Origin of the sequence: Bacillus sp. FJAT-26390 (genome assembly GCF_001682865.1) — a bacterium.
Lineage (GTDB): Bacteria > Bacillota > Bacilli > Paenibacillales > Paenibacillaceae > Pristimantibacillus.
Genome location: NZ_MAQX01000001.1, coordinates 402,633 through 459,217 on the forward strand (window position 1 = coordinate 402,633; position 56,585 = coordinate 459,217).

A 56,585-nucleotide genomic window follows, 5' to 3' on the forward strand; every position below is an offset into this window, starting at 1 on the left:
GCATTGTCGTTGAGGCAACACTCGAGCTGGCAGAGAAGGATAAGAAGGAAGTCCTCGCTGTAATGGCCTCTTACAAAGAGAGAAGATTGAGAACGCAGCCGCTGCAGCTTGCAACAGCAGGCAGCGTGTTCCGCAATCCGCCTAATGATCACGCCGCTAGACTTATTCAAGAGGCGGGACTCAAGGGTGAAAGTCTCGGCGGGGCGCAAGTATCGGAGCAGCACGCCAATTTTATCGTAAATACCGGGCAAGCGACAGCTGAAGACGTTCTCGCCCTCATGACTCATATACAAAGCACCGTTCAGGACCGCTTCGGCATCCTGCTGGTGCCGGAAGTATTGGTGGTGGGTGAGCGGTAATTCGGAGGTGATACATTGGACAAATTGGTGATTGAAGGTGGGAAACCTCTCTCAGGAACCATAGTTATCCAAGGAGCGAAAAATGCCGCTTTGCCGATTCTGGCTGCCAGTCTGCTGGCCGATGGCACAACAACGATAGATCATGTGCCTGATTTGCTAGACATCGATGTCATGCTGAACATTTTACGCGAATTAGGATGCCGCGCCGAGCATTCGGGAGGAACAGTCGTGCTGGACACAGATACTGCACATACATCCCACGTGCCGGAATCGTTAATGAGACAGATGCGCTCTTCTATTTTTCTAATGGGACCTTTGCTGGCTAGGTTTGGAGAAACGCAGGTTTACCAGCCTGGCGGGTGTGCAATTGGCGAAAGAAAGATTGATCTGCATTTAGAGGGTTTAAAGGCGCTTGGCGCAGAGATAGAAGAGCTCGGCAACCGTATTATTTGCCGGGCGGATAAATTGCGGGGCGCCGACATTCATTTAACTTTCCCGAGTGTTGGCGCTACGGAAAACATTATGATGGCCGCTGCTCTGGCAGAAGGCCGAACAACGATCACTAACGCCGCGCGTGAGCCGGAAATTCAAGATTTGCAGCGTTTTCTAAATGCAATGGGCGCGAAGATTATGGGTGCCGGAACCGACACGATAACGATAGATGGGGTACAGTCGCTAACACCATGTCGTTACAAGGTCATTCCCGACCGCATAGTAGCTGGGACGATTATGGTAGCTGCCGCCGCAACACGCGGCCATGTGACGCTCCAAAATACGCAACCCGCTCACTTATCGTCCTTGATTCATGTTCTGCGCCGGGCAGGTGTTCAAATCGTTGTCGACGGTGATATAATTAAAGTTGGCAGTGCTACCAGACCCAAAGCGGTTGAGAGAATTGTAACCTCTCCGTACCCGGCTTTTCCTACCGATTTGCAGTCTCAGGTTATGGTGCTGCTTACGCTTGCTGATGGAGTAAGCGTATTGAAGGAAACGATTTTTGAAGGCAGACTTAAGCATGTGGATGAACTGTCACGTATGGGTGCTGACATTCGCGTTGATATGAACGCCGCATTCATTCGTGGCGTGCCGAGGCTCTATGGAGCTACGGTGGAGGCGACCGACCTACGAGCGGGCGCGGCCCTTGTCATAGCAGGTCTAGCAGCGCAAGGCAAAACGGTCGTTGAGCAAATTCATCACATTGACCGCGGCTATGAGAAAATCGAAACGATGTTGTCTAGGCTTGGTGCGCGCATATCGCGATATTCTCCGGTGCCTAATAACTAATACTATGCGCATGAGCTGCAAGATAGAAACAGCCGGTACGCTATTGATGCTGAGCGAAAGCGAAGGCATGGAAGCTAGCCGGATGTTTTTTGGGGAAAGAAGGGACAAGTTATGAGCTCGCAGATGCCTGTACTGAAGGAACCTAATCGAAAACGAATGGGCAGCCGAAAGCTGTTAACCATACTTATTCTATTGTTTGTTGCTCTTTTGGCGGTATTATTTTTTAATTCCTCTATCAGCAAGGTTTCAGAAATACAAATTGAGGGTACAAGATTTGTTACAAGTGAGGAAATAAGCAAAGCATCCGCGATCTTGGTTGGCGATGCGTTTTTCCGGACTTCATCATCGACGATCAGAGAGAGAGTGCTGACGCTTCCGCAAATAAATGAAGTAAAGGTCACAAAGGTTTTCCCGGGCCTTGTGAAAATTGCAGTGGCGGAGTTTCCGGTGGTGGCATTCGAGCTCTCCAAGCAGGGAGAAATGACAGCGCTCTTGTCTAACGGGACTACCGTTGAAGCGGAAAGCGACGTTATGCAGCTTGTGGACAAGCCCGTGCTCTCCGGCTGGACGGACAATAATCCGGTAAAGGCAGAGTTAACGACGCAGCTTGGCAAAATAACGACGAAGCAGCTCTCCGATCTATCGGAGATTATCCCTTATCCATCATCCGCTTATCCCGATCGCATAAGGATATATACGCGAACGAAATTTGAAGTGATTACGGCCGTCTCCGTTCTTACGGAGAAGATCGAGGCGCTGAATGCTGTAATCGAGACGCAGGAGCCGGGGAAGATTACGATGCTGCTTGCGGATACATATGTTCCTTTTCAGAGCGATAGTCCAGAAAATATGGACGCTGATCAAAAAGAGACTACTCAATAGCTTCAAAGAATGGTAGAATTTTATTTATCGCATTCAAACTCGATGGGGCTGGATAACATTAGGAAATATAGAGTGCCGCAAGGGGCGGGGCTCGACAAAAAGCGAAAATACTACGAAAATTTTGTTGAAAAAAGAGGGAAAATATTAAAAGCGTTGAATAAGTAGGAAGACCTTGAACAAGTGAAATATTAATTTTTATTTGAAACGGAGGTGCCGCAGGATGAGCAGTAACGACATCATCGTCAGTTTGGACATCGGTACATCCAAAGTTCGTGCTATTATTGGTGAAGTAAATAATGGAGCCATTAATATTATTGGAGTTGGATCTGCCGACTCAGAGGGTATTCGCAAAGGAGCAATTGTAGATATTGACCAAACCGTGCAGTCGATCCGCAATGCAATAGAGCATGCAGAGCGCATGGTAGGCATTCAAATATCAGATGTTTACGTAGGAATTCAGGGCAACCATATCGCACTGCAAACCAATCGTGGCGTCGTTGCAGTATCCAACGAGGATCGTGAAATTGGGGAAGAAGATATTGAACGAGTACTGCAAGCAGCTAAGGTAGTAGCGCTCCCGCCAGAGCGTGAAATTATTAATTTAGTACCAAAACAGTATTTGGTTGACGGTTTGGAAGGTATTTCCGACCCACGAGGTATGATCGGAGTGCGTCTCGAGGTTGAGGCGACCATCGTCACGGGGACGAAGACTGCGATACACAACCTGATGCGTTGTGTAGAGAAAGCAGGCCTTCGTATTTCTGGTGTCATTTTGTTATCATTAGCGTCAGGTGTCGTTTCACTGACCAAAGATGAGAAATCAATGGGCACTGTACTTACGGATATTGGAGCAGGCTCATGCACGATCGCCATTTATGACCAAGGCGGACTAGCTGCTACATCGACGCTTCCAATCGGCGGCGAATATGTAACTAACGATATTGCTTATGGCTTGCGTACGCAAAGCGATCAAGCGGAGAAGATTAAACTGAAATACGGATGCGCGAACGTGCTCGACGCGGCCGAAGATGTGAAGTTTAAAGTAACTCGCATGGGCAGCAACGTGGAGAAGGAATTTTCACAGGTTGACCTTGCCAGCATTATCGAACCGCGCATGCAAGAAATTTTCCATCTGGTTCGCCAAGAAGTACGTCGACTCGGCTATGGGGAAAAGGTTAACGGCTACGTCTTAACCGGTGGCTCGGTGTCGATGCCAGGAACGCTCGCTTTGGCCCAGACAGAGCTGGAGTCTTCCGTTAGAATCGCACTGCCTGATTATATCGGAGTAAGAGATCCGGCTTTCAGCAGCGGTGTTGGCATGATCCAATATGTGTCGAAATATATGGGAGCTCGAGGAACAGGAGCAGTGAAGAAAACGGCAAGCCGCAAAGCAAGTCCAGCAGCTTCAACTAAACCCGGTATGTTCGAGCGGATCAAAAGCATGTTTAATGAATTTATTTAAAAATATAAGATAATATAAGATTCACCTCTATACGATGCTTATATTTTACCGCGAAACGTTGCTGCACAGTATCAATGATACTGTCAGCAGTTTACGCTTGACTGGGGGAAAATGAAGATGTTGGAATTCGACTTTGAGCTTGAACAGCTTGCTCAAATTAAAGTAATAGGTGTAGGCGGTGGCGGTAGCAACGCCGTTAACCGCATGATCGAAAATGGTGTTAAAGGCGTCGAATTCATTACGGTGAACACGGACGCACAAGCGCTTCATTTGGCTAAATCCGAGCATAAGCTGCAAATCGGCGACAAGCTGACACGTGGTCTTGGCGCAGGGGCTAACCCAGATGTAGGCAGCAAGGCTGCCGAGGAATCCCGCGAAATCATCATGAACCAGCTTAAAGGCTCGGACATGGTATTCGTTACGGCTGGTATGGGCGGCGGCACAGGAACAGGCGCAGCGCCAGTCATTGCTGAAATTGCCCGTGAATGCGGCGCATTGACAGTTGGGGTTGTGACGCGTCCATTTACTTTTGAAGGACGGAAGCGTTCGGGACAAGCTGAGCTTGGCATCGAAGCTCTCAAAGAAAAAGTAGATACGCTAATCGTTATTCCGAATGACCGTTTGCTTGAAATCGTAGACAAAAAAACGCCGATGCTAGAAGCGTTCCGCGAAGCGGATAATGTACTTCGTCAAGCGGTACAAGGCATCTCCGATCTCATCGCTGTACCTGGTCTGATCAACCTCGACTTTGCAGACGTGAAGACGATCATGACAGAACGTGGCTCCGCATTGATGGGTATCGGTATCGCAACCGGCGAGAACCGTGCCGCTGAAGCAGCTCGCAAAGCGATTATGAGCCCGCTGCTTGAAACGTCGATCGACGGCGCTCGCGGCGTTATTATGAACATTACAGGCGGAAGCAACCTTTCGCTTTATGAAGTGAATGAGGCGGCTGAAATCGTCATTTCGGCGTCTGATCCGGATGTAAACATGATCTTTGGTGCTATCATCGATGAAGATTTGAAAGACGAGATTAAAGTAACCGTTATTGCTACAGGCTTCGAGCATAAATCGGCTGCAGCTCGCCGTATTCCGCAGCAACAGCCTGAAGCAACGGATACAAGACAAGCAAGCACCGCTAACCCGGTTAAGCCTTTTGGTTCCAACAATACGTCTAGTGACCAACTAGAAATCCCTGCATTCCTTCGTAATCGCCCACGCAGCGATCGCTAGCATTTTATTGCTTCACGCCCTACCAGTTTAACTGGCGGGGCGTTTTTTTTATTTGGCAGGAGAGGGGCGGCAGCGTGTGCGTGCTTACAGGCCGAGCTCGACGTGTGGATAGGCTCGAACGGGAGACGTAAGCGCATAGATGTGCTTACAGAGCCACAGCAGCTCGAGATAGTACTCTATTAAGAACCTAGATGTGCTTACAGCTGAGAATAGCTTGTGGGCAGGCTCGAATGGGAGTCGTATGCACACATGTGTGACAGCTTCAGCGTAACTCGAGATTGAGCGCTTATAGAACCTATGCGTGCTTACAGGCTAAGATAATCGTGCAGGTAAACTCGAATGACAGAGCCATAAGCACAAATATGAGCTTACGTAGATTCGAGAAACGCCGCTTGCCGTTCGGGGTTTATTTTGTAGCAGCGGATTCTTTTTGTGCCGTTGCCCGCTGGCAGAAGCATTTGTTTTTGTACCATGCTGTGCAGCAATTTTTGAGCATCTCTTTTTTTGACTTTTAAGAGAGCGATGACGTCGGATGGGCGGATAGGATAATCCAAACAGGCTGAATATTTTAATATCTCTAGCTGCAGGAATTCCTCTGCGCCGGATTCATGCTTTTTTCCAATCAAGCTCTTGCCAACAAATTGTTGAAGGAGCTGCTGGCACATGTGCGGCTTATCTTTGATGTCGTCATAGGAGAAGCGCAAAACGGTCCAACCGTCGAGGACCAGGTGGTTTTGGCGCATGAAGGAAGCAGAAAACGGCCAACGAGTCATTTCTGTGGAATGTGCGCGGCAGCCATCGAGTTCAATGGCGAGCTGCAAGCCATCTCTTAAATATGCAAAATCCAAATAGCACGTACCATCACGAAAGCCGGAAGCCTCATACTCCGGATACAACCCGTCCAGCTCCTTAAAAGCGGGGTACCAAACCAATTCTACAAATTGCTTTTCAGCATGGCCAAGACCCTGCTCAAGCCTTTGCCTACTTTCCCCCTCGCGTGATTTCAGGTTTATTTCCAGCCAACGCTCGTAATCAGAATGAAACGACATGTATACTCGCCTCCTCCATAAAATAAAAAAACCGCCTACTTCGGGAAAAATCCCGAGGCAAGCGGCGTGCTTCGCTGCTTTATGTCTATAATTGGAATCATACTCTATTTCCGAACGCTGAACAAGCAAGATAACCCCGTTCTTTGATTCATCATTTACCGCTGTTCGCAAACCAATCAAAACGACAAAATCAACCATCAGCCATTCGTATAATAAACAGCCACTTCAAGAGAATTCCCTTCACAGAAGAAGGGCGTTGCAAAGCTTCCAGCAACCAAAGCGTTTCACCATTATATAGCTTTGATTTAAAACCTGCTTTTTGATTCAAGGACGCTTTCCTAACCATTCAAATTGAAAAGTCAAGCAAAATAGCAGGCGGTTTTTATACAGATACTCGACAAAAAAAGATATGTCATGCTGTCATGAATAGACAGACTTTGAAATAGGATTTTAATATACTAGTCTCAATCGTTCTCCCGGGTGCCGGCTGCAGGCCCGTTTACCGCCAATGCAGGAAGGTGACCGAAGTGGCTATTTATGTGGATGTTATGTTTTTGCGAGAGCTGCTTGTTGATGGTGCTATTCTATTAACTTCCGCGTGGGCCCGTCATCTTAAACCACGGCCTTGGCGGGTGTTATTGGCTTCTGCTGTCGGAGCTTGTTATGTCGTATTAATGCTTTTTCCGCAATTATCCTTTTTATTTACATTAGCCGTAAAAATTGGGATGTCGCTTTTGATGGTGTGGATTGCGTTTGGGTTTGCGTCCATTCAGCATTTTTTGAGGAATGTCGCGGCATTCTATGCGGTTAACTTTGTTGCCGCCGGCGCGGTGCTTGGGCTTTATTATTTGTTCATGCAAGGGTCCGGTGAAGTTTGGAGGACGATTACGTTCGTAAACGGCAGCATGCGCGTGGAGCTCAAGATGGGATTGTTTTATTTAATTGCTGCGTTTTGTATCGGACTGTATATATACCGTACCGTATTGACGCAAAAACGAGAAAGGGAGCTGGTGCAAACTCATTTGGCAGAGGTCAAAATAACGATTGGAGACCGTATTCAAACCTGCGTTGGCTTGATTGACACCGGCAATCAGCTCTATGATCCGTTAACACGGACGCCGGTCATGGTAATGGAAGCTTCATTATGGCAAGATGATTTGCCCGAATCGTGGTTGAATAGCATACGAGATGCACAAGTAGATCGTCTTGTAGCGGGAATGGATGAACAGCCCTTCGTGTGGCAGGATAGGCTTCGTCTCGTTCCATTCAGAGGTGTCAACCGGGGGTCACAGTTCATGCTAGCGATAAAGCCGGATGCGGTTGAGATTACTAGGGAAGGACAAGTATTTGAAACGCGGAAGGTGCTTATCGGGCTTGACGGCGGAAAGCTAACGTCTGATGGGGCATATCGAGCCATTATCCATCCGTCTATGGTACAACAATAAAACCGTATGCTCATACAAACGAGGAGGGATGGGCCTGATGCTCGTCAAGTACAAATTGATCCTTCAGTTATACTATTATCGCATTATGTTTTTATTCGGATTAAAAAGTGAAGAAATTTATTACATCGGTGGTAGTGAAGCGCTTCCACCGCCATTAACACGCGAAGAGGAAGAATATTTGCTGGAAAAGCTGCCTACAGGCGACACGGCTATTCGTGCAATGCTGATTGAACGGAATTTAAGACTCGTCGTGTACATCGCCCGTAAGTTTGAAAATACCGGCATTCATATTGAAGATCTCGTATCGATAGGCGCGATTGGTCTCATTAAGGCGGTAAATACGTTTGATCCGGAAAAAAAGATCAAGCTTGCGACTTATGCCTCGCGCTGTATCGAAAATGAAATATTGATGTACTTGCGCCGCAACAGCAAGACCCGTACGGAAGTATCCTTTGACGAGCCGCTTAACATTGATTGGGATGGCAATGAGCTGCTATTATCCGATGTGCTCGGCACCGAGAACGATACGATTTATCGGAATATCGAAGAGCAGGTTGACCGCAAGCTGCTTCATAAAGCGCTGGATAAGCTGTCAGAGCGCGAGCGGATTATTATGGAGCTGCGCTTCGGCCTTGCCGATGGCGAGGAGAAAACGCAAAAGGATGTGGCCGATCTTCTTGGCATTTCGCAGTCGTATATTTCGCGTTTAGAGAAGCGGATTATAAAAAGGCTTCGAAAAGAATTTAACAAAATGGTGTAAGCCCGCACCCCGCTTGCAGTTGTCGAACGATGTCGCAATAGGAATAAAAAGGCCACCCAAGGAGATAATGTACATTAATGTTTCTCCTTGGGAGGTAATCACGTTGACCCGAAATAAAGTCGAGATCTGTGGAGTGGATACTTCGAAACTGCCTGTCCTAAATAATGTCGAGATGAGAGAATTGTTTACGGCATTGCAAACCCGCAACGAGTGGGCAGCAAGAGAGAAATTAGTAAACGGCAACCTGCGGCTTGTGCTTAGCGTTATACAACGGTTTAACAATAGGGGAGAGTTTGTGGACGACTTATTCCAAGTCGGCTGCATCGGACTTATGAAGGCGATAGATAATTTTGACCTTAGCCAAAATGTCAAATTTTCCACCTATGCCGTACCGATGATTATCGGAGAAATACGCCGTTACTTGCGAGACAACAACCCGATTCGTGTCTCACGAAGCTTGAGGGATATCGCCTATAAGGCACTTCAAGTAAGAGATAGCTTGACGAACAAAAATTCACGCGAACCGACGATTTTTGAAATATCCGAGGCGCTGAATGTTCCGAAGGAAGACGTCGTCTTTGCGCTTGACGCTATCCAAGATCCGGTTTCCTTGTTTGAACCGATCTACCATGACGGCGGAGATCCGATCTATGTCATGGATCAAATTAGCGACGAGCGGAATAAGGATGTCTCGTGGATCGAAGAGATTGCGCTTCGCGAGGCGATGCACAAGCTGAATGATCGAGAAAAAATGATTTTGTCCATGCGTTTTTTTGAAGGAAAAACACAAATGGAGGTCGCCGACGAAATCGGGATCTCGCAGGCGCAAGTATCACGTTTGGAGAAGTCAGCCATTCAGCAAATGCAAAAGCATGTTAAAACATGAGTTGAAGCTTGAAAAACGGTGCCGCGAGGCATCGTTTTTTTGTGTGCAATCGAATTTAACTAACGATGCTTGCTATCTTTGCCCTCATTCGAGCCGCACATGATGGCAAGCAGCTGCCGCACCTTTTGCTTCGCATCCAATGCCTGGTGCTGCCGGACCAATGTGCATTAAAAAAATATATGCCGATCAAGCTGCTCGTTTTTTTGAGAAGAAGGACATTTTGGGCAAATTGCTCATATAGTTATAGGAGAGGCAAACGGACGATCACTCTACTTGAAAAGTGGTGAACGGAAATGAAAATATCTGATTTTCAGACGAAGGACGTTATTAACATTGTAGATGGGAAGAAGCTCGGACAAATATCCGACTTGGAGCTTGATCTGCGGCAAGGGCGCATCGATTCTATCGTAGTGCCGCAATTTACGAAGTTTCTAGGTATGTTCGGAGGCGGCGGTACGGAGGTTGTCATTCCATGGCGCAACATCGTTAAGATCGGAGCGGACGTTGTGCTTGTCAGAATGGACGACACAAAGCAGCTGCGCGCCGAGGAAGATGATTTGCACGCTCGCTCGTAACACGGTAAACTGTGTCTAGACGAATGGAAGGATTGTACAGCAAGCCTGAGCACAGCGAGCAGCTGGGTTTGCTAACCAAGCCTTTAATTAGAGGTGAGAGATAAATGGATGCTTTTAAACCTATCCAATCAGCGAAGGGGCCTTCGCTTTTTTTGTTGTCCGAATGGAATGCCCGGGATGAGCGGTTGACGGTTGGCTTTACGGGAAGAGATGGCGGCGTTAGCAAAGCGCCTTGGTCGTCTTTCAATATGGGCCTGCATGTGGGAGACCTTGATGAAGCGGTGATAGCGAATCGACAATTGCTGGCTGATGCTGTCGGCTGGCCGTTTGAAGCGTGGACTTGCGCCGAGCAGGTGCATGGCAACCGCGTGCACCAGGTTACCGAGGCAGATAAGGGACGCGGCAGGGCGACTTTAAACGATGTGCTAAAGGATTGCGACGCGATCATGACCGACGTACCGGACGTGCTGCTGACTTCATTTTATGCAGATTGCGTGCCGCTCTACTTCTACGATGCCGAGCATAATGCGATTGCGCTTGCGCATGCCGGATGGAAGGGGACTGTGCAGCAAATTGCTACGGAGACGGTACAGGCTATGGTGAGTGCTTATGGAACGAACCCGCAATTGCTGCGTGCTGCAATAGGGCCTTCAATTGGAGGCTGCTGCTACGAGGTTGACGGACCGGTTATAAACCAAGTACAGCAGCTACTAGACCGCCTAGGGTTGCAGGGTGAAGAAGCGGAAGCGATGCTGAAGAGAGAGGGCAATGGCAAAGCGAACTTAGACTTGAAAGAAATAAACCGACAGATTATGATAAAAGCAGGAATTTTGCCGATACGTATCGAATTAACAGAGTGGTGCACCGGATGCAGGCGGGATTTATTTTTTTCCCATCGCAAAGAAGGTGGCATGACCGGCCGAATGGCCAGTTGGATCGGCATTCGGGAGAGGTGAAGCATAATGACTACTTTACAGGATAGAATTCAGCTCGTTGAGGAGCGCATCCAGAAGGCTTGCGACCGTTCAGGACGAAGCAGGGATGAGATTCAAATCATTGCGGTCACTAAGTATGTGTCCTTGAATACGACAAAGGCTGCATTTGAGCAAGGCTTGCGCCATCTTGGCGAGAACCGCTGGAAAGTCGCCCAGGAGAAATGGGAAGCGATCAGCGGCAACGCCGATCAAGACGCGGACGAGCAGCCCATTTGGCATTTCATCGGTTCATTGCAAACGAATAAAGTGAAAGACGTCATCGGGAAGTTTACATACATGCATTCGTTGGACAGGCTGTCGCTTGCGGAAGCCATCCACAAGCGGGCTTCGCAGCTTGGCATTATTGTTCCTTGCTTCATTCAAGTCAATGTCTCAGGGGAAGATTCCAAGCAAGGCCTTGAACCGGAGCAGCTATTCACATTTGTGGAGCAGCTGGGTGAGTTTCCTTCGATAAAGCCAATTGGACTGATGACGATGGCTCCCTATGAGGCGGAACCCGAGCAAACCAGGTCAGTATTTAGAGCTTTACGAGAGCTACGGGATGAGTTGCAGCAGCGCCCGGAACTTCCAAATACCATCACCCATCTATCAATGGGCATGTCGAATGATTTTGATGTTGCGATTGAAGAAGGAGCGACATGGATTCGCCTTGGTACGATTCTAGTAGGGAAAGAGGAGGAATAAAGGATGAGTGTCATGAACCGTTTTATGAGCTTTCTTGGCTTGCAGGACGAAGAAGAAGTCGTTGAGAGAGAACGGGTCGTACAGCAGGAAGAACAAGAAGCTGAAACTTCTCCCTTTGAAGCACGTAAAAACACAAAGAGCAATAATGTTGTTAGCATTCACTCGCAGAAAAATGTCAGAGTTGTGCTTAGCGAGCCCCGTTCTTATGATGAAGCACAAGAAATTGCCGACCATTTGCGTTCACGCCGTGCCGTCATCGTCAATTTGCAACGCGTTCGCAATGATCTTGCTGTTCGGATTGTTGATTTCCTAAGCGGTACAGTGTACGCTTTAGGCGGGAGCATCTCTAAGCTAGGCCCCAATATTTTTCTGTGCACGCCGGATTCAGTGGAAATTCAAGGTGCTATTACAGAAATGCTGGCCGAGGAGAACGACTACAATAAAATGAGGTGACCTTGAGTTGTTAAATAGTGTTGAAGGCGCGATTAATACGCTGCAAAGTATTTACAGTTTTATGATCATTGGATATGTGCTTCTGTCATGGCTGCCTAATGCTCGCGAGAGCTTTATCGGTGTGTTTCTTGGCAAGATGGTAGAACCGTATCTCGGAATATTCCGGAGATTTATCCCGCCGATTGGCGGCATGCTAGATCTGTCGCCTATCATAGCACTGTTCGCTTTGCGTTTCGTAGCGTACGGCTTGATTGCAGTAATCGGATTCTTTATTAATTAAAGGAATGAGATCGTATGAAACAAGGAATATATGATCATTTCCACCCCGATGAGAAACCTTTTGTCGATCGGGCGGAGGAATGGATAGAGCGGTCCGCACAGCAGCATGAGCTGAAGCGGACCGATTTTTTAGACCCTAGGCAAGCGCAGATCTTGACGATATTAGCTAACCGGAATCCTGACGTAAGCGTTCGCCTTGATGGCGGCAGCGAACAGGCGGAACGGAAGCGGGCCATTATCGGGCCGGATTACCGCAGCTTGGACGACGAGGCGATTGGCATTTCTGTTCTAGCAGTCAACGGGCCTGGACAAGCTAGCCTCGAGCTTGATCATGGTGATTTTTTGGGCGCTTTGCTCGGACTTGGCATTAAAAGAGACCGAATTGGTGACATCTATGTGCATGAACATTTTTGCCATATCATCGTTATGGACGAAATTGCCGATTACTTAAATATACACTTAAGACAGGTACACCGAATAAATGTTCTGACGGATGTCCTTCCGCTATCTGAACTGCGGACCGTAGTGCCGAAGCTGGAGGAAATGAGCTTGTCTGTCGCATCCATGCGACTGGACGGCATAGCAAGCGACGTCTACCGGATCAGCAGATCCAAAATCGTCGATCCGATACGAGCAGGCAGATGCCGGGTTAACTGGAAATCGGAAGAGGACCCTTCCGAGCAGCTTCGCGCTGGAGACGTTGTGTCTTTCAAGGGTCTAGGCCGATTTAAAGTGCTGGAAGTCGATGGTGTGACAAAAAAAGGCAGAATCCGCGTCAGGATAGGCAAATTTATTTGAGCGATTGCAGGATTTTACATGCAGTTGTCGAATGTGTTCTCATTAAATAGTGTAATCCGGTTGCCAGAGTCACAAATACCATGAGGAGGTGCGCCAATGCCTTTATCGCCATTGGACATACATAACAAAGAGTTTGGCCGGAGATTGCGCGGCTATGACGAGGATGAAGTAAACGAATTTCTAGATCAAGTCATTAAAGACTATGAGTCGCTCATTCGTGAAAATAAAGAGCTGCAAAACCAATTGCTTGGTCTGCAGGAAAGATTGAATCATTTTACAAATATCGAAGAAACATTAAGCAAGACGATTATCGTTGCGCAAGAAGCGGCTGATGAGGTAAGAAACAACGCGAAGAAGGAAGCGCAGCTCATCATTAAGGAATCGGAGAAAAATGCCGATCGCATTATTAACGATTCGCTCGCGAAGTCTCGCAAGGTTTCGCTTGAGGTTGAAGAGCTTAAGAAACAAGCTTCCGTGTATCGCGCACGTTTCCGTACGCTAGTAGAAGCGCAGCTTGAACTGCTCACCGTAGACGGCTGGGATACGCTTGAGCCAAAAGCTAGACAGACGGAGCACGAGCTGACCCTCGGATAAACTTACGACAAATAGGCGAATTGACATTTGACATTTGGCCTGTTGTTAAGCTATAACTAATGATAATGAATTATTGATCTAAACTTCGTTGACGAGAACAAGTACGTTTTAGGGTCACTCCTCAGAGAGCCGGCGGCAGCTGAAAGTCCGGTGTGTGAGCCATTTCGGAATATCCTCTCTGAGAAGCGGCGCCGAACCTGCGAGAGCAGCAGTAAGTGCTGACGGCCGTCCCCCGTTATAGGGAACGCGAACGGAATGTTCGCGACTAAGGTGCCGCATGAAGCGCAGTTCAAGTGAGCTGTTGCCTTCATCTTCTTGCTAGCTGTTTGGCAGAAGCGAATGCGGAACAAGGGTGGTAACGCGACTAAGCCTCGTCCCTTCTCATAGGGATGAGGCTTTATTTTTGTTTAAAATTAGGAGGCTGGAATTATGCAACGCGTAGATGTTAAGGAACGTGCCCGCAGTCGTGAGATGCGTGTGCTTGAGCAATGGAAGAAAGAGGATACGTTTAAGAAATCAATTGCAAACCGGGAAGGCAAGCCGAATTTTGTATTTTACGAAGGACCGCCAACCGCTAATGGAGCGCCTCATATCGGTCACGTGCTTGGCCGTGTTATTAAAGATTTTATCGGTCGTTACAAGACGATGGCAGGCTACCGCGTAATCCGTAAAGCAGGCTGGGATACGCACGGTCTTCCGGTTGAGCTCGGCGTAGAGAAGCAGCTGGGCATTTCCGGCAAGCAAGAGATCGAAGAATACGGCATTGAGAAATTCGTGAACAAGTGCAAGGACAGCGTGTTTGTATATGAGAAGCAATGGCGCGAGCTTACAGAAGCGATCGGTTATTGGACGGATCTAGACAATCCATACATCACGCTTAAGAACGAGTACATCGAGAGTGTTTGGCATATCTTATCTAACATCCACAGCAAAGGGCTGCTGTACCGTGGACATCGCGTGAGCCCGTATTGCCCGGATTGCCAAACGACGCTCAGCTCGCATGAGGTTGCTCAGGGCTATGAAGATGTTAAAGATCTAAGCGCGACTGCGAAGTTCAAGCTTAAGGATTCCGGAGAGTTTGTTCTGGCATGGACGACTACCCCATGGACGCTGCCAGCAAACGTAGCGCTTGCTGTTAACGCTGAGCTTGATTATATCCGTGCTTCTAAAAACGGCGAGGTTTATATCGTCGCTCAGAATTTGGCTGAGAGCGTACTGAAGGACGGGTATGAAGTTCTATCCGTGGTGAAGGGCGCCGAGCTGGTTGGCCTTAGCTACGAGCCGCCGTTTAATTATGTCGCGATCGAAAAAGGGCATATCGTTATTGCAGGCGATTTTGTCAGCGACACTAGCGGTACCGGTATCGTTCATATCGCACCTGCGCATGGCGAGGACGACTACCGAGTTTCGCGCGATAATGGAATCAGCATGCTAAACGTCGTTGATCTAGCAGGCCGCTACGTTGCGGAAGTAACGGACTTTGCGGGCCGCTTCGTGAAGGACAGCGAGCTTGATATCGATATTGTCAAAAATTTGAGCGAGCGCGGTTTGCTTTACTCGAAGGAGCGTTACGAGCATAGCTATCCGTTCTGCTGGCGCTGCAAAACGCCATTGATCTATTATGCAATGGAGAGCTGGTTCATTAAGACGACTGCGGTTAAAGATCAACTGATCGCGAACAACAACAGCGTAGATTGGTACCCAGGCCACATTCGCGAAGGACGCTTCGGCAAGTTTTTGGAGGATTTGGTGGACTGGAACATCAGCCGCAACCGCTACTGGGGCACGCCGCTTAACGTTTGGGTTTGCGACGTGACGGGCAAAGAATATTCGCCAAGCAGCATCGCAGATTTGCGCGCAATGGCAATCGGGGATGTGCCAGAGGATATCGAGCTTCACAAGCCGTATGTGGATGGGATTAAGCTGAAATCTCCATTTGCCGAAGGCGCGGAGATGACTCGCACGCCGGAAGTAATCGACGTTTGGTTCGACAGCGGCTCGATGCCTTTCGCCCAGCATCATCACCCGTTTGAAAATGAGGAGCAATTCGCAGAGCAGTATCCTGCAGACATCATCTGCGAAGGGATTGACCAAACGCGCGGCTGGTTCTACAGCTTGCTGGCAGTATCGACACTTTACAATGGCAAAGCGCCGTACAAAGCAGTTATCTCGACAGGTCATATTTTGGATGAGAACGGCCAGAAGATGTCCAAGTCAAAAGGCAACGTCATTGATCCTTGGGAAATCATCAACGAATACGGTACTGATGCATTCCGCTGGGCATTGCTTGCTGATAGCGCGCCATGGAACAGCAAACGGTTCTCCCGCGGCATCGTAGGCGAAGCAAAATCGAAGGTCATTGATACAATCGTCAATACGCATGCGTTTTTTGCGCTTTATGCATCCATCGACGGCTTTGACTATAATGCGCATGCGGAAATCAATTCGGATAACAAGCTTGATCGCTGGATCATTTCCCGCTTGAACAGCTTGATCAATACGGTAAACAAAGGGCTTGAGGTTAATGACTTCCTTAACCCTGCCAAATCGATTGAGACGTTTGTTGATGAGCTAAGCAATTGGTATATCAGACGTTCGCGCGATCGATTCTGGGGAAGCGGGCTTACCGATGATAAGCTGGCTGCCTACCAGACGCTTCGCAGCGTACTGCTTACGCTCTCTCGTCTAATCGCACCTTATGCTCCGCTACTTGCCGAGGATGTGTACGGAAACTTGGGCGGTGTGGGCAGCGTGCACTTGGCTGACTATCCTAAGGCGGATGAAGCCGCGATCGATGAGACGCTGGAGCGCGATATGGAAAGCGCGAAGCAAATCGTTGAGCTTGCGCGCAACGTTCGGAACGAAACGGGCATCAAGACGCGTCAACCGTTGTCGGAGCTAATCGTATCGCTGGATCGTGATTTTAACGTGGCGGACTACGAGGATATCGTGAAGGACGAAATTAACGTCAAAGCGATTACGGTACAAAATTCAGACAGCGGGTTTGTTGATTTCACGCTTAAGCTGAACCTTAAAGTTGCCGGCAAAAAATACGGTAAAAACGTAGGTCCAATCCAAGCGCAGCTGAAAGGTTTGAATGCTGAGCAAACGCGCAGCATTGTAAATGGCGGAAGCTTTGATTTCACAAGCGCAGAGGGAGAGCAGCTGGCAATTGCTGTCGACGAGCTGCTCGTTGAGAAGCAAGCGAAGTCTGGCTTTGCTTCGGCATCCGGAAATGGCGTTACCGTAGCGCTGAATACGGATATTACGCCTGAGCTTGAGCAAGAGGGCTGGGTACGCGAAGTGATCCGTGCCGTTCAAGACACGCGCAAAAAGCTTGATCTGCCGATCGAGAAACGGATTGATCTTGTGCTGGATGTGGATTCCGAGCTTAAAGCGGCTCTTGAAGCATTTAAAGAAGTGCTGCATGATAACGTGCTCGTACAGTCGGTCGCGTATGAAGAAACGGCTGAGATGGAGAGAGTATCGCTTGGCGAGAAGGCAATAGGGATTTTCATCCGCGGATAAGGATATAGTATATAGGAAAACAACAAACGAAAAACGAGGCCGTCGCCTACCGGCTGCTGCAGGATGCGACCGAAAAGTCGCATGGCTGCAATGGCAGGGAGGTCTGGCCTCGTTTTATTGTTTGACAAAGGGGATGCCTCGTATGACAACAAATAATCCGGAACAGCCGAAAAATTTGGACGAGCTGCAATCTTCGATGAGCATGCTTGATAAACGACTGCAAATTATCGCAAACGATTTGGAGCGGACGCAAATAGCCGATTACGTTCAACTGCTAAACCGGCCAAGAACGCTAATTTGGAAAAATCTGCTCGCTGGCACAGCCAGAGGTGTCGGAATCGCAATCGGCTTTACTTTTTTTGCTGCGACTATCCTTTATGTGCTGCAAATATTAGGTGCGCTTAACCTGCCGATTATCGGCGACTATATTGCGGACATCGTCCGAATCGTACAAATACAGCTAGAAGGCAAAACGTATTAAACGTTATAACCGCAATAAATGTGCTGATTCAAGTCGTTTCTTCAAGCTCATCGCTTTCTAAGCCATGATCTCCTTCACCCGTATCCAAATAATGCCGATATTCCCGGTTGCGGATTACGGAGACATGCCGGCCGGTGATGTCAGTCGCGAGGAAGCTCTCGATTGGCTCAACGAAGCCGTCATTTTCATACGCATCAATGCCAACATTTACATAATCGGCGACATTCCGATTCTCTGACATGGCAGGTGAATCCGCATTGCCCCATTGCTCAACAATTTGCCAAGCATCCTCGCCGTCAAAGCCGTTATAAGAATCTTGCTCGTCAAGGCTGGTTCTTCCAAACGGAGGATCGAGCACCAATTCTTCAACGGGCCTGCGAAGAGATAAATGCTGGCGCGGTGCATGCTCGATACAATAAAGCGTATCGGGAACGGCATCAAGCCGCTCAAGCGGGATCGGTTCATGACATGCTGCGCAAATGCCGTATGAGCCATTCGCTATCGCATCAAGTGCTGCGTCGATGCGGCTTAAGTGAAGCTCTTCCTGTTCAAGCAGCGCAACGTCTTTTTCACGCTCGTATAGCTCGGTTGCAGTATCGCCAGGGTGATTGTCGATGGCCGTAAGCTCGCCGGTATCATCCCGCAGCGATTGAGATAGTCCATAATGATCATTATCCGCAAGTCGCTTCTCGATCTCGCGCTGCTCATCCAGCAACCTGCTTTGCAGCAGACTAATATGAGCGTTTGATGGGGTTGTCATTTTTGAGCGCCCTCCTTAGCAGGGAACATAATTGCTGTATTAGCTTTAGCCGAAAGGCGGATTTTCAGTATGGTCTTCAATGGAAGAACAAACGCGATAGGCTGGCTCTCGTTTGCTTCCGTATGCTACAATTGATTGGAATTATACAAATGGGCTATTTCGGCTAATTATGTATGAATGCCGCTAGTTTTTTTGGTTTGAAACGTTGCTTCACAAAAAATTAGGAGTGATTAGATGCGTTTTTATTATTATTGGGTAGCCGTAATCGTGTTTGTCCTTGATTTTGTAACAAAAAAAATAATTGAAACAAAGCTTAACATCGGGGATCAAATTAGCGTAATCGGTAATTTTTTTCACATTACCTCGCATCGAAATCGAGGTGCTGCATTTGGCATCCTGCAGGAGCAACGGTTGTTTTTCATCATTGTCACGGTCGTCATTGTAACAGGCATTATATGGTACATACAGGCGATGCGAAAAACAGCTAAGCCATGGCTGCTTGTTGGGCTTGGGCTCGTGCTTGGCGGAGCGATTGGCAACTTTTTGGATCGCGCGCGGTTTGGAGAAGTAGTCGACTTCCTGCAGTTCACCTTCGGCAGCTATGAATTTCCGATTTTTAACGTGGCGGATTCGGGTATCGTCTGCGGCGTCGCATTAATACTAATTGACACGTTGTTGTCCGCTAAGGACGATAAGAAACGTTTGCAAAATGGAGAGGACAAGGATCAAAACAATCATGAGCAACAGCCTGTATAATGAAGAGCCTTTGGAATGGGTTGCAGAAGCTGAGCAATCCGGCGAACGAGTAGATAAGTTTGTAACAGACAGCATCGACGATGCAGCCGTATCGAGAACACAGGTACAGGAATGGATCAAGGCGGGAGCCGTATTGGTTGACGGCAAGGTTGCGAAAGCGAACGTGAAGGTAATGGAAGGCAACCAGGTTGTACTTACAATACCTGAGCCGGAAGAAGCCGCGATCATTGCTGAGAACATTCCGCTTGAAGTGATTTACGAGGATTCGGATCTCATTGTCATCAATAAAAAGCGCGGGATGGTCGTTCACCCGGCGCCGGGACATTCATCCGGTACGCTCGTGAATGCGCTTATGTATCATTGCAAGGATTTGTCCGGCATTAATGGCTTGATTCGTCCCGGCATCGTACACCGGATCGATAAGGATACGACGGGGCTATTGATGGCTGCAAAAAACGATCTTGCGCACATCTCGCTTGCCGAGCAGTTGAAGGAGCATACGGTGACGCGCAAGTATATCGCCCTCGTGCATGGCAACTTGCCGCATGACCAAGGGACGATCGATGCGCCGATCGGACGCGATTTGAATGATCGCAAGCTGTTTACCGTAACAGAGCGAAACAGCAGGCATGCGGTAACCCATTTTCACGTGCTGGAGCGTCTGGGTGATTATACGGTTGTTGAGCTGCAGCTCGAAACCGGACGCACCCACCAAATTCGCGTGCATATGAAATATATCGGACACCCGCTTGCAGGAGACCCGGTATATGGCCGCAACAAGACGGTGGCTCTTAAGGGACAGGCTTTGCACGCGGCGCTTCTCGGCTTTACGCATCCGCGCAGCGGCGAGCGGCTCGAGTTCGAGATGCCGCTGCCGGCTGATTTTGAGTTTGTGTTAAGCAACCTGCGGTCAAGGTAGATCAACACGTGCAAAAGTGCAAACTTTTCACCACTTTATTCATTATTTCGAGCTGTGAAGTGAGTTATTCTAACAATAACAACAGATTTGAATGATAAAATAAGGACAGGTGACACGAAATGACTTCCATTAACCAAAATTACTTGGAGCTGCAAGGCAGCTACTTGTTTTCTGAAATTGCAAAACGCCGCACAAAATTCATTCAAGAAAATCCAAACGCAGAAATTATTAGCCTTGGAATCGGCGACGTTACGCGCGGCCTGCCGGATGCAGTGCTTAAAGCTATGCATAGCGCGGTAGACGAGCTTGCGGCTCCCGGTTCATTCCGCGGTTACGGCCCAGAGCAAGGTTATGATTTCCTAATTAACGCGATTATCGAAAATGACTATAAAGCACGCGGCATCGAAATCGCTTCGAACGAAGTGTTCGTAAGCGATGGCTCGAAATGCGATGTCGGCAACATTCAAGAGATTTTTAGCGAGAACAGCATCGTTGCCGTTCAAGATCCTGTATACCCTGTGTATGTAGACACGAACGTAATGGCTGGCCGCTCAGGCAAATACAACCAAGAAACAAAACGTTATGAGAACATTTCGTACCTTGAGTGCACAGCTGAGAACAACTTTAAGCCAAGCCTGCCGGACCGCAAGGTAGATATCATTTACCTGTGCTATCCGAACAACCCGACAGGCATGACGCTGACGAAGGAAGAACTAAAGGTATGGGTTGATTATGCAAAAGCGAACAACTGCATCATCCTATATGATTCGGCTTATGAATCCTTCATTCAAGAAGAAGATGTTCCGCACAGCATCTACGAAATCGAGGGTGCTCGCGAGGTAGCGATCGAATTCCGCAGCTTCTCGAAAACAGCAGGCTTCACAGGCGTACGCTGCGCATACACAGTCGTTCCACGCGAGCTGAAAGGTTTTGATGCTTCTGGAAACGAAGTTTTGTTCAACGACTTGTGGAATCGCCGCCATACGACAAAATTCAACGGCGTATCTTATGTGACTCAACGCGGCGCAGCTGCTATTTATTCGGAAGAAGGCAAAGAGCAAATCAAAGCATTGGTTGATTATTACATGACTAACGCTGCGATTATCCGCGACGGGCTGGCATCTCTAGGATTGGAAGTATTCGGCGGCGTCAACGCTCCTTACATTTGGCTGAAAACGCCAAGTGGCTTGGATTCATGGGCATTCTTCGATAAGCTTCTTACGGAAGCCAACATCGTTGGAACGCCTGGCGTAGGCTTCGGACAAAGCGGCCAAGGCTATTTCCGCCTAACTGCATTTGGCAGCCGTGAAAATACGGAAAAAGCGGTAGAAAGAATCCGTAAGCTCAGCCTTTAACAGCCAGCGCTCACCTTGTATAGCTGATTGGGAATGGTTCACACTATGTACAAGCGGAAATATTCGTTTTTACTTGACATCAAATGTCGAATGTGGGATAATTCCTTTGATAAACAGCAGTACCTTTAACTCAGTCCCGAGAGGCTGGCAAGGTAGCGTGAATAACAAGTTATAGAAGAGAAGAAAGAATAGGACTTCCTAATGCGCGGCTTTCTGTGACGAGAGCAGCGGTGGAGCGTACCCTATCTCTTCATGGCTTATCACAAGCTCCTTGCGATTTTTGCAAGGAGCTTTTTTTGTCGCAACCTGGCACATTTGGACGATTAAGGAAGGGGTAAGCGGAAATGACGGAAGAAGAGCATTTGGTCATCATGGATGAAACGGCAATTCGCCGGGCATTAACGCGGATTGCTCATGAAATCGTGGAGAAGAACAAGGGCATCGATAACTGCGTAATCGTAGGCATTCGCACTCGGGGAATTTACCTTGCACACCGCATAGCGGAGCGCATAAGGGAAATTGAAGGGAAGCCGGTACTCGTGAGCGAGCTGGATATTACGCACTACCGCGATGATCGCAAGTCCGCTAGGTCTGCGGATGTTGAAGTCGCAGCAGCAGTAGGCGATACCGACGGCATACCTTTTACGGTTCAAGACAAACGAATCATATTGTTTGACGACGTGCTGTATACCGGACGGACGATACGGGCGGCAATGGACGCGCTTATGGATTGCGGGCGACCGCAAAGCATTCAGCTGGCGGTGCTTGTGGACAGGGGACATCGGGAACTGCCTATTCGGCCTGATTTTGTCGGCAAAAACGTGCCAACCTCGAAGCAGGAGCAAATTGACGTCGCTCTTAGCGAAATCGACCAAATCGATCAAGTAACGATCATTAACCAGAGGGGGCAAGCCGGATGACGATGACACAGCTTAAACAACGGAGTTTGCTCGGATTAAAAGATTTAAGCAAGGATGAGATCGAATCCATTCTTGATCGCGCAGCATACTGGGAGAATCATGCAACGAAAGTTCACACGATGATGCAAGGCAAGTTCGCCGCGAACATGTTTTTCGAAAATAGTACACGGACTCGCTTTTCCTTCGAGGTAGCAGAGAAACGCCTCGGCACCGAGGTGCTGAACTTCTCGGCCGCGGTATCAAGCGTGCAAAAGGGCGAATCGATTTATGACACGGTTCGCACGCTCGAATCCATGGGAATCGACGTTGGAATTATCCGCTTGAAGCCAATCGGCGTGCTTGCCGAGCTGGCAACCAAAATTAAGGTGCCGCTGATCAACGCGGGAGATGGCAACAACGAGCATCCTACCCAGGCGCTCCTCGATATGTATACGATGCGCAAACATTTTGGACAACTCAAAGGATTGACGGTTTCGATTGTCGGGGATGTGCTTCACAGCAGGGTCGCAAGATCAAACCTGTGGGCGCTGCAAAAATTCGGTGTCAACGTAAACTTCTGCTCGCCGCCGAACATGCAAGCATCCGATCTGGATGTCTCTTATGTCACTATAGATGAAGCTTTAAAATCAGATGTCGTCATGATGCTCCGCGTACAGCTAGAGCGTCATGAGAGCGGCATGCTGAATTCCGCTGAGAGCTACCGCGAGCATTACGGCTTGACGGTGGAGAGAGCAAGCAGGCTTGCAAACCATGCGATCATCATGCACCCAGCGCCAATCAACCGCAACGTAGAAATAGACGATGAACTGGTTGAACATCCGCAATCACGCATTTTCCCGCAAATGGAAAATGGGGTGCCGATACGGATGGCCGTTATCGAACGTGCACTCAGCTAATCGCAGCAACATAGACCGAACAATCCGGAGGGTGAAACGAATATGTCATTATGGATAATTAACGGTAACGTATGGAACGAAACTTCGGGCAGCCTGGAGGCCAAGCATATCCAAATCGCAAACGGCAAAATCGAAGCGATCGTAGACGGCGCACAAACGCCCGATACGGGCAGCTCAGAGGTTATTGACGCGGCGGGCAAGCTAGTATCGCCAGGCTTTATCGATATGCACGTTCATTTGCGCGATCCAGGCTTTGAATATAAAGAAGATATCGCAACAGGCACCCGCTCAGCGGCTAAGGGCGGCTTTACAACGATTGCTTGCATGCCAAATACGCGCCCGGTAACGGATACGGCTGAAACGGTTGCTTATATTAAAAACAAAGCTGCTGATGTTGGAGTCGTTAAGGTTCTGCCTTACGCATCCATTACCAAAAACGAGCTTGGCCGCGAGCTGACGGATTTTGCTTCCCTTAAGGAAGCTGGCGCGATTGGCTTCACGGATGACGGAGTTGGCGTTCAAAACGCGCAAATGATGAAAAACGCGATGGCGCTTGCGCAATCGATGGATATGCCGATCATCGCGCACTGCGAGGACGACACATTGGTAGAAGGCGCTTGGGCGTCGGAAGGCGAATTTTCCCGCAAGCATGGCTTGAAGGGAATTCCGAATGAGTCGGAAGCGATTCACGTAGGAAGAGACGTATTGCTGGCTGAAGCAACGGGCGTACACTACCATGTCTGTCACGTCAGTACAGAGCAGTCGGTACGGTTGATCCGTCTTGCCAAGCAAATCGGCGTTCGAGTAACCGCTGAGGTTTGCCCGCATCACCTGCTTTTGTCAGATGAAGACATTCCGGGCCTTGATGATGCAAATTGGAAAATGAACCCTCCGCTCCGCACGCCGCGCGATGTTCAAGCGGTAATCGAAGCGATTGAGGATGGCACGATCGATATGGTCGTTACCGATCATGCTCCGCATAGCGCGGAAGAGAAGGCTCGCGGCGTACAGCTTGCGCCATTTGGCATCGTCGGGTTCGAAACGGCTTTCCCGCTCTTGTACACGAAATTTGTACAAACCGGCAAATGGACACTCGGGTTCCTGTTGCAGCGTATGACCGCTGACCCGGCTCGCGTCTTCCGTCTACCGACGGGCCGTTTAGAGCAAGGCGCGCCTGCCGATGTAACAATCGTAGATTTGAACAGCGAGCGCGCGGTTGATCCAGCCACTTTTGCCTCGAAGAGCAACAATACGCCTTTCGGCGGCTGGAAGCTTAGCGGCTGGCCAGTAACTACCATCGTAGACGGCGCTGTCGTCTGGTCTGAATAATTTTATCAACTTACTTAAGCTAATATATGGGAATAATGAACACCTGAGGAGTGATACGGATGCAAGCAAGATTATTGTTGGAAGACGGTACGTTGTTTACGGGCCTTTCGTTCGGTGCAGAAGCGCAAATGATGGGCGAGGTTGTATTTAATACAGGTATTACCGGTTATCAAGAGGTCCTCTCCGATCCGTCCTACTGCGGACAAATCGTAACGATGACTTACCCGCTAATCGGCAACTACGGCATTACACGCGACGATTTTGAATCGATTCGCCCATTCATTCACGGGTTCGTCGTTCGTCGGCACGAAGAAGTGCCAAGCAACTGGCGCGCGCAATACTCGCTGGGACAGCTTCTGAAAGAATACGGCATTCCAGGCATCAGCGATATCGATACACGGATGCTTACTCGCAAGCTTCGTAACTACGGTACGATGAAAGGCTTGATCACGACTGGCAACGAGCGCGTTGAAGAGCTTGCTGAGCGTCTGAACATTTCGAAGCTGATGACTGACCAAGTTGCACGCACATCGACACCAAACCTTTTCTCAAGCCCAGGACAAGGCGAGCGCATCGTGCTTGTAGACTTCGGAGCAAAAAGCGGTATTTTGCGCGAGCTTACAAAACGCGGCTGCGACGTTGTCGTCGTTCCTCATAATACAACTGCAGACGAAATTCGTCGCCTAGCTCCAGACGGCATTCAATTGTCCAATGGCCCTGGGGATCCGCAGGATGTGCCATATGCCGTTAAAATGATTTCCGAGCTGCTTGGCGAATACCCAATTTTCGGCATTTGCTTGGGTCACCAGCTGTTCGCGCTAGCTTGCGGAGCAGAAACGACTAAGCTGAAATTTGGTCACCGCGGCGGTAACCACCCGGTTAAAGAGCTTGCGACTAACCGTTGCTACATTACATCGCAAAACCACGGATACACGGTGCTTGAAGAGTCCGTAGCGAACACGCCTTTGACAGTTACGCACATTAACAACAATGACCGCACGATCGAAGGACTTAAGCACAATACATTCCCTGCATTCTCGGTTCAATATCACCCAGAAGCAGCTCCTGGACCTTACGATTCCAGCTATTTGTTTGATGAGTTCCTAGAAATGATCCGTACGCACAAGAAAAACAACCCACAAAAACCTCGTCAAGCGGTGTTATCGGAGACGTTGAAAGGAGAGCTTCAGTATGCCCAAAAATAATGAACTCAAAAAAATTCTCGTGATCGGATCCGGTCCGATCGTCATCGGACAAGCGGCGGAATTCGACTATGCCGGCACACAAGCTTGCCAAGCGCTCAAGGAAGAGGGCTATGAGGTTGTTCTTATAAACAGTAACCCGGCTACAATCATGACAGACACAAATATGGCCGACAAAGTATACATCGAGCCAATCACGCTTGATTTTGTATCCCAAATCATTCGCCAAGAGCGTCCGGACGGATTGCTTCCGACGCTTGGCGGCCAAACCGGCCTTAACATGGCGGTTGAGCTTGCGCGTGCCGGCGTTCTTGAACGCGAGAACGTGAAGCTGCTAGGCACGCAGCTTACAGCTATCGAGAAAGCGGAGGATCGCGATTTGTTCCGTGATCTGATGCGTGAGCTTGAGCAGCCTGTACCGGATAGCGATATCGTAACAACGGTTGAGGATGCGATTGCTTTTGCCAATACGATTGGCTATCCGATCATCGTTCGCCCTGCATATACGCTTGGCGGAACAGGCGGCGGTATTTGCGCGAGCGAAGAGGAGCTTCGTGAGACAGTCGCTTCCGGTATTCGCTACAGCCCGATCAGCCAGTGCTTGATTGAGAAATCGATTGCCGGCATGAAGGAAGTCGAATATGAAGTTATGCGCGATGCGAACGACAACTGTATCGTTGTATGTAACATGGAGAACTTTGACCCGGTTGGCGTTCATACAGGCGATAGCATCGTCGTAGCGCCTAGCCAAACCCTATCCGATCGCGAGTACCAAATGCTTCGCTCGGCATCATTAAAAATCATTCGCGCTTTGAACATCGAAGGCGGCTGTAACGTACAGTTCGCGCTTGATCCACAAAGCTATCAATACTATGTGATCGAGGTAAACCCGCGTGTTAGCCGCTCTTCGGCGCTGGCTTCCAAAGCAACAGGTTACCCGATTGCAAAAATGGCAGCAAAAATCGCGGTTGGCTACACGCTGGATGAGCTGGTTAACCCAGTAACCGGCCAAACGTACGCTTGCTTTGAGCCAACTCTTGATTATATCGTATCGAAAATTCCGCGCTGGCCTTTTGACAAGTTCGTAAACGCGAACCGTAAGCTAGGCACGCAAATGAAAGCAACAGGCGAAGTTATGGCAATCGGCCGTACATTCGAGGAATCGATTCACAAAGCCGTTCGCTCGCTTGAAATCGGCGCGCACCGCATTCACTTGGAAGAAGCATCGTCACTAGAAGATGCCGTGCTTCGCTCACGCCTTGAGAAGCCGGACGACGAGCGCATGTTCCTTGTAGCGGAAGCGTTCCGCCGCGGTTACAAACTGCAGGAAATTCAAGATATTACAAACATCGATTGGTGGTTCCTTGACAAAATTCAATCGATTGTAGCATTTGAAGATCGGATGCGCAGCGAGTCAACGCTTTCGCAGCAGACTCTATATGAAGCCAAACGCAAAGGCTTCTCCGATCGTTCGATCGCAGAAATCCGCCGCGAAGGTTTCCCAGGCGGCAGCCATACGACTGAGGAAGAGGTGCGCGCGCTTCGCGTTCAACATAATCTTAAGCCGGTTTACAAAATGGTTGATACATGCGCAGCTGAGTTTGAAGCTTCCACTCCGTACTACTACTCCACTTATGAAGTAGAGAATGAAGTTACAGTTACGGATAAACAGAAAGTGCTTGTACTTGGTTCCGGCCCAATCCGTATCGGCCAAGGCATCGAGTTCGATTACTCAACCGTTCACGCAGTATGGGCTATCCAAAATGCGGGTTACGAAGCGGTTATTATCAACAACAACCCTGAAACGGTGTCAACTGACTTCAGCACATCCGACAGACTGTACTTTGAACCATTGTTCTTCGAGGATGTTATGAACGTCATCGAGCAAGAGAATCCAATTGGCGTAATCGTACAATTCGGCGGCCAAACGGCGATCAACCTCGCTGCTCCGCTCTCCAAAGCAGGCGTACGCATTCTTGGCTCCAGCCTTGAGAGCATCGATGCTGCGGAAGACCGCAAGAAGTTCGAAGCATTGCTTCGCAGCTTGAACATCGCTCAGCCTGACGGCAAGACTGTAACTTCGGTTGACGATGCAGTCGTTACCGCTCAAGGACTTGGTTACCCTGTACTTGTCCGTCCGTCTTATGTACTCGGCGGCCGTGCAATGGAAATCGTATACTCGGATGAAGAATTGCTTAACTACATGGAAGTTGCCGTAAAAATCAACCCTGAGCATCCGGTATTGATTGACCGCTACATGCTGGGCAAGGAAGCAGAGGTAGACGCGATCTGCGACGGAGAAACCGTGCTTATCCCAGGCATCATGGAGCATGTTGAGCGCGCTGGGGTTCACTCCGGAGATTCGATCGCGGTTTATCCGCCACAATCGCTTTCCGATGATATTAAACAACAAATCGTCGACATTACAATCAGCATCTCCAAAGCGCTGAACGTAATCGGACTTGTCAATATCCAGTTCGTTATCCATCAGGAAAAGGTGTATGTCATCGAGGTTAATCCGCGCTCGTCGCGTACGGTGCCATTCCTAAGCAAAGTAACGAATATTCCGATGGCAAACCTTGCTACAAAAGCGATTCTTGGCACAAAGCTTGCTGACCTAGGTTATGTAGACGGCTTGTGGCCAGAGGATGAATACGTATCGGTTAAGGTTCCTGTATTCTCCTTCGCTAAGCTTCGCCGCGTTGACCCTACTTTGACACCTGAGATGAAATCGACGGGCGAAGTTATGGGCCGCGATGTGCAGTATGCCAAAGCGCTATACAAAGGCCTTATCGGCGCAGGAATGAAAATTCCAACATCAGGCGCAATCATCGCTACTGTAGCAGACAAGGATAAAGAAGAGGCAACTGAATTGCTGCGCGGCTTCTTTAACCTAGGCTACAAAATTATCGCAACGGGCGGAACGGCTAAGGCGCTGGAAGAAGCAGGCTTAATCGTTACGACTGTTAATAAGCTAAGCGAAGGCTCACCGAATATTTTGGATCTCGTACGTGAAGGTCAGGCGCAATTTGTCGTCAATACATTGACAAAAGGCAAAGCTCCTGAGCGTGATGGATTCCGAATCCGTCGTGAAGCCGTTGAGAATGGCGTTGTTTGTATGACATCGCTCGATACCGTTCGCGCATTGCTAGTCATGCTCGAAACGCTAAACTTCTCATCGCGCTCGATGCCAGTGGTGCTTCAAAAGAAATAAGCTCACCGCAGCTTAAAAGTACGGCCAGCGTTCATTGCTTTGCTAACCTCCAAAGGGCCTTAAGCCCTGCGGAGGCAGCATCAAGCAAGGCGTATGGCCGTTTATTATGCAAATGTACAGAGAAATGGAGAGATTTCGAATGAAGTTGACAAACGAGCAAGCTGCAGGACGGATTATGGTAGCGCTGGATTATCCAGATGCAGCAGCGGCAGAGCGTTTAATTGCCGACCTGCAGGGCATTCCTTGTTATATAAAAGTGGGGATGCAGCTGTTTTATGCCGCAGGTCCTTCATTTGTGAATAGCTTGAAAGAGCGAGGCTACTACGTTTTTCTTGATGTCAAAATGCATGATATTCCGAATACGGTCAAAGGCGGGGCAAATAGCGTAACGAAGCTTGGCGTAGATATGTTCAACGTGCATGCTGCTGGCGGAAGCGCAATGCTTGAAGCGGCTTTAGAAGGGGTAGACCTTGCCCTAGCAGGCAGCGGACAGCAAAGGCCGACCGTTATCGCGGTTACCCATTTGACTAGCACGAGCCAGTCGACGCTTAACGAGCAAATCGGCATTGGCGGTACGGTGGAGTCGGCGGTTCTTCGCTATGCGGAGCTGACGAAGAAGGCAGGACTAGATGGCGTAGTCGCATCGCCTTCCGAGGTTGAAGCGATCAAAGCGGCATGCGGCGCAGCTTTCAAAACGATTACGCCGGGCATCCGTCCGGCAGGCGCAGCCGTGAACGATCAATCGCGCATTATGACGCCTAGCGAAGCACTTAGCCAAGGCACTGACTATCTGGTAATCGGCCGTCCGATTACAGCGGCACCAAGTCCAAGAGCAGCATTAGAATCCATTATTGAGGAGATGACTTCCTATGAGTAAATTAACTTTATCCGAATTGCCAACTCAAATTGCCAAAAGCTTGCTTGAAATTGAAGCCGTCGCGCTTCGTCCGAGCGATCCGTTCACTTGGACATCAGGCATTAAATCGCCGATCTATTGCGATAACCGGCTTACGATGACTTACCCGGAAATTCGGGACTTGATTGCAGAGGGGTTCGCGACGATCATACGCGAAAATTATCCTGATGCAGAGGTTATCGCGGGAACTTCGACAGCCGGTATTCCTCATGCTGCATGGGTCGCGCAAAAGCTTAACCTGCCAATGGCATATATTCGTGACAAAGCGAAAGGCCATGGCAAGCAAAACCAAATCGAAGGTCGCGTTAACCCTGGACAGAAGGTTGTGGTCATCGAGGATTTGATCTCGACAGGCGGCAGCTCGCTGAAAGCTGGACTTGCTGTGCGTGAAGCCGGCGCGGAAGTGCTTGCCGTGCTAGCGATTTTCACCTATGAGTTCGATTCTGCGGTACAATCGTTTGCCGATGAGAAAATGCCGCTTGCAACGTTGTCTAACTACAGCGCTTTGATCCAAACGGCTGTACAACTCGGTAAAGTAGCTTCCGAAGATGTGGCTGCCTTGCAGGCTTGGAGACAGGATCCGCAATCGTTCGGTAAATAAATAGGAATAAGAGTCATTGAAGGGCGTGCTCGCAATTATGTGAGCACGCTTTTTTTGTGATAATAATCGGGAATTCGACAAAATTTTTTAAATATTGATCCTGATGATCTCTTATTAATTATTCAGTTTCCCGATAAATAATAATAGAACTATTTTTATGAATTGAGGGGCGGGTTTTTATGAAATTATCTGTAAGATTCAGGTTGGCGTTGTTAGCGATTGTTCCACTACTCTTCTATGTAGGCACCAGTCTTTATTTGCTTGGGGAGCAGAGGTCCGTATTTGATGAAATGAAGGAACAAATTTATGGAACAACCAATAAAGTAGATACGTTAATATTGAATGCAGATCGAGATATGTACCAAGCTTACCAAGCCTATCTGAGAGTGGAATCAGGCAGCTTGGATCAAGCTGCGGCGGATGAAGCCCGAAAGGAATTGGCGGAAAATCTAAAACAGGTGGACGAGCGGGTAGCTGAAGCGCAAGCGATCGTATTCGCGAAAGGACTGCAAAAATTAACAGCAAGCGAGTCGAAGCGCGATATCAATCAAACGTTGATCGAATTCAGAGCTAATTTTAATTTTTGGTCCGCAGCAGCCCTAAAAGCAGTGGACGACGGCAACAACAAATTCCAAAACAGCCAGATTGATAAAAGCTTCGTTACGAGCCGCTCTGGCATTGATGAGATCGGGCAAGCCATTGATATCTATGCGGAATCAACTATCGCACACATAACGTCTCAATTGGATAAAACTCAGCTGTACATATTGATTGGCATTATTGCGGTTACGCTTGGATTATCGATTGCCGTCTTCATTACGATCCGTCACATTATGAAAACGATCAAAAGCGTCGTGTACAAGACGGAGAGGGTAGCAGAAGGGGATTTGACTGTTCTTCCTGACCAGAAATACAGCAAGGACGAGCTAGGCAGCATTTCGAAATCGGTTGATCACATGATTGATGCGATGAAGCGGCTCATTACCGGCATTGCCGTCCATGCTTCTGATGTTACGAAATCAGCTTCCCAGCTTACTGTGGCATCCAAAGAATCGGCAGCAGCGACTGAGCATGTCGCACTGAACATTCAAGAAGTAGCTAGCGGCTCCGAGGTTCAGGCGAGAGGCGCGGAGGAAACATCCAGAGCGATTGAGGAAATGACGATCGGCATTCAACGAATTGCTGAAAATACAGCTTCTATTGCCGATAAATCGACGTCCACGTCGCAGCAAGCTGACCTTGGCCATGAAGCGCTGCTGCGCTTGGTTGCTCAAATGGATGAAATGACCGTTGTCATCAGCAAGCTGTCGGAGACGATCGGCACGCTGGAGCACCGCTCCAAGGAAATTGGCGCCATTGCCGAGAATATTACAAGCTTCTCCAACCAAACGAATATATTGTCGCTTAATGCGTCGATTGAAGCCGCTCGCGCCGGCGAGCATGGCAGAGGTTTTGCGGTCGTGGCAGGAGAGATCCGCAAGCTTGCCGCGGGCTCCCTTGCATCGGCTGACGGCATTCATCAGCTCGTAGACGTGACTCAGAAAGAGATTGCGGGAGCCTCCGATTATATGTCGCAAACGATTGAAGAGATGAAGCTAGGCAGCGAGCGCGTTAAGGAAGTTCGTCAAAATCTGGATATCATCTTGAATTCCATCAATGAGATGAGCGAGCAGATTCATGAGAATTCCTCGATCACTCAGCAAATGTCCGCCAGCTCCGAAGAGGTCAGCGCTTCGATGGAACAAACGGCTGCGACTGCTGCCGTCAACCTGGAGAAGACGGAGAGCGTTGCCGCGGCAACGGAGGAGCAGCTTGCGCTAATGGACAACATTTCAGCCTCCGCTGGTCATTTGGATGAAATCGTACAAGAGCTGGACCTTGCCATTTCACATTTTAAAGTGCAGTAATGCGCTGCAAAAAGCTGCAAATAGCGTGATGCGGAAGCATTCGCTAAAAGCAGCTTTTTTACTTTGTAAACTTTTTAAAATATGTTTCTTTTTGGCGTAACTTTTTGAGCATGTCCTTCGTCTATCATGTAAGATTAGAATTATGAAAGTTGGTTGAGGAGGGATCGGAAGCGCTAATGGCTATTCCGCAGGAAGAAGAACAAACAACAGAAGCGCAGATTGAACCCGCTGTTGAAAGTCGCAGTCTACTTACCGTAACCGATGTAGAGCGTACGTTTCAAGTTGGAGGTTCTCCTCTGCATGTATTGAAGGGCATTCGAATGGAGCTCAAGGAGCGCCAGTTAGTTATGCTTAGGGGCAGATCGGGTTCAGGCAAGACGACGCTGCTGAATTGCTTAGGCGGGCTGGATACGCCGAGCAAGGGTGAGATTTTGTTTAATGGTTTGCCGTTTCACAGCATGAGCGATGATCAACGCACGTTAGTCAGGCGCAAGCACATGGGCTTTATCTTTCAAGCTTTTGCACTCATGCCTCTTTTATCTGCACGGGAGAACGTGGAGCTTTCGCTTCGCATGGCTGGCGTTCCGCGTGCAGAGTGGAAGGATAGAGTTACCCAGTGCCTCGAGCTTGTTGGACTCGAGCGGAGGATGAACCATCGTCCCTTCGAGCTCTCAGGCGGCGAGCAGCAGCGTGTGGCTATCGCTAAAGCAATCGCTCACAAGCCGATGCTGCTTTTAGCCGATGAGCCTACTGCAGAGCTTGATACAGGTATGTCAGCTCAAATTATGGCCGTTTTCCAAAATATTATTCGCACTGAACAAGTTACAATTTGTATGACTACACATGATCCTACGATTTTGGAGGTTGCCGACCGTGTCTATGAAATGGTGGACGGAAAGTTTATTTAAGCGTTCAATGGTTGTTGTTATGAGTGTTTCCTTATTATTTGCAAGCGGGTGCTCCTTGCTTCCGGCAGAAGAAGAGGAAGAGGTATTGCCTGAAATCGCACCGCCGCAAATATCCAAGAAGCCGGAGTACGAGGTGACGACTGCCACGCTTGAGACGAAGGTGCAAGTAATCGGAAAGTTGATTTCCTTGGAAGAGGAAACTTTGTTTTTCACACTAGACGGCAAGCATTTGAAGGGCGTCTATGTGAAAGCAGGAGAAGCGGTTAAGGCCGGCCAAGTGATCGGTGAGCTGGACGTCGATGACTTGGTCAAAACGCTTCGCATGGAGAAGCTCGCTTTTAAGAAAGAAGAAATAGCAATGAAAGAAACGCTACGTCTGCGCGATGAGATGGATCCGATTGAGTTCGAGGAGAAGTCGATCGCATTCGAAGAGCGCAAGCAGAAGCTTGTTGACATGGAAGAGGAAATTGCAAAGGCGAGCTTGAAGGCGCCATTTAGCGGTACGGTCGTTACGCTCAATGTAGCGAAAGGCGACCTGATCAAAGCTTATGCTCCGATTGCGATTGTAGCGGACACGAGCAAAATTACAGCAGCTGCAAAGCTATCGAAAACAGAGCTTGAAAAAATCGCTGTCGGGCTTGAAGTATCGGCTAACATTAGCAACGTGGGTACTTTTAAAGGCAAGGTAAAACAGCTACCGATCAAAGTAGATGAGAACAATAATGGCGGCAACGGCGGCAATCCTGGCGTGACGAAGCCGGAGCGCCCTGAAGACTTCCTCATCGTCGACCTTAAGGATTTGCCAAAAAACTTAAACAGAGGTACGCCGCTATCCATTAACATCATTACGAAGCGCACAGAAAACGCCATCGTTATTCCTCCTTCTACGCTTCGTTCCATTGGATCCCGTACTTACGTGCAAGTTATTGATGCTGACGGCAAGCGTGAGGTGGATGTAGAGGTCGGCCAACAGACCGCGACGCAGATCGAAATCCTGCAAGGTTTGAAGCCGGGGCAGAAAGTTGTAGGTCGATAGCCGATGGGTATTCCGCTGTTTCGTTTTTTGTTCCGCAAAATGTGGAACACGCGCTGGCTAACCTTAAGCACGCTGGCGGGGCTGACCTTAGCGGTTGCTTTTGCGACCAGTATACCGATGTACGCGGATGGCGCGCTCAAGAGAGTCGTAGCTGAATCGCTGCAGCAGAAGAGTTCCGGATTACCGGCTGGCTCCCTGCTCATGAGGTATCAATCACCCGCTGGCGGGAAAACGGATTTATCGGCGCTGTCGGAGCTTGAGAACTATATCAAGGATGGAGTGCCGAAGGAGATCGGCTTTCCGTTTCAAACATACGTTAACAACTATTCCATTCGCAGCACAGAGGTTGTGCCTGAGGATCCTTCAAAGGTAGATGCTGGGCGCAATCGCCAGCTGACGATTATGACCATGTCCGGGCTTGAGGCAAATACGGAGCTTACGCAGGGCAGATGGTTCGTGAACACTGAAGGGGATGGAGAGATACTCGAAGCGGTTATGTTCGAGGAAGCGATGTATCGCAATGATGTACATATCGGTGATATTTTTGAATATCCGGTATTCGGCGGGCTAGACCTTACGTTACGGGTCAAAATCGTCGGAGCGGTTAAGCCGCTTAGCGATACGAGTTCATACTGGTATCAAGGAATGGAAAGCTTGCTGAATACGTTGCAAATTAGCAATCCGGCGTTCGAGAAGTACCTGCTTGCTAAGAAAGGCATTCCGCTTCATAACGCCAGCTGGTATTATGCTTTCAATTTATCGGAGATTCAAACGAGCCAATTATCGCCGCTTGGCAGGACGCTTGAGCGCCTCAACATTGAGTTGTATCAGCGCCTCAAGGATACGCGAGTAGAAATATCCTTTGCGTCCACGCTTACGGAATTTAAGAAGCAGAGCCTGCAGCTGCAAACGCTGCTGTTCACGCTTGCCGCACCAATGCTGGCAATGGTATTTTTCTTTATTGCAATGAATGCCCGCCAGTCGCTCGATAAACAGCGCAGCGACATAGCCGTGCTTCGAAGCAGGGGAGCGGGAACGCGGCAAATTATTTGGATTTATTTGCTCGAGGGATTGTTGCTTGGCGGCATAGCGCTTGCGAGCGGCCCCTTTATCGGCTGGTTCATGGCGAAGAGCATAGGATCGGCCAATGGCTTCCTCTCTTTCGTCAATCGAAAGTCGATTCCGGTGGGCTTCTCTACGGAAGCGATAATCGCAGGCGGCGCAGCAGTGCTGCTTGCTCTTCTTGCGACTATTATTCCAGCAATCATGTATGCAAGGTCATCCATAGTCAGCTACAAGCAGGATCTTGCCCGTTCAGACCGCAAGCCGGCATGGCAGCGATGGTACCTTGATGTGTTATTGCTAGCTGCTGCCGGTTATGGCTGGTATATGTTCAATGAACGGCAAATGCTGACGTTCAAGACGGGCATGACGACAGATCAATTAAATGTACAACCGTTTTTATTCTTTGTACCGGCTCTATCCATTTTCGCACTAGGTTTATTTTTCTTGCGGCTGTTCCCATGGCTATTGAAGCTCTTCACATGGCTCGGACGCAAGTTTTTACCGGTGCCGCTTTATTTGACGCTTACTCAGCTTTCTCGCTCGTCAAAGGGCTATTACCCGCTTATGATTTTGCTTGTACTAACGCTTGGGCTTGGCGTATATAACGCGTCGGCTGCTCGAACGATCGATTTGAACTCGACGGAACGGACGCTTTATAAATACGGCGCCGACGTTACCATTCAAACGGTGTGGGAAGGCTCTCCGGAGATTACGACGAAGCCGGGCAATAATGGCGGAGGCAATGGAGGAAACGGCGGAGGTTCAGGCGGAGGCGGCGGAAATGGCGGTGGCGGAAACGGTGGTGCCGGAGGCGGCGGAAATGGCGGTTCTGGTGGCGGCGGTCAAACCGTGCCAACAAAGGTTTTGTTCAGCGAACCGCCCTTCGAGCTGTTCCGTTCCCTTGACGGGGTAGAAGCGGCAGCGCGCGTACTGCAAGCGAAGGGGAGCGTCGTCATCTCAGGCAAATCAATCGGCCAAGGCACGATAATGGGGATCGACAACGTCGATTTTGCCAAGGTAGGCTGGTTCCGCAACGATTTGTATGCCGCTCATCCCAATGTTTATTTAAACAATTTGGGATTGTATGAGCAGGCTGCGCTTATTCCATCGAAGGTAGCAGAGAAGTATCAGCTTAAGCTAGGGGACCCGGTATCGGTTGGATTCCCGGAGGGCAAGGTTGATTTCGTGGTGGTCGGCATTTTGCCTTACTGGCCTAGCCAGTACCCGGATAAATCGCCATTTATCATTACGAATTTGGATTATATTTATGATCAGCTTCCGCTTATCCCTTATGAAGTTTGGCTGAAGATGAAACCGGACGCGAAGGTTGCGCCGATCGTCCAAGAGCTTCAAAAGGCAGGCATAGAGATCGCTTCTATTAATGATGTTAGAAGCGAGCTGATCATACAATCGAAGCTTCCAACCAGAGGCGGGGTTTTCGGCATACTGAGCTTGGGTTTCCTGGTTTCAGTCATCATTACGCTTGCTGGTTACGTACTCTTTTGGTTCTTTAATCTATCGGGGCGTGTCGTTCAATTTGGCGTATTGCGCGCTATGGGGTTATCCCGCAAGCAGCTCACAGGAATGCTGCTGCTTGAGCAGCTGTTCACAGCTGGCCTAGCCATAGGCTTGGGTGTTCTAATCGGGAAAGCGGTTAGCTTGCTCTTCCTGCCGTTCCTGCAAACGACGGAAAATGTGGCCGAAACGGTGCCGCCATTCAGGGTCATTTTCGAATCGAGCGATACGAATCAATTGTTCATCGTAGTCGGATTTATGATGCTGATCGGCGCATTGCTCCTCTTCCTGCATATTCGCAGGCTCAGAGTGCATCAAGCGGTTAAGATGGGAGAAGAACGATGACAACAGCGATGATCGATTGCGAAGGTCTGGTGAAAATTTACAAAACAGACGATCTAGAGGTCGTCGCCTTGCAAGGCTTGAATTTGAAAGTTAACGAAGGCGAGCTTATGGCTATCATCGGCAACAGCGGCAGCGGCAAATCGACGCTGCTGAACACGCTGGGCGGTCTTGACCGCCCTTCTGCCGGGCAGGTGCACGTAGGCCCATGGGATTTGCTTAAGATTACGGAAGAGGATCTCGTGAAGTATAAGCGGGAAACAGTAGGTTTTATTTGGCAAAATAATGCCCGGAACCTGCTGCCTTACCTCTCCGCGCTTGAAAACGTAGAAATGCCGATGATGTTATCGGGGAAAGTTGATCGGCCTTATGCGAAGCAGCTGCTTGAATGGGTCGGCTTGAAGGAGCGCATGCATAACAAGCTCCATCAGCTATCAGGCGGGGAGCAGCAAAGGGTTGCCATCGCGATCTCGCTGTCGAACCGTCCAAGGCTTCTGCTCGCTGATGAACCTACCGGTTCCGTCGATACGGCAACCTCAGATTTAATTATGGGTATTTTCCGCAGGCTGAACCGCGAGATCGGCATTACGATCGTGATCGTTACGCATGACTTGACGCTTGCTGGCAAGGTAGACCGCGTCGTAGCCATTCGCGACGGGTTAACGAGCACGGAGTTTATTAAACGAAATCCGAACATCAATCTTGATGGTGGTGAGGCAGAGCTTCCAGCTGCTGCAAGTGGACTTCAATCTGTCCATGAAGCCTATGTCGTTGTAGATCGAGTTGGACGGTTACAAGTGCCGAAGGAGTATTTATCCGCCTTAAACATTAAAGACAAAGCAACTATGGAATTTGACGGTGAGCGGATTATTATTACGCCGCCTAAATCATTGGGGGGTTAATCAAATGAACAAACAACGGTTATCAGGCATGCGGATTCGAAAATTTACTTTGGTAAGCCTAACGCTTGCCTTGCTTATTGGCTTGCTTGCCGCATGCAGCGGCGGCTCTAATGAGTCGGCAGAGAAGCGGGTATTGCGGATTGGCGTACTTTACGGCGGATCGGATAACGAGCCTTATTTCCGCCAGCAGTACACGGATATGTATGAGATGTCGCATCCTAACATCACGTTTGAAATCGTAGGCGCAATCAACTATGATGATCAACGTTTTGAGCAGCAAGATCAATCCAAGCCTGCGGCGCAGCCTGATCCTTACGAGAAGATGAAGGAAATGCTGAGCGGCACAAATCCGGTAGACGTGGTCGTACTTGACTACAATATGCTTCGCAGATTGACGCAGGATAACCTGCTTCAGCCGCTGGATCCGCTTGTTACGCAAGACAAATTCGATTTGAGCGATTATGTCCCAACCGTTATTGACGGAATTAAAGCGGCAGGCGACGGCAACCTTTACGCGTTAACGCCTACGTTCAACTCTTCTGCACTTTATTATAATAAAAAGATGTTCACTGAGGCAGGTGTTACTCCGCCAACAGACAAGATGCAATGGGCAGACATTCTTAACCTTGCGCGTCAAGTAGCCAAAGGCGAGGGAGAAGACCGCAAATTTGGATTCTCGTTTAACCGCTGGCCGTCAGATGGCTTTAACGACACACAAGTTTACAGCCAAGCGCTGCAATTGAAAATGTGGGATGACAAAGCTGAAAAAATGCTTGTTAACAGCGACCAATGGGAAGGCGTGTGGAATACGGTAGCATCGCTTTACCAAGAACAGGTTGTTCCGACACAGGAATTCATTAACAAGATGTACGAGAAGCAAAGCGCTGAAGGCGGAAATGACCCTTTCTATGGCGATTTGTTCATCAAAGGCAAAGTTGCGATGACAATCGGTGACTACGGCTACATTAACGAACTCAAAAAAGCAGCGGACAACGCTTCTAAAATCAAAGACTTTGAGCCTGTTGATTGGGATGTCGTAACCGTTCCTGTACACCCTAATGATCCTGATGTAGGCGGAAGCATCTCGCTTAGCCAACTGATGGGGATTAACAGCAAAGCCCAAAATGATAAAGACGCTTGGGACTTTATTAAATTTTCAAACAGCAAAGAATGGGCGAAGCTGAAGTCGAGAAGCCTTTATGAGATGGTTGCACGCAAAGAGTTTTTGACGCCAATCGGCGGCTTGCAATACAACATGAATGCTTTCACTACGCTTAAGCCGCTGCCGCCGACTAGCTCGGATGCTGATCAAATTTATCGTACAAAACCAGGCGTTTGGGAAGCGCAACAGCCTGGCTACGAACTGTTCCAAGAAGTAATCAAGAAGACGAAGACAGCAAAAGAAGCACTTGCTGAGTGGGAAACTCGAGGAAATGCTGTGCTCGAAAAAATCAAAAACAATCCGACCGGAGAAGCTACCGGTGGCGGCCCTTCTATTGAAGTGATGCCGAGAGGATAATTTTTTAATACCGTAAAAAGCCCGCAACCGACCTGAGCGTCGTTTGCGGGCTTTTTCTTATCCAGATGGATATTTAAGTCTATCCTCTTAACAGAAACGATTGATAAGCGGTCCAGGAGCCGTTATCGGTCTGGTATAACAAGTGAACGCGGTCGATTTTGGAGGCGAGGTCGATCGACTGCATGCGAAGGTTGCCATAAAGATCGTGAAGCTCATCAGCGGAGAGCTCTTGCCCGATCGTGACATGCGGCGTATAAACGTACTTTCCTTCGTTCGTTATCAATGGACCGCTGCATACTTGCTCTTGGAGCTTCAGCATGGCATCTGTGTCTTGAAGCGCTAGATAGAGAACATGATTAACGGGATAGAAGGTAGACACCCGGTTCAAATGGATAGAGAATGCGGGCAGCTTTGAAGTGACCTGCTCTAAATGAGCAACAGCAAGCTGCAGCTGCTCTTCCGTCCATTCCTCTGCGTCTCTAACCGTTAGATGAGCAGGGATTGCTGCGTAATGCGGATCATGGCGTCTGCGCCAGCTATTAGCGATATCTTGCACATGTTTCTCCGGGAAAACGACTATTCCATATAACATGGCTATCAGCTCCTTCATAATGACCTAATTTGAGTATACCCGATTTGATCGAAATATAAGAAGCCCTCGGGAAGGATTAAGTGATCCATGCTTGTATTATCCGAATTTATGGGTATTCTAATGGCTACAACCTTTGTTGTTGTGGCAAATACGCTGCCAAATACGCTGCTTATCCTATAAAAACAGTGGGGGGATTCGCATGAGATGGGTGTACTGGGTTCGCCTATACGAAACGAAGTTTCAAGCTGGTTGCCTAGTTAGAAGAATGGAAAATGATTGGTGGGTTTACGGCTATGAATGCCCGAGTGAGGTAGAAGTTTTTAGATCCCGCAAAGGGCGGTTTGGCGTTAGATTTATTCCTTAAAAAAAGAAATAAAAATAAATTAGAATATTTTGCTTGACTTAAAACATCCCCATATAGTATATTATTTTATGTCGCCATTTCAAGAAGCTTTGCTCAAATGGATATACGTCGCGGGGTGGAGCAGCCCGGTAGCTCGTCGGGCTCATAACCCGAAGGCCGCAGGTTCAAATCCTGCCCCCGCAACCAACCTTTCGATTATTACGTTGAAATATACGTTTTTCGAGGGCCCTTAGCTCAGTTGGTTAGAGCGGTCGGCTCATAACCGATTGGTCGGGGGTTCGAGTCCCTCAGGGCCCACCATTAGCAAAACCTTCTCATTATGCCGGGGTGGCGGAACTGGCAGACGCACAGGACTTAAAATCCTGCGGTGGGTGACCACCGTACGGGTTCGATTCCCGTCCTCGGCATACCTCGAAAGCATTGAGCTTTCACGAACTACATAAGCTTCAAAATAATGAAAAAGCTCTTTCTCTACACTTGCCACAAACAAGCGTTGGGAAAGAGTTTTTTCTTTGTGTGCATTTCGAAGCTATTACGTTTTAATTTAAATGTTTCATATAAATTTTGTTTTCCGAATTTCTTTTTAATTAGCAGCTTCCCTTGCCGCATTATGCGCTAGCCTATGAAGGGGATTATTCTGTTTGTGCTTACTCATGTACTTTATTTCCACTCGAACTTCCGGAAACATCGTTTTTAAGTGATGCATAGAAGCAAGCACTTCAGATCTTGCCTTTTCATAATGCGGATTTAAAAAGGCGTTTCTAGATAAAAAATGCTCGATTCGGCTGCAATCCGTAAATATGAAAGCATGTTTCGGTTGATGTTCGGTTAATGCCCTTGTAAGTATTTCAAGGCTGTACAGGATAGCGAGCAACTCTCCGTAATCTGAGCCCTCATCTTGTACGAGATACAGTTTCCGGGCAGTGACCTGTATGGTTCTGTTATGGACAAAGCAGCATCCCACGCCAAAACCATTTTTTGATACGAAGCCTGAGTAATCGCAATATAGGCAGATCATGCCTTTGTTAAGTATATTTTGTCTTAGACTGGGAGTTGCATAGGCTTTATTGATTAAGATATGGTTGGTAGAAGCCACGTGTTTACGAATCTCCTTTTAATGAAGTATTGAATTGGTTTGTAATAATGGTTGATATCTATACCGGCAGTAAACTATATTTTTAATATAGACGAAAAATAGATGGTTTAATCGGGAAGCGGGAGATCGTATCACAGCTTGGCGCTATGCTTGCTTGTGGGAGTACTTGCCAAAGCCCCATTTTTAATTAACTGGCATACTTCGGATTGCTTACCGCATACACCTTACATGATGAGTGAAATACTCATAGGCGTTCCGACCGTTTATTGATGCCAATAAAAAAGCTTGTTTGGAGGGATTTCGAACATGAATGCAGGATTTTGGGTTCGATTTGGGGCTGGATTGCTGGATAGCATTATCGTTGGTATTCCATTATTTATTATTTCCTTGCTGATTACCGGCGGGCTTGAGGGAAGAGAGTATTTTACCGATGTGATTTCATTTCTTTACACCGTACTCGTTCCTGTTTTTTGGAGTGGTTACACGATTGGAAAAAGAATTTGCGGCATTCAAATTCGAAAGCTGGACGGTTCGCCTCCGGGGCTCGGAACGATGCTTTTGCGGCATGTTGTTGGCGGGCTCGTATACGGAATAACTTTGGGCATTGCGGCTATCGTCAGCGCCTTTATGGTTGGTATGCGGGAGGATAAGCGTGCGATTCATGATTTTATTGCGGGGACGGAAGTTGTGCATACCCATTAAAAATAGCGAGAGTGGCTGGCTGCGAATAATCGCAGTTGGCTTTTTTTTATTGCAAAGTTTTTGCTTTCTCTATTTTGAATGAAGTAAACTAGAAGCTGTAACGTTATACTTGAGCAAATAGGGGAAGTAGGCGGATTAATGAATCAGCAAAACAATGAGGAGTCTTCACTTAAGCAGAGCTCGCGCCGTTTATATGCGGAGGTGTTCTCGTTAAAGGATACTTTATATCATGATCTACTCGAGCGGTTCAAGGGCGATCATTTTTTGACCGAACATAAAGAGCAGTGGAAAACGGGCATTATGGCTGCCGCGATCTCGACTGCGCTTTTTAGCTCAGCATTGACGGGAAGCAAGGAGTTTCCTTACGTGTATTCCTATCTGAAAATAAAGCTCAAAGCGTATCATCCAGAAGGGGAAGCGGCAATCGAGAGCTGCATGGGCGTTATTTCGAACCTGTTAAATGGGGCTGAATACAACGCGGAAGCTTTTTCGGAAGGACTCGCGTTATGGCTTTATTTTAGCATGAGGGGCAAGGAAACGTTTATTGAAGAAGAAACGGTGCCCTATATGCTGGCTGGCCAATATATTAATCAATATTATTATAATTGGTTTGATAAGCAAGGATAAATATAGTTTTCATTCATCTCAGAGGGAGGCGCAGATGTGACGATTTTGCCTAATAACGATTGGTCACAGCGGTTAGAGGAAGAGCTTAATGCTCCGTATATGGCGGAACTGCTTGATCTTCTTGATCATAAATATGAGACGATGACGGTATACCCGGAGAAACAAAATATATTTAATGCACTAAATTATACATCATATGAGCAGACGAAGGTGGTCGTTTTGGGACAGGATCCTTATCATGGCCCTCAGCAGGCGCAGGGGCTTAGCTTCTCCGTGCAGCCCGGCATGAAGGTGCCTCCATCACTCAAAAACATTTACAAAGAGCTGGAGGCGGATGTAGGCGCTCCAATTCCTGACCATGGCAGCTTAGTCTCTTGGGCACAGCAAGGGGTGCTGCTCCTCAATACGGTGCTTACGGTGGAGGAGGGCAAGCCGAATTCGCATCAGGGGCTTGGGTGGGAGCGGTTCACCGATTCGATCATTGCCGTGATGAACGAAAGGGACAAGCCGGTCGTCTTTATGCTGTGGGGCAAGCACGCGGAGACGAAGGCGGAACGTATTGATCGAGAGAAGCATCATATCATCTCCTCGCCTCATCCTAGCCCGTTTGCAGCCCGCAAAGGATTCTTTGGAAGCAAACCTTTCTCGCGGGCAAATGCGTTTTTAGAGACGATTGGGAGCGATCCTATCGACTGGACGATACCGATGTTATCAGAGTTAAAAATATAATTTAAAAAAAGGCTTCTCCCATGACCGAGCGATTGCTCATATCATAGGAGAAGCCTTTTTCCGTCATATTACTCGGCGATGATGCCTGTCGATGACTCGCTTGAAGAAGCGGACTGCGGAAGTACCGGTTTAAGCTTGGCATCCACATAAGTAGATACTTGAACATCGGTTACGACCTGCGGATACATTTTATCCGGATCAGGCAGAATCGTTTCCACATAAATAACCGCTTTGTCTCCTTCGAAGCCAATGGAAGCGATCCGGATGCTGTAGCCCGGATGTGGTACCTGCGTGCTGACCGTTACTTTGTTGATCTCGGAGTTTACGGCAGCTACAGTAAGCTTAAGGTTCAGTGTTGGTTGCTCAGGCAAATTAGGAATAGGAGCCGTCTCCTTTACGAATTTGATGCCATCATGGAGCCAGCCTGCGGCATCGCTGCGAGTGATCGCTTTTTTAGGATAAAACTTGTTCGAGCCGTCCAGCGTGACGATTTTGCTAATTAGCAGTTTTTGAATGCTGTTCATGTAATCCTTGTTGACGTCAGCTTCATCCTTAAGCATCATGTAAATTTCGATATAAGCATAATCGCCTTTTTTCGAAATTGCCTTGAACAAGTGATGGGCGAACTGCTCGCGAGTCATGATATCATTAGCTTTGACCGTTTTTGGAATTTCAAGCCCATTAAGGTTAGCAATGATAAAAGCTTTCGAATACCATGCATTGTCTTTCAGGTTAGTGAAGTAGTCGCTTGCTTTAGGTTCTTTAATGAAGCGGATATTATCAATGTTAAGCTCGAATCCTTTTACAAGTAAAGAAACACCTTCTGCATAAGTGAGCTTGCCTTTCGGATTAAACTTATCCGCTTTATTGCTGCTTAGTATGCCTTGTTTTTTAAGCTCGTTAATTTTCTGCTCATTTACATCATTTTTAACGTCCTTAAATGCCCAGACGGTTTGTCCGAGCGTGAAGAGCATCATTGCAACCAGTGTCAATATTATAATCGGTCGTTTTCTCATACGGTCACCTCTTCTATTATTTGCTGCAGCACTTATTTAACGAAGGGAAAAGGCAATTTGTTGCAAACCGCTACAGATTTATTGCAGAATGTGTTATCGCTGTCCCTAAGTTGAAGAACGTTCTTACCTATAGAATGGCCAAATGGATAAAAAAACCTTCATGGCTTGTTAGATAGTTATAAAGCACGCTTGAAGGGGAATTTTCTATATTTACAGAAAAACGCTTGAAAAAGAAGATGTTTTCCTTTAAAGTTCTTTATTGAGAACGTCGAACCGTTCAAAAAAGACTCCGCTGGAAGGTTGTGCATTGTAAATGAGATTTAAAGAGTTAAAGCTGTTTTGGTTTTCCGACTTGTACCGTTATGAAGAATCCGAAAAGGTAAGTATGAAAAAAGTATTTTACCGTCAATTTATGCTCCCTGGCTTTCACTATATGTTCTGGTTTCGCTTATGCAGGTATCTCCGTTTAAAAAGCAAGGTCTGGTATCCTTTTTACGCATTCAGTATGGTTATGCTGCAAAGGTATAAATATAAGTACGGCATTTCGATCTCGCCTGCCACGGATATTGGCAAAGGTTTTTATATCGGCCACTATGGCGGCATAGTCATTAGCAGCAAAGCTAAGATTGGGGACAATTGCGTAATCATGCAAGGCGTGACTATTGGTGCTAGCAATAGAGGGAAGTCAAAGGGCGTGCCGACAATAGGCAACAATGTTTATATGGGAGCCGGAGCGAAAATCATTGGAGCCATTACGGTCGGAGATCATGCGGCAATTGGCGCAAATGCGGTTGTGACTAGGGATGTGCCGAATAACGGCGTAGTTTCGGGCATACCAGCCGAGGTTGTATCGATGCAAGGATCAGAAGGGTATATAAGCTTTCCTTTTCCGGTGAACAAATACAAGCAAATGCTAGGGTTTACGGATTAAACTCGATATTTTGACAACGATCGTTTCATGGAAAAAGGAAAAACCCGAAATCCCTTATCATATAAAGGATATCGGGTTTTTATGCTTATGATCGCAAGAGGTTCGAGCCTGCTGCTCCATAGCTACTCCTATTCTGAAACCGGGAGATTCCGTCGAAGCAAAGAGATATGTAAAAATAACTGTCCGTTTTTGGCGTAATTTGGTAGAATACTTATAAATTATATTTTGGAAGAGGTCAATCGAAATGCGTTCATTAAGAAACTTCCTAGCACTAATCTGTTTTATTGGTTCTCTTGCATTCTTTATAATAATCGTACTTACTTTCGTCGAACCTAGTTTAGAAGGAAGAGGTTTGGCAGTAGTTTTGACTGTATTTTGCTTCGTCCTCGGACTTTTTCTGAGCACTAGATCCAAGCGCGGAGCTGCTTACGAAAGGGATCGGCTGCTCAGGGGGATTCTTGGTACATCCACCGTACATCATCTTGAAGGCCTTAGGATTGCAGAAAAAACAAGATGTGCCGTAACGATCTACGCAGATAGATTGACCGTGGAAGGAGGAGGCATTACATTCAATCTGACAACATCGCAAATTACGGCTGTGGAGATCAAAACAGACGTGGAGATAGCAAATGTTGTGCAAAGTTTGCGAACTAGAATACCTTACGGAACGGTTGATAGACTTGAACTCGGTCCTTTAGGCATTGTCATCGGCACTCAAGTCATCAACAGAGAGAGGCGAACAAATAAGTTTTATTTCATTATTAATTATAAAAATTCTTCCGGGGAAATTGCGGCATTGTTATTTCAGGATGACATAACACCACATATGACTAGGGATCTGGTTAAGAAGTTGAAACCGATAGTAAGGGTGAACGCACCTACAATTGTGCAATTATAAATGCTTTATTCCAACATCTTCGATTAGAAGGTGTTTTTTATTTGGCTGCTCGATATTGCCGTAAAACAGGAAAAAACCCGCAATCCCTTATGATACAAAGGATTACGGGTTCTTATTTGTATGATCTGAACAGGGTTCGAACCTGTGACCCCTACCCTGTCAAGATAGTGCTCTCCCAGCTGAGCTACCAGATCGTATTAGCGACAATTAATAATATAGCAGGATAAGGAAATGAAGTCAACACTTTTTTGGGGATTTTGTAAAGAACAGCTTCCCCGTCAGATTGCAGTGCCGATGTCGAGCGGGTTATAATGCTTTACGTGGTACAAGCGCTACATATGCTAGTGGATATCAATCATGATACATAGACAGGAGATGGCAACAAACATGTTTAATAACGACATTCACAATCAATTTGCGGAAGCAATCAAATCATTAATTGGCAAACCGGGTATCGTGCACTTGCAAAATGATGTAGATTTCAAAATAATCGTACATCAATTTACAGCATTCGAAGTGTCGGAGCATTATGATGACGAGAGAGATCCGATGATTTTTAAAGTTTCCTTTTTAAATGAGCATGGCAGGGAAGATGCGATTGAAATTTGGGATAGCGCGATTGTCGATCTTGACTTTACAGTACCGGAAGTAACGGAAGAATGGGTGACTCCTGGGCTGCAGTTCACGTTTGCCATCCTTAAGGATGAGAGCAACGCGATTGAATTTTATGCAAGATAAAACACGATCTTCTATACATGCGAGATCACTTGATTAACGTTCTGACCTAGCCAAGCAGCTTGAATATTCATTGAGGAGATAATCGAGCTCTTGGCTGATTTTGACAACAGCCTGATCGGTAAAGTTGTTGCATGCGTCAAACATAAGGACCATTTCGGCGCGAACTTCTTCAATTTTCTGCTGATAGAAAAAGTGGTTCATCATAACCCCTCCAACTTTTCATTCGTTAAGATTAGAATAAACGAAGGTTGTTAGAATTTTTCGAACAAAGAAATTAGGAAATTGTTAGTTTTTTGAACAATTTTGTAAAAGTCACCCTTCGTATTTGATTAACTACACCAACAAGGATATTCTGAAACATTTTCAAAATTGAGAGATGAAAAACCCCCTAAGGAATAATTGCCTTTGGGGGACATGTTTAAACGCGAAGATCAATGCTTTGCCCTAAATGAGGCTGTGCGCTTTGAAGCATTTGCACGAGGTTCTGTCCTTGCTGAGTAGCCTGATCCTTGGCTATTGACATGACACGGATACTCGTTGCAAGCGCAAGGCTGTTCTGGTGCATCGTAATTGATGCAGCTGCAATATCCATATAACACCTCCTACTTGAATTATCGGCAAGAAGGAGGAACTATTTTACATCTAATTAAGATTCATGCGGAATATCGCATTTATTTCTGATGAAATGGATTTGGTTTCTAAGCCGATTGATATGCTGCTGTTCTTCCTCGGTTTGTCCACTTTGAGCGCCTAGCTCTAACTGCTCCAATTCCTGCAGCAAGCTCGGCAGATCATGAGACGCGTTCGAACAATTATAGCTGCTGTCTACATTTTCAAGCATCGTTTTTCCTCCAATCAGTTAGGTTAGGCCAAAGAATGGTTATCCCATGTCCGTCCGTTAGTATGAGCCTTTTTTCGTTGGATATGCATATTGGAAACGTATACTAAAGCTAACCAGCCACGCATACCTATAAAGAAAGCGCTCAGGAGGCGGTTTCTGTTGGCTGCAGAGTATGCCTATTTAGCCATTTGGCTATTGGGGATGTTTGGAATTATCGGTATTGTAGTTGGTGCTGTGGCTAATTTCGCCATCAATGATTCATTATCGCATGATGAACAATTTGTGTGGCGGAGGAAACTTCCGGCAGGGGCATTCAAAAGAAAATAAAAACGGAAATCCGGCGTTCGCTTAAGGAAGCGAGTTCGTCGGATTTTTTTGTGTTTTTGTGCGGCAACCGGATTGATTTCTCTTTACAGGCATTTCTTGGTCTGCTAGAATGGCTAAATCTAATTGTTAACCTAAAATAATTTATTTTGGTTAACATATAGAAATCTTATCGGATGGTGATCGTTTATGACACCGGGTTATGAATGGCTTGCCGCGATGAATAAGGCGCATCTCTGGCATCCCTTTACTCAAATGAAAGATTACAATGACTCTGATCCGCTCATCATCGAACGCGGGGAAGGTGTCCGGTTATACGATGTTCAGGGGCGTCCTTATTATGACGGCTTCTCATCGGTATGGCTTAATGTCCACGGGCATAATGTGCCGCAGCTGAATCAAGCGATAACCGACCAGCTAGGAAGAGTTGCCCATACGACTTTGCTTGGAATGGCAAATGTACCGGCAATCGAGCTTGCTGAGAAGCTGGCACGGATCGCACCGAAAGGCTTAAATAAAGTATTTTACTCCGATTCCGGAGCGACTGGGGTCGAGATTGCGGTCAAAATGGCTTTTCAATACTGGAATAATCTAGGGGAAAAGAGGAAATCGACGTTTGTCACCATGAATCAAGCGTACCATGGGGATACGATTGGCGCGGTCAGCGTAGGTGCTATTCCGCTCTATCATGACGTGTTTCGCCCAATGCTTTTTCCGACGCATGTCATTCCATATCCGTATGCGTATCGCCATGAAGGCGGTGCAACGGAAGCGAAGAAGGCTACGTTAACCGCATTGCAGCAGCTGCTTGAGACCAAGGCGGATGAGATCGCTGCTCTTATCGTGGAGCCGATTGTTCAGGGAGCGGGGGGAATCATCGTCATGCCGCCTGGATGTTTGCGCGAGATGGCTGATCTGTGCCGCAAACATGGCGTTCTGCTCATCGCGGACGAGGTGGCAACCGGTTTTGGAAGGACAGGCGCCATGTTCGCTTGTGAGCTCGAAGACGTCTCGCCCGATTTGATGGTCATCGGTAAAGGGCTAACGGGCGGGTATTTGCCTGTGGCGGCGACGCTTGCGACAGATGAGGTGTACGGCGCGTTTTATGCGGATTACAAGGAGCAGAAAACATTTTTCCACGGGCATTCGTTCACGGGCAACCCGCTTGGCTGCGCGGTCGCTTTGGCCAGCTTGAAGCTTTTTGAAGAGAACAGCATCGTGAAGGGAGTAAGCGCAAAAGCGGCATTTGTGGAGCAGCAGCTCGCCTCGCTTAAAAACAGGCCGCATGTTGGCGATATCCGTCAGCAGGGGCTGATGATCGGAATTGAGCTTGTGCGCGATAAAGCTTCACGTGAACCCTACGACTGGGCAGATCGCATTGGCGTTCGAATAAGTCAAAGGGCGAGAGAGCTTGGAATGCTGACGAGGCCGCTAGGCAATGTCATCGTGTTTATTCCCCCTCTTGTGAGCACGGAAGCCGAACTTGCTGCAATGACGGAAATTTTGGCGAAGTCCATCGTTGACGTTACCGAAAACGGCTTGATTCGATGAAGCTGATACGAGGATGTTTTGTAACGGGAACAGACACAGGCGTTGGGAAAACAATCGTTACAGCGGCTCTTGCTGCTGCGCTTCGCGCACAAGGGTTAAAGATTGGCGTTTGGAAGCCGGTGCAGTCCGGTGCCGTGCTTGGCAGCGGCGATACTGATGCGGAAATTTTGCTCCGATGCACGGGAATGGAAGAGCACGCCGAGGCGGTGGCGCCATTCTCATTCGAGGCTCCGCTAACCCCACTGCTTGCAGCCAAGGAGGCGGGACTGGATTTAACGCTGCACGAGCTAATTGTTGCAGGCGCTCCGCTGGTTGAACGTTATGACTCCTTACTCATAGAGGGGGCAGGAGGAGCTGCGGTTCCGCTGACGGAAACGGCGCTTGTAGCGGACTTGATTTCGGAGCTGCGCGTACCGGTCTTAATCGTCGCCCGTTCGGGTCTAGGAACGATTAATCACACTTTGCTTACGGTATCATTCCTGCGCGAACGCAAGGTTCCGATCATCGGCATTATTTTAAATGACGGAAGCTCGGCCGAGATTCATGACGACCCAAGCGTTGCAAGGAATGCAGAGCTAATCGAACGATATAGCGGCATAAAGGTACTCGGCCGGTTTCCATGCTTGCAAGACGATACGGATACAAAGTTATTGGTCAACACGGCTTTGGAAGAGCTTCAACTCACACCAATCATACAAGCGTTGACGAGTTAACATAGAGAGGACGAAGGAAAATGAACATGTTTGCTGCTGTTCCGGCATGGGATGCGTTTGCCAAAAAGGCGCTTGATGGCGAGCGTTTAACCGTTGAAGAGGGGCTTGCGGTACTAGAGTCGAACGATGATGAGCTGCTTCCCCTTATGCAAGCGGCTTTTAGAGTGAGGAAACATTATTACGGCAAAAAAGTGAAGTTAAACATGATCATCAATGCCAAAAGCGGTCTTTGTCCCGAGGACTGCGGCTATTGCTCTCAATCCATCGTATCGACGGCGCCTGTTCCAAAATATACGCTGCTGGAAAAGGATACGCTGCTTGCAGGAGCACGCGAGGCGATGGCGCGCAAAGCCGGAACCTATTGCATTGTTGCGGCTGGTAGAGGTCCGACGGAAAGAGAGCTTGCGCAAGTCGTGGATGCGGTAAAAGAGATTCGTGCCACGATGCCGCTCAAAATATGCGCATGCCTCGGCATTTTGAAGGATGGTCAAGCTAAACGATTAGCCGAGGCTGGCGTCGATCGCTACAACCATAACTTGAATACGAGCAAAGCCAACTATCCGTCCATTACGACAACCCATACATACGACCAGCGCATCGAGACCGTTGAGAAGGTGAAAATGCACGGCATGTCCCCTTGCTCCGGTGTCATTATCGGAATGGGTGAAACGAATCAAGAAATGATAGAAATGGCTTATGCGCTGCGCGAGCTGGATGCGGATTCGATACCGATAAACTTCCTGAATGCAATCCCGGGAACTCCGCTTGAGCATGCAGGCCGGATTCCGGCAATGAAGGCGCTAAAGGTATTGGCATTGTTCCGATTCATTTGTCCCGCCAAAGAGATCCGCGTCGCAGGCGGCCGCGAAGTCAACCTCCGTTCGCTGCAGCCCTTATCGCTGTATGCCGCAAATTCACTGTTTGTTGGCGATTATTTAACGACAGCAGGCCAAGCGATTACGGCTGATCATCAAATCATTGAAGATATGGGCTTTGAGATTGAGTTAAACGCACGATGAAGTGGATAGAAGAAGAGCTTTCATCATTGGCTGACTTATCGCTTTTGCGAACCTTGCGGGAGAGTGCTCCCGTTCCAAACCGTCCAAGCTATACGATGCGTAATGGACATGTGCTTCTAAATCTCGCCTCCAACGACTACCTTGGGCTTGCACAGCATCCGGTCATTATTGAATCGATGCGCGAAAAGCTGCTTATCGACGGTGCGGGCTCCGGCGCTTCACGTCTAGTGACCGGCAACGGTGAACAGTATGCAAGACTTGAAGAAGCGCTGGCAGCTTGGCAAAATAGCGAGGCGTCGCTTGTTTTTGCTAACGGCTACATGGCTAATTCAAGTGTGATCAGCGCGCTCGTCGGACGGGGCGATGTCGTTTTTAGCGATCAACTCAATCACGCGAGCATCGTAGACGGCGTTGTACTGAGCCGAGCGGAGCATGCAAGATACCGGCATAACGATATGGAGCATTTGAAGGTTTTGCTTCGCAAGCACCGTAATAAGCGGCGGAAGCTGATTGTTACGGATGCCGTTTTCTCCATGGATGGTGACCATGCGCATTTGCGGGAGCTCGTTTCCCTTAAAAACGAGTTCGGCGCGATGCTGATGGTGGACGAAGCGCACAGCGGCGGAATGTTTGGAAGCTGCGGCGAAGGTTTATGCCACGAGCTAGGCCTGCAAAATGAGGTGGATGTGCATATGGGAACATTCAGCAAGGCATTTGGCGTTTACGGCGCTTATGTATGCGGGAGCCGAAACTTAATTCGCTGGCTAATCAATAAGGCAAGAGCGCTGATCTACTCTACAGCGCTGCCCCCATCTCTTATCGCTGGAATATTAACAGCATTAACCTTCGTGCAAACCGAGCATTGGCGGAGGAAACGTCTCCGTTCATCAAGCTGGCTGTTCCGCTCCTCGCTTAGCGAAGCCGGCTTTCATATCGCCGACGGTGACACGCCAATTATCCCGTTAATCGTTGGAGACAACGCTGCTGCGCTTCGTTTCAGTGCGTTGCTCGAACAGGAGGGGATTGCTGCGGTAGCGATCCGCCCGCCTTCGGTTCCGAGCGGAACCGCACGCATTCGCTTCTCTTTATCTGCAGCGCATACGGAGCAGGAGCTGATTGAAGCCACCCGGTGTATTCGTCGCATAGGTTACCAACTGGGGGTGCTTCGCGCATGACCGTTATAGCTAAACATCCGGGGCTTCATTCTTGCTTGTGTGCAGTAAGCACAAGCATGAAACCATGTACGATCTTATGGCTAACAGGATGGAGCTTTCCGAATGTTATATTCAACCGGCTTCATGCATGTTTAACGGAATTTCATCATATTTCGGTGGATTACAGCAGGGCAGGCACGCCGGAAGAGATGATGAGGCTGATTGATGAAGGGGTGGCGAATGCCAGAGGACCGCTTCTAATTGCAGGCTGGTCACTCGGCGCATTGCTGGCTCTTAAATTTGCTTCAATTGCAGATGGTCTTTTGCTGTTTGCGGCAACTGCAAAGTTCACGCGTTCCAAGGAAGAGGCGGACCGCGGCTGGTCAGATGCTTATTTGAGGGAGATGATCAGAAGCTTAAAGCATGACCGACATGAGGCGGAAACAAAATTTCGGCAGTTATTGTTTGCGGAGGAGGAAGGGGCAGCAGGCATGCCTGGCTTTCTTCCGCCAATCGGCAGTTGGACAACCCCTGCGCTAATCGCTGGCCTTCAAATTTTACGACATGAGGATTGCTTAACCCTCCTGCCGGAAATATCATGCCCGGTTCTTCTTTTTCATGGCACAGAGGATAAGGTTTGTCCCGTTGGCGCTGCGGAAGAGCTGGTATCGCTTTTGCCAGATGCAGAACTGATCACATTAACGGGACGCGGCCATGCGCCGTTTATAGAATCGGAAGCGGGTATAGCCGAACAATTAAGGAGTTGGTGGCATGAACAGCAGAAAACAAATGATCAGCCGTCAATTTAACCGCAGTGCAGCCGGTTCTTATGATAGGCATGCGAACGTGCAGCGTACAATGGCGGATCAACTTTCACAATCGCTCCTTCATGAATTTAGCCCCAAAGCAGACGCTGCGTTAAACATTCTTGAAATTGGCTGCGGTACGGGGGCATTAACCGAGAGGCTGGCGAACGATTGGCCTGACGCCATCATTACTGCGCTGGACCTTGCACCTGAGATGATCAATGCGGCTAAGCACCGTATTGGCACCGTATGTAAGGGGTCCAATATACGATTTTTGTCCGCTGATATTGAAGAATGGGCTCCAATTGCAGCTTCGGGCTCATTTGATTTCATCGTCGCTAACGCTTGTTTTCAATGGCTGAGCCATCCGGTAGATACGCTGTTTCATCTAAGGCGATTGCTGCGATCCGAAGGCGAAGGCATGCTTGCGTTTGCCACCTTCGGGCCGGATACGTTTCATGAGCTGCATGAATCATTTAAAGCGGTTTATCTCGCGAGCGGGAAGGTGCCGCAGCGTCATGGCCTGTCTTTCAATTCCACATCAGAGTGGAATTACTTGCTCGAGCAAGCCGGATTCACGAGTGTCCAAGTTGCCAGATCGATTCAAACGGAGGTTTTTGTTTCCCCGAGCGAATTTCTCCATGCTGTAAAAGCGGTTGGAGCCAGCACCTCAGAAGCTGCTGTTACGCCCGGCATCAGCTCAAGAAGCTTGATCACCGGCATGTATAAGGAGTATAAAAATAAGTTCAGCATACCCGCAGGAATCGGCGTCACGTACGAGCTTTTATTCATTCAAGCACTTGCTGCTCGATAAAATCGGGCATCTCTGCATATTAAAGCCGTCTATGAGGCATTATAAGGGTTGTTGTACATTCTTCTACATTGAAGGGAGCTAACGAACAATGAGCGATTCGATTGGCGGACAAGACACGAGAGAACAAATTGTCGCGGTGCAAAAAAACGGAGACGGTGACCTGACGGCGTTCAAAACAACAAGCGGACGCGTGCTTGATTATGCAACGGCGCTTCAGGAAGTCCAAGCTGGACATATTTCGGGTGTCAACGCCTTCAAGGGCAGGGATGGAGATACGTATATCCGCGGCGATGCCGATGGCGACCCGACGAACAATTTGGATCAGCTGCCTACCTTTTAGAGCAAATCGTTAATGACCTAAAATAATTGGAAAACAAGCATAATCGGCCCACACCCGTCGATGGACGGCTGCGGCTCTATAAAGAAAGGCGCCGCATATGCGAATATGCAGGCGCCTTTCTTGTTTTTACGCGATGGTATAAGACTTATGCTGCTCAACGATACGCATGGCACCGGTTTTGCCTTCATATTGCTCGATAGCGTCCCCGTAGTGCATGAGCCATGTTTTGCTTTGGATTTGTTCCGGAAGGCTCAAAAGCTCCTCTAAGCTGGCGTGAACGACACCTGGCGCTTCTAGCTGGCAATCATGATAAATCGTCGTGACGCCTTCCTCGACCAATTGCTGAAGCAGCGGGAGATCGAACCGCATATCGGCAGAGTAGAAGAAGCTTCTGTTAAATACAAAGGAATAGCTGGGCTTGTTCACAATATGCTTCGTTTGCAGCAGCTTAACCGTTAATCCGGGATGAAGCTCGATTTCTATATTCGGCTGGAGCGGACGCACCTCAAAGAAATGCTCAAGCTTATCGAGCGGCTCCTGAGTAAGCCCGCCGCGAAGCGTATTTTCCCATAACGGTTCAATTAGCGATTCGGCAATATAGAGAACCGGCTTGCGATTGTATTTGAACATCATTTGAAAAGCGTATTCTTCCAAGCCGCCAACATGATCGCCATGAATGTGACTAATTAATACGGCATCCAGATCAGAGAAGGAGTAGCCTTGCTGATGCAGCGCTTTGGGGAGCGTAATCCCGCAATCAACGAGCAGCCGAAAGCCATTTTCTTCAATAAGAGCATTGTTATTATCGTATTTTTTCGCAAAAGCGCTTCCTGTTCCAATCATTTTTATATTCATCATACAACCTCCTCAACTTTCCACATGTTTACTGTACCAAATTTTGTGTAACGCTGACAATTCCAGATGCACATTCGCCCTTCCCTACATACAATGCTAAAGCGAAACGTATAGTGGAGGCGAGCGAAGGATGAGCAAAGGAAAAGGTAAAGTAGCTAAGAAAAAACAGCCGGCAAGCGATCGGAAGCAGTATAACTACAAGCTGGTGTTATCGGATACGTGCGCGGTGTGCAAAACGCCCTGCGCAAGGGGAATCAACTATTTGGCAAGGATGAGACAGCCCGGCACGGTAGGGAAGGGCGTGCCTTGCGTTCTTACCAGAACGTACGGGTAATAAAATAATCGGCCTGCGGTATTTCCCAGGCAAGCGCAGGTTTCAACAGCGTTTGACAGTGCTGGTCGAATTTTGCATCGGGCTAAAAATAGTTTTGTCCATGCCGCAACTTTGCTAGTGTTTTCGAGTATAACCATACATCCAGGCAATCGGATGGAGGGCTTACATCTATGAAACTCAGAAAAGTTGCTATTCTGCTGCTGTTACTGTCACTTTGGGGCGGAACCATGCTGTTTGCAGATTCCGCAACACAAAAGGTACGTGTCATCATTAATGGTAATGAGCAGGATGACGGAGGATTAGTCGCAGACAGCAAAACCTATTTGCCGCTT

59 protein-coding genes, 4 tRNA genes and 1 other annotated feature (2 of these 64 cut by a window edge) are annotated in these 56,585 nt (G+C 48.2%); of the genes, 52 read left to right on the forward strand and 11 right to left on the reverse strand.

What is annotated here, in order from left to right:
• The 5 genes from murB to ftsZ form a co-directional block, all read left to right on the forward strand.
• Positions 1-359, forward strand: the end of a protein-coding gene (murB, locus tag A7975_RS01840) for a UDP-N-acetylmuramate dehydrogenase (protein ID WP_053375499.1). 547 nt of this gene lie to the left of the window's left edge; only the last 359 of its 906 coding nucleotides appear in the window; the start codon falls outside the window, past its left edge; the stop codon is at positions 357-359.
• Positions 360-374: 15 nt separating this feature from the next.
• Positions 375-1,643, forward strand: a complete 1,269-nt coding sequence (gene murA / locus A7975_RS01845; protein WP_065383981.1) for a UDP-N-acetylglucosamine 1-carboxyvinyltransferase — start codon at positions 375-377, stop codon at positions 1,641-1,643.
• 111 nt (positions 1,644-1,754) lie between these two features.
• Complete coding sequence (locus tag A7975_RS01850; RefSeq protein WP_053375501.1) at positions 1,755-2,525, forward strand: cell division protein FtsQ/DivIB; 771 nt, start codon at positions 1,755-1,757, stop codon at positions 2,523-2,525.
• A gap of 220 nt (positions 2,526-2,745) precedes the next feature.
• Positions 2,746-3,987: a cell division protein FtsA gene (gene ftsA / locus A7975_RS01855; RefSeq protein WP_053375502.1), complete on the forward strand. Its 1,242-nt coding sequence runs from the start codon at positions 2,746-2,748 to the stop codon at positions 3,985-3,987.
• Between the two features lie 117 nt (positions 3,988-4,104).
• Positions 4,105-5,220, forward strand: a complete 1,116-nt coding sequence (gene ftsZ / locus A7975_RS01860; protein WP_053375503.1) for a cell division protein FtsZ — start codon at positions 4,105-4,107, stop codon at positions 5,218-5,220.
• 368 nt (positions 5,221-5,588) lie between these two features.
• Here the strand turns inward: ftsZ and A7975_RS01865 are convergent, their stop codons facing one another.
• Together A7975_RS01865 and A7975_RS33940 are read right to left on the reverse strand one after the other, a co-directional pair.
• Positions 5,589-6,269, reverse strand: coding sequence for a hypothetical protein (locus tag A7975_RS01865; protein WP_065383982.1), 681 nt, complete (start codon positions 6,267-6,269; stop codon positions 5,589-5,591).
• A gap of 190 nt (positions 6,270-6,459) precedes the next feature.
• Entirely contained in the window at positions 6,460-6,597 is a 138-nt protein-coding gene (locus tag A7975_RS33940; RefSeq protein WP_176707653.1) for a hypothetical protein, read from the reverse strand.
• A 199-nt stretch (positions 6,598-6,796) separates the two neighbouring features.
• Here A7975_RS33940 and spoIIGA point away from each other — a divergent pair, with 199 nt between their 5' ends.
• The 12 genes from spoIIGA (at position 6,797) to A7975_RS01925 (ending at position 17,747) form a co-directional block, all read left to right on the forward strand.
• The gene (spoIIGA, locus tag A7975_RS01870) at positions 6,797-7,714 is read left to right on the forward strand and encodes a sigma-E processing peptidase SpoIIGA (protein WP_053375505.1); all 918 of its coding nucleotides are present in this window, start codon (positions 6,797-6,799) and stop codon (positions 7,712-7,714) included.
• A gap of 37 nt (positions 7,715-7,751) precedes the next feature.
• A complete protein-coding gene (sigE, locus tag A7975_RS01875; protein WP_053375506.1) occupies positions 7,752-8,474 on the forward strand; it encodes an RNA polymerase sporulation sigma factor SigE in 723 nt (240 codons plus the stop codon).
• 103 nt (positions 8,475-8,577) lie between these two features.
• Positions 8,578-9,360 carry an RNA polymerase sporulation sigma factor SigG gene (sigG, locus tag A7975_RS01880; protein WP_053375507.1) on the forward strand — a complete coding sequence of 261 codons (783 nt, stop codon included), beginning with the start codon at positions 8,578-8,580 and terminating at the stop codon, positions 9,358-9,360.
• A gap of 293 nt (positions 9,361-9,653) precedes the next feature.
• The gene (locus tag A7975_RS01885) at positions 9,654-9,935 is read left to right on the forward strand and encodes a YlmC/YmxH family sporulation protein (RefSeq protein ID WP_053375508.1); all 282 of its coding nucleotides are present in this window, start codon (positions 9,654-9,656) and stop codon (positions 9,933-9,935) included.
• A gap of 104 nt (positions 9,936-10,039) precedes the next feature.
• A complete protein-coding gene (gene pgeF / locus A7975_RS01890; RefSeq protein WP_065383983.1) occupies positions 10,040-10,891 on the forward strand; it encodes a peptidoglycan editing factor PgeF in 852 nt (283 codons plus the stop codon).
• Positions 10,892-10,897: 6 nt separating this feature from the next.
• The gene (locus A7975_RS01895; RefSeq protein ID WP_053375510.1) at positions 10,898-11,614 is read left to right on the forward strand and encodes a YggS family pyridoxal phosphate-dependent enzyme; all 717 of its coding nucleotides are present in this window, start codon (positions 10,898-10,900) and stop codon (positions 11,612-11,614) included.
• Between the two features lie 3 nt (positions 11,615-11,617).
• Positions 11,618-12,067, forward strand: a complete 450-nt coding sequence (locus A7975_RS01900) for a cell division protein SepF (protein ID WP_053375511.1) — start codon at positions 11,618-11,620, stop codon at positions 12,065-12,067.
• Between the two features lie 7 nt (positions 12,068-12,074).
• Positions 12,075-12,347 (forward strand): YggT family protein, encoded by a 273-nt coding sequence (locus A7975_RS01905; RefSeq protein ID WP_082197932.1) that lies wholly within the window; start codon positions 12,075-12,077, stop codon positions 12,345-12,347.
• A 14-nt stretch (positions 12,348-12,361) separates the two neighbouring features.
• Positions 12,362-13,144, forward strand: coding sequence for a YlmH family RNA-binding protein (locus tag A7975_RS01910; RefSeq protein WP_053375512.1), 783 nt, complete (start codon positions 12,362-12,364; stop codon positions 13,142-13,144).
• 96 nt (positions 13,145-13,240) lie between these two features.
• Positions 13,241-13,738: a DivIVA domain-containing protein gene (locus A7975_RS01915; RefSeq protein WP_053375513.1), complete on the forward strand. Its 498-nt coding sequence runs from the start codon at positions 13,241-13,243 to the stop codon at positions 13,736-13,738.
• A 79-nt stretch (positions 13,739-13,817) separates the two neighbouring features.
• Positions 13,818-14,120, forward strand: a binding site (T-box leader).
• A 47-nt stretch (positions 14,121-14,167) separates the two neighbouring features.
• On the forward strand, positions 14,168-17,266 hold the full coding sequence (gene ileS, locus A7975_RS01920; protein WP_065383984.1) for an isoleucine--tRNA ligase: 3,099 nt from the start codon (positions 14,168-14,170) through the stop codon (positions 17,264-17,266).
• Between the two features lie 196 nt (positions 17,267-17,462).
• Entirely contained in the window at positions 17,463-17,747 is a 285-nt protein-coding gene (locus tag A7975_RS01925; protein ID WP_231637629.1) for a DUF5665 domain-containing protein, read from the forward strand.
• Between the two features lie 28 nt (positions 17,748-17,775).
• On the opposite strand, the gene A7975_RS01930 is transcribed toward A7975_RS01925, so the two are convergent.
• A complete protein-coding gene (locus A7975_RS01930; protein WP_065383985.1) occupies positions 17,776-18,507 on the reverse strand; it encodes a TraR/DksA C4-type zinc finger protein in 732 nt (243 codons plus the stop codon).
• A 234-nt stretch (positions 18,508-18,741) separates the two neighbouring features.
• On the opposite strand from A7975_RS01930, the gene lspA reads away from it, so the two are divergent.
• The 16 genes from lspA to A7975_RS02010 all read left to right on the forward strand — a co-directional run bounded on the left by lspA (position 18,742) and on the right by A7975_RS02010 (position 39,809).
• Positions 18,742-19,263 (forward strand): signal peptidase II, encoded by a 522-nt coding sequence (gene lspA, locus A7975_RS01935; RefSeq protein ID WP_053375517.1) that lies wholly within the window; start codon positions 18,742-18,744, stop codon positions 19,261-19,263.
• A complete protein-coding gene (locus A7975_RS01940) occupies positions 19,244-20,182 on the forward strand; it encodes an RluA family pseudouridine synthase (protein ID WP_082197933.1) in 939 nt (312 codons plus the stop codon). The genes lspA and A7975_RS01940 overlap by 20 nt, the downstream gene beginning before the upstream one ends.
• 119 nt (positions 20,183-20,301) lie before the next feature.
• A complete protein-coding gene (locus tag A7975_RS01945; RefSeq protein ID WP_065383987.1) occupies positions 20,302-21,537 on the forward strand; it encodes an LL-diaminopimelate aminotransferase in 1,236 nt (411 codons plus the stop codon).
• A gap of 344 nt (positions 21,538-21,881) precedes the next feature.
• Positions 21,882-22,457, forward strand: coding sequence for a bifunctional pyr operon transcriptional regulator/uracil phosphoribosyltransferase PyrR (pyrR, locus tag A7975_RS01950; RefSeq protein ID WP_053375520.1), 576 nt, complete (start codon positions 21,882-21,884; stop codon positions 22,455-22,457).
• A complete protein-coding gene (locus tag A7975_RS01955) occupies positions 22,454-23,353 on the forward strand; it encodes an aspartate carbamoyltransferase catalytic subunit (RefSeq protein ID WP_053375521.1) in 900 nt (299 codons plus the stop codon). The genes pyrR and A7975_RS01955 overlap by 4 nt, the downstream gene beginning before the upstream one ends.
• Positions 23,354-23,395: 42 nt before the next feature.
• Entirely contained in the window at positions 23,396-24,682 is a 1,287-nt protein-coding gene (locus tag A7975_RS01960) for a dihydroorotase (RefSeq protein ID WP_053375522.1), read from the forward strand.
• Positions 24,683-24,741: 59 nt separating this feature from the next.
• Positions 24,742-25,887, forward strand: coding sequence for a glutamine-hydrolyzing carbamoyl-phosphate synthase small subunit (gene carA / locus A7975_RS01965; protein ID WP_053375523.1), 1,146 nt, complete (start codon positions 24,742-24,744; stop codon positions 25,885-25,887).
• Positions 25,874-29,098 carry a carbamoyl-phosphate synthase large subunit gene (gene carB / locus A7975_RS01970; protein WP_065383988.1) on the forward strand — a complete coding sequence of 1,075 codons (3,225 nt, stop codon included), beginning with the start codon at positions 25,874-25,876 and terminating at the stop codon, positions 29,096-29,098. The genes carA and carB overlap by 14 nt, the downstream gene beginning before the upstream one ends.
• A gap of 139 nt (positions 29,099-29,237) precedes the next feature.
• Entirely contained in the window at positions 29,238-29,975 is a 738-nt protein-coding gene (gene pyrF / locus A7975_RS01975; RefSeq protein WP_065383989.1) for an orotidine-5'-phosphate decarboxylase, read from the forward strand.
• On the forward strand, positions 29,968-30,615 hold the full coding sequence (gene pyrE / locus A7975_RS01980) for an orotate phosphoribosyltransferase (protein WP_053375526.1): 648 nt from the start codon (positions 29,968-29,970) through the stop codon (positions 30,613-30,615). The genes pyrF and pyrE overlap by 8 nt, the downstream gene beginning before the upstream one ends.
• A 356-nt stretch (positions 30,616-30,971) precedes the next feature.
• A complete protein-coding gene (locus tag A7975_RS01985; protein WP_483295900.1) occupies positions 30,972-32,522 on the forward strand; it encodes a methyl-accepting chemotaxis protein in 1,551 nt (516 codons plus the stop codon).
• Between the two features lie 176 nt (positions 32,523-32,698).
• Complete coding sequence (locus tag A7975_RS01990) at positions 32,699-33,430, forward strand: ABC transporter ATP-binding protein (RefSeq protein WP_082197934.1); 732 nt, start codon at positions 32,699-32,701, stop codon at positions 33,428-33,430.
• Complete coding sequence (locus tag A7975_RS01995) at positions 33,396-34,466, forward strand: efflux RND transporter periplasmic adaptor subunit (RefSeq protein WP_255314136.1); 1,071 nt, start codon at positions 33,396-33,398, stop codon at positions 34,464-34,466. Before A7975_RS01990 ends, A7975_RS01995 begins: the two co-directional genes overlap by 35 nt.
• 3 nt (positions 34,467-34,469) lie before the next feature.
• Complete coding sequence (locus tag A7975_RS02000; protein ID WP_065383991.1) at positions 34,470-37,391, forward strand: ABC transporter permease; 2,922 nt, start codon at positions 34,470-34,472, stop codon at positions 37,389-37,391.
• Between the two features lie 8 nt (positions 37,392-37,399).
• A complete protein-coding gene (locus A7975_RS02005; RefSeq protein ID WP_053377752.1) occupies positions 37,400-38,290 on the forward strand; it encodes an ABC transporter ATP-binding protein in 891 nt (296 codons plus the stop codon).
• A gap of 4 nt (positions 38,291-38,294) precedes the next feature.
• The gene (locus A7975_RS02010) at positions 38,295-39,809 is read left to right on the forward strand and encodes an ABC transporter substrate-binding protein (protein ID WP_065383992.1); all 1,515 of its coding nucleotides are present in this window, start codon (positions 38,295-38,297) and stop codon (positions 39,807-39,809) included.
• A gap of 79 nt (positions 39,810-39,888) precedes the next feature.
• Here A7975_RS02010 and A7975_RS02015 read toward each other — a convergent pair whose 3' ends face one another.
• Positions 39,889-40,401: a 2'-5' RNA ligase family protein gene (locus tag A7975_RS02015; protein ID WP_065383993.1), complete on the reverse strand. Its 513-nt coding sequence runs from the start codon at positions 40,399-40,401 to the stop codon at positions 39,889-39,891.
• Between the two features lie 473 nt (positions 40,402-40,874).
• Between A7975_RS02015 and A7975_RS02020 the strand changes: the two genes are divergently transcribed.
• From A7975_RS02020 to A7975_RS02030, 3 genes are all read left to right on the forward strand, one after another.
• Positions 40,875-40,951: transfer RNA gene (locus A7975_RS02020), tRNA-Met, on the forward strand.
• A gap of 37 nt (positions 40,952-40,988) precedes the next feature.
• Positions 40,989-41,065: transfer RNA gene (locus A7975_RS02025), tRNA-Ile, on the forward strand.
• A 21-nt stretch (positions 41,066-41,086) separates the two neighbouring features.
• A tRNA-Leu gene (locus A7975_RS02030) sits at positions 41,087-41,172 on the forward strand.
• A 176-nt stretch (positions 41,173-41,348) separates the two neighbouring features.
• Here the strand turns inward: A7975_RS02030 and A7975_RS02035 are convergent.
• Entirely contained in the window at positions 41,349-41,861 is a 513-nt protein-coding gene (locus tag A7975_RS02035) for a ribonuclease H family protein (RefSeq protein ID WP_053375556.1), read from the reverse strand.
• Positions 41,862-42,167: 306 nt separating this feature from the next.
• Between A7975_RS02035 and A7975_RS02040 the strand changes: the two genes are divergently transcribed.
• From A7975_RS02040 to A7975_RS02050, 3 genes are all read left to right on the forward strand, one after another.
• Positions 42,168-42,563, forward strand: a complete 396-nt coding sequence (locus A7975_RS02040; protein ID WP_053375557.1) for an RDD family protein — start codon at positions 42,168-42,170, stop codon at positions 42,561-42,563.
• 138 nt (positions 42,564-42,701) lie between these two features.
• Positions 42,702-43,190 carry a hypothetical protein gene (locus A7975_RS02045; RefSeq protein WP_053375558.1) on the forward strand — a complete coding sequence of 163 codons (489 nt, stop codon included), beginning with the start codon at positions 42,702-42,704 and terminating at the stop codon, positions 43,188-43,190.
• A gap of 36 nt (positions 43,191-43,226) precedes the next feature.
• Complete coding sequence (locus tag A7975_RS02050; protein ID WP_065383994.1) at positions 43,227-43,919, forward strand: uracil-DNA glycosylase; 693 nt, start codon at positions 43,227-43,229, stop codon at positions 43,917-43,919.
• A gap of 68 nt (positions 43,920-43,987) precedes the next feature.
• On the opposite strand, the gene A7975_RS02055 is transcribed toward A7975_RS02050, so the two are convergent.
• A complete protein-coding gene (locus A7975_RS02055) occupies positions 43,988-44,935 on the reverse strand; it encodes a protease complex subunit PrcB family protein (RefSeq protein WP_065383995.1) in 948 nt (315 codons plus the stop codon).
• 313 nt (positions 44,936-45,248) lie between these two features.
• On the opposite strand from A7975_RS02055, the gene A7975_RS02060 reads away from it, so the two are divergent.
• Positions 45,249-45,866: a serine O-acetyltransferase gene (locus A7975_RS02060; protein ID WP_065383996.1), complete on the forward strand. Its 618-nt coding sequence runs from the start codon at positions 45,249-45,251 to the stop codon at positions 45,864-45,866.
• A 244-nt stretch (positions 45,867-46,110) separates the two neighbouring features.
• Entirely contained in the window at positions 46,111-46,764 is a 654-nt protein-coding gene (locus A7975_RS02065) for a hypothetical protein (RefSeq protein WP_065383997.1), read from the forward strand.
• A gap of 121 nt (positions 46,765-46,885) precedes the next feature.
• Here A7975_RS02065 and A7975_RS02070 read toward each other — a convergent pair.
• Positions 46,886-46,958: transfer RNA gene (locus A7975_RS02070), tRNA-Val, on the reverse strand.
• A gap of 193 nt (positions 46,959-47,151) precedes the next feature.
• On the opposite strand from A7975_RS02070, the gene A7975_RS02075 reads away from it, so the two are divergent.
• Entirely contained in the window at positions 47,152-47,502 is a 351-nt protein-coding gene (locus A7975_RS02075) for a hypothetical protein (protein WP_065383998.1), read from the forward strand.
• Between the two features lie 33 nt (positions 47,503-47,535).
• Here the strand turns inward: A7975_RS02075 and A7975_RS32755 are convergent, their stop codons facing one another.
• From A7975_RS32755 to A7975_RS02085, 3 genes are all read right to left on the reverse strand, one after another.
• On the reverse strand, positions 47,536-47,706 hold the full coding sequence (locus A7975_RS32755; protein ID WP_082197935.1) for an aspartyl-phosphate phosphatase Spo0E family protein: 171 nt from the start codon (positions 47,704-47,706) through the stop codon (positions 47,536-47,538).
• Between the two features lie 214 nt (positions 47,707-47,920).
• Entirely contained in the window at positions 47,921-48,094 is a 174-nt protein-coding gene (locus tag A7975_RS02080) for a YjfB family protein (protein ID WP_065383999.1), read from the reverse strand.
• Positions 48,095-48,148: 54 nt separating this feature from the next.
• Entirely contained in the window at positions 48,149-48,343 is a 195-nt protein-coding gene (locus A7975_RS02085) for a hypothetical protein (RefSeq protein WP_053375563.1), read from the reverse strand.
• A gap of 159 nt (positions 48,344-48,502) precedes the next feature.
• Between A7975_RS02085 and A7975_RS33945 the strand changes: the two genes are divergently transcribed.
• The 8 genes from A7975_RS33945 (at position 48,503) to A7975_RS02120 (ending at position 55,064) form a co-directional block, all read left to right on the forward strand.
• Positions 48,503-48,670, forward strand: a complete 168-nt coding sequence (locus tag A7975_RS33945; protein WP_176707654.1) for a hypothetical protein — start codon at positions 48,503-48,505, stop codon at positions 48,668-48,670.
• Between the two features lie 186 nt (positions 48,671-48,856).
• Positions 48,857-50,218, forward strand: a complete 1,362-nt coding sequence (gene bioA / locus A7975_RS02090) for an adenosylmethionine--8-amino-7-oxononanoate transaminase (RefSeq protein ID WP_065384000.1) — start codon at positions 48,857-48,859, stop codon at positions 50,216-50,218.
• Complete coding sequence (gene bioD, locus A7975_RS02095) at positions 50,215-50,931, forward strand: dethiobiotin synthase (RefSeq protein ID WP_065384001.1); 717 nt, start codon at positions 50,215-50,217, stop codon at positions 50,929-50,931. Before bioA ends, bioD begins: the two co-directional genes overlap by 4 nt.
• Before the next feature lie 20 nt (positions 50,932-50,951).
• On the forward strand, positions 50,952-51,950 hold the full coding sequence (gene bioB / locus A7975_RS02100) for a biotin synthase BioB (RefSeq protein ID WP_065384002.1): 999 nt from the start codon (positions 50,952-50,954) through the stop codon (positions 51,948-51,950).
• Complete coding sequence (gene bioF / locus A7975_RS02105) at positions 51,947-53,125, forward strand: 8-amino-7-oxononanoate synthase (RefSeq protein WP_065384003.1); 1,179 nt, start codon at positions 51,947-51,949, stop codon at positions 53,123-53,125. Before bioB ends, bioF begins: the two co-directional genes overlap by 4 nt.
• A complete protein-coding gene (locus A7975_RS02110) occupies positions 53,122-53,913 on the forward strand; it encodes an alpha/beta fold hydrolase (protein WP_255314137.1) in 792 nt (263 codons plus the stop codon). The genes bioF and A7975_RS02110 overlap by 4 nt, the downstream gene beginning before the upstream one ends.
• Positions 53,876-54,724, forward strand: a complete 849-nt coding sequence (gene bioC, locus A7975_RS02115) for a malonyl-ACP O-methyltransferase BioC (RefSeq protein WP_065384004.1) — start codon at positions 53,876-53,878, stop codon at positions 54,722-54,724. The genes A7975_RS02110 and bioC overlap by 38 nt, the downstream gene beginning before the upstream one ends.
• A gap of 88 nt (positions 54,725-54,812) precedes the next feature.
• The gene (locus tag A7975_RS02120) at positions 54,813-55,064 is read left to right on the forward strand and encodes a DUF3892 domain-containing protein (RefSeq protein WP_053375569.1); all 252 of its coding nucleotides are present in this window, start codon (positions 54,813-54,815) and stop codon (positions 55,062-55,064) included.
• A 126-nt stretch (positions 55,065-55,190) separates the two neighbouring features.
• Here A7975_RS02120 and A7975_RS02125 read toward each other — a convergent pair whose 3' ends face one another.
• On the reverse strand, positions 55,191-55,919 hold the full coding sequence (locus A7975_RS02125) for an MBL fold metallo-hydrolase (protein ID WP_065384005.1): 729 nt from the start codon (positions 55,917-55,919) through the stop codon (positions 55,191-55,193).
• A gap of 130 nt (positions 55,920-56,049) precedes the next feature.
• Between A7975_RS02125 and A7975_RS02130 the strand changes: the two genes are divergently transcribed.
• The gene (locus A7975_RS02130) at positions 56,050-56,253 is read left to right on the forward strand and encodes a hypothetical protein (RefSeq protein ID WP_053375571.1); all 204 of its coding nucleotides are present in this window, start codon (positions 56,050-56,052) and stop codon (positions 56,251-56,253) included.
• 170 nt (positions 56,254-56,423) lie between these two features.
• Positions 56,424-56,585: the 5' portion of a stalk domain-containing protein gene (locus tag A7975_RS02135; RefSeq protein WP_053375572.1), read on the forward strand. Its footprint extends 402 nt past the window's final position; 162 of the gene's 564 nt are visible here — the first part of the coding sequence; it begins with the start codon at positions 56,424-56,426; the stop codon falls past the right edge of the window.

Excerpts from the sequence above, each read along its gene's own strand:
- A7975_RS01850 (WP_053375501.1), top strand. The coding sequence starts at position 1,755 with ATGAGCTCGCAGATGCCTGTACTGAAGGAACCTAATCGAAAACGAATG.
- ftsA (WP_053375502.1), top strand. The coding sequence starts at position 2,746 with ATGAGCAGTAACGACATCATCGTCAGTTTGGACATCGGTACATCCAAA.
- ftsZ (WP_053375503.1), top strand. The coding sequence starts at position 4,105 with ATGTTGGAATTCGACTTTGAGCTTGAACAGCTTGCTCAAATTAAAGTA.
- A7975_RS01865 (WP_065383982.1), bottom strand. The coding sequence starts at position 6,269 with ATGTCGTTTCATTCTGATTACGAGCGTTGGCTGGAAATAAACCTGAAA.
- sigE (WP_053375506.1), top strand. The coding sequence starts at position 7,752 with ATGCTCGTCAAGTACAAATTGATCCTTCAGTTATACTATTATCGCATT.
- A7975_RS01885 (WP_053375508.1), top strand. The coding sequence starts at position 9,654 with ATGAAAATATCTGATTTTCAGACGAAGGACGTTATTAACATTGTAGAT.
- pgeF (WP_065383983.1), top strand. The coding sequence starts at position 10,040 with ATGGATGCTTTTAAACCTATCCAATCAGCGAAGGGGCCTTCGCTTTTT.
- A7975_RS01895 (WP_053375510.1), top strand. The coding sequence starts at position 10,898 with ATGACTACTTTACAGGATAGAATTCAGCTCGTTGAGGAGCGCATCCAG.
- A7975_RS01900 (WP_053375511.1), top strand. The coding sequence starts at position 11,618 with ATGAGTGTCATGAACCGTTTTATGAGCTTTCTTGGCTTGCAGGACGAA.
- A7975_RS01910 (WP_053375512.1), top strand. The coding sequence starts at position 12,362 with ATGAAACAAGGAATATATGATCATTTCCACCCCGATGAGAAACCTTTT.
- A7975_RS01915 (WP_053375513.1), top strand. The coding sequence starts at position 13,241 with ATGCCTTTATCGCCATTGGACATACATAACAAAGAGTTTGGCCGGAGA.
- ileS (WP_065383984.1), top strand. The coding sequence starts at position 14,168 with ATGCAACGCGTAGATGTTAAGGAACGTGCCCGCAGTCGTGAGATGCGT.
- A7975_RS01925 (WP_231637629.1), top strand. The coding sequence starts at position 17,463 with ATGAGCATGCTTGATAAACGACTGCAAATTATCGCAAACGATTTGGAG.
- A7975_RS01930 (WP_065383985.1), bottom strand. The coding sequence starts at position 18,507 with ATGACAACCCCATCAAACGCTCATATTAGTCTGCTGCAAAGCAGGTTG.
- lspA (WP_053375517.1), top strand. The coding sequence starts at position 18,742 with ATGCGTTTTTATTATTATTGGGTAGCCGTAATCGTGTTTGTCCTTGAT.
- A7975_RS01940 (WP_082197933.1), top strand. The coding sequence starts at position 19,244 with ATGAGCAACAGCCTGTATAATGAAGAGCCTTTGGAATGGGTTGCAGAA.
- A7975_RS01945 (WP_065383987.1), top strand. The coding sequence starts at position 20,302 with ATGACTTCCATTAACCAAAATTACTTGGAGCTGCAAGGCAGCTACTTG.
- pyrR (WP_053375520.1), top strand. The coding sequence starts at position 21,882 with ATGACGGAAGAAGAGCATTTGGTCATCATGGATGAAACGGCAATTCGC.
- A7975_RS01955 (WP_053375521.1), top strand. The coding sequence starts at position 22,454 with ATGACGATGACACAGCTTAAACAACGGAGTTTGCTCGGATTAAAAGAT.
- A7975_RS01960 (WP_053375522.1), top strand. The coding sequence starts at position 23,396 with ATGTCATTATGGATAATTAACGGTAACGTATGGAACGAAACTTCGGGC.
- carA (WP_053375523.1), top strand. The coding sequence starts at position 24,742 with ATGCAAGCAAGATTATTGTTGGAAGACGGTACGTTGTTTACGGGCCTT.
- carB (WP_065383988.1), top strand. The coding sequence starts at position 25,874 with ATGCCCAAAAATAATGAACTCAAAAAAATTCTCGTGATCGGATCCGGT.
- pyrF (WP_065383989.1), top strand. The coding sequence starts at position 29,238 with ATGAAGTTGACAAACGAGCAAGCTGCAGGACGGATTATGGTAGCGCTG.
- pyrE (WP_053375526.1), top strand. The coding sequence starts at position 29,968 with ATGAGTAAATTAACTTTATCCGAATTGCCAACTCAAATTGCCAAAAGC.
- A7975_RS01985 (WP_483295900.1), top strand. The coding sequence starts at position 30,972 with ATGTACCAAGCTTACCAAGCCTATCTGAGAGTGGAATCAGGCAGCTTG.
- A7975_RS01990 (WP_082197934.1), top strand. The coding sequence starts at position 32,699 with ATGGCTATTCCGCAGGAAGAAGAACAAACAACAGAAGCGCAGATTGAA.
- A7975_RS02000 (WP_065383991.1), top strand. The coding sequence starts at position 34,470 with ATGGGTATTCCGCTGTTTCGTTTTTTGTTCCGCAAAATGTGGAACACG.
- A7975_RS02005 (WP_053377752.1), top strand. The coding sequence starts at position 37,400 with ATGATCGATTGCGAAGGTCTGGTGAAAATTTACAAAACAGACGATCTA.
- A7975_RS02010 (WP_065383992.1), top strand. The coding sequence starts at position 38,295 with ATGAACAAACAACGGTTATCAGGCATGCGGATTCGAAAATTTACTTTG.
- A7975_RS02015 (WP_065383993.1), bottom strand. The coding sequence starts at position 40,401 with ATGTTATATGGAATAGTCGTTTTCCCGGAGAAACATGTGCAAGATATC.
- A7975_RS02040 (WP_053375557.1), top strand. The coding sequence starts at position 42,168 with ATGAATGCAGGATTTTGGGTTCGATTTGGGGCTGGATTGCTGGATAGC.
- A7975_RS02045 (WP_053375558.1), top strand. The coding sequence starts at position 42,702 with ATGAATCAGCAAAACAATGAGGAGTCTTCACTTAAGCAGAGCTCGCGC.
- A7975_RS02055 (WP_065383995.1), bottom strand. The coding sequence starts at position 44,935 with ATGAGAAAACGACCGATTATAATATTGACACTGGTTGCAATGATGCTC.
- A7975_RS02060 (WP_065383996.1), top strand. The coding sequence starts at position 45,249 with ATGAGATTTAAAGAGTTAAAGCTGTTTTGGTTTTCCGACTTGTACCGT.
- A7975_RS02065 (WP_065383997.1), top strand. The coding sequence starts at position 46,111 with ATGCGTTCATTAAGAAACTTCCTAGCACTAATCTGTTTTATTGGTTCT.
- A7975_RS02075 (WP_065383998.1), top strand. The coding sequence starts at position 47,152 with ATGTTTAATAACGACATTCACAATCAATTTGCGGAAGCAATCAAATCA.
- A7975_RS32755 (WP_082197935.1), bottom strand. The coding sequence starts at position 47,706 with ATGATGAACCACTTTTTCTATCAGCAGAAAATTGAAGAAGTTCGCGCC.
- A7975_RS02080 (WP_065383999.1), bottom strand. The coding sequence starts at position 48,094 with ATGGATATTGCAGCTGCATCAATTACGATGCACCAGAACAGCCTTGCG.
- A7975_RS02085 (WP_053375563.1), bottom strand. The coding sequence starts at position 48,343 with ATGCTTGAAAATGTAGACAGCAGCTATAATTGTTCGAACGCGTCTCAT.
- bioA (WP_065384000.1), top strand. The coding sequence starts at position 48,857 with ATGACACCGGGTTATGAATGGCTTGCCGCGATGAATAAGGCGCATCTC.
- bioD (WP_065384001.1), top strand. The coding sequence starts at position 50,215 with ATGAAGCTGATACGAGGATGTTTTGTAACGGGAACAGACACAGGCGTT.
- bioB (WP_065384002.1), top strand. The coding sequence starts at position 50,952 with ATGAACATGTTTGCTGCTGTTCCGGCATGGGATGCGTTTGCCAAAAAG.
- bioF (WP_065384003.1), top strand. The coding sequence starts at position 51,947 with ATGAAGTGGATAGAAGAAGAGCTTTCATCATTGGCTGACTTATCGCTT.
- A7975_RS02110 (WP_255314137.1), top strand. The coding sequence starts at position 53,122 with ATGACCGTTATAGCTAAACATCCGGGGCTTCATTCTTGCTTGTGTGCA.
- bioC (WP_065384004.1), top strand. The coding sequence starts at position 53,876 with ATGAACAGCAGAAAACAAATGATCAGCCGTCAATTTAACCGCAGTGCA.
- A7975_RS02120 (WP_053375569.1), top strand. The coding sequence starts at position 54,813 with ATGAGCGATTCGATTGGCGGACAAGACACGAGAGAACAAATTGTCGCG.
- A7975_RS02125 (WP_065384005.1), bottom strand. The coding sequence starts at position 55,919 with ATGAATATAAAAATGATTGGAACAGGAAGCGCTTTTGCGAAAAAATAC.
- A7975_RS02130 (WP_053375571.1), top strand. The coding sequence starts at position 56,050 with ATGAGCAAAGGAAAAGGTAAAGTAGCTAAGAAAAAACAGCCGGCAAGC.